The sequence below is a fragment of the Streptomyces barringtoniae genome (assembly GCF_020819595.1).
In the GTDB taxonomy this organism is placed as follows: domain Bacteria; phylum Actinomycetota; class Actinomycetes; order Streptomycetales; family Streptomycetaceae; genus Streptomyces; species Streptomyces barringtoniae.
In genome coordinates this window covers 168,647-222,953 of record NZ_JAJHNP010000006.1, presented here as the reverse complement: position 1 = coordinate 222,953, position 54,307 = coordinate 168,647, and the positions used below count along the sequence as shown (strand labels likewise).

At 72.4% G+C, this 54,307-nt stretch carries 61 protein-coding genes and 1 tRNA gene (2 of these 62 cut by a window edge); 31 read left to right on the top strand and 31 right to left on the bottom strand.

Annotation, left to right across the window (positions count from 1 at the left end; genetic code table 11):
• Nucleotides 1-257, top strand: the end of a protein-coding gene (locus LMU33_RS12665) for an HAD family hydrolase (protein WP_228620109.1). 568 nt of this gene lie to the left of the window's left edge; the window shows 257 of its 825 coding nt (coding positions 569-825); its start codon lies beyond the left edge, outside the window; the stop codon is at nt 255-257.
• Here the strand turns inward: LMU33_RS12665 and LMU33_RS12660 are convergent.
• The 4 genes from LMU33_RS12660 to LMU33_RS12645 all read right to left on the bottom strand — a co-directional run bounded on the left by LMU33_RS12660 (nt 254) and on the right by LMU33_RS12645 (nt 3,339).
• Nucleotides 254-463 carry an FmdB family zinc ribbon protein gene (locus LMU33_RS12660; RefSeq protein WP_228620107.1) on the bottom strand — a complete coding sequence of 70 codons (210 nt, stop codon included), beginning with the start codon at nt 461-463 and terminating at the stop codon, nt 254-256. The two genes, LMU33_RS12665 and LMU33_RS12660, sit on opposite strands and share 4 nt — an antisense overlap.
• A gap of 9 nt (nt 464-472) precedes the next feature.
• A complete protein-coding gene (locus LMU33_RS12655) occupies nt 473-1,006 on the bottom strand; it encodes a DUF4383 domain-containing protein (protein WP_228620105.1) in 534 nt (177 codons plus the stop codon).
• A gap of 96 nt (nt 1,007-1,102) precedes the next feature.
• The gene (locus LMU33_RS12650) at nt 1,103-2,494 is read right to left on the bottom strand and encodes a hypothetical protein (RefSeq protein ID WP_228620104.1); all 1,392 of its coding nucleotides are present in this window, start codon (nt 2,492-2,494) and stop codon (nt 1,103-1,105) included.
• 74 nt (nt 2,495-2,568) lie between these two features.
• Nucleotides 2,569-3,339 carry a DUF4097 family beta strand repeat-containing protein gene (locus LMU33_RS12645; RefSeq protein WP_228620102.1) on the bottom strand — a complete coding sequence of 257 codons (771 nt, stop codon included), beginning with the start codon at nt 3,337-3,339 and terminating at the stop codon, nt 2,569-2,571.
• A gap of 196 nt (nt 3,340-3,535) precedes the next feature.
• Between LMU33_RS12645 and LMU33_RS12640 the strand changes: the two genes are divergently transcribed.
• Nucleotides 3,536-3,607: transfer RNA gene (locus tag LMU33_RS12640), tRNA-Val, on the top strand.
• A gap of 34 nt (nt 3,608-3,641) precedes the next feature.
• Here LMU33_RS12640 and LMU33_RS12635 read toward each other — a convergent pair.
• The gene (locus tag LMU33_RS12635; protein WP_228620100.1) at nt 3,642-3,983 is read right to left on the bottom strand and encodes a DUF8825 domain-containing protein; all 342 of its coding nucleotides are present in this window, start codon (nt 3,981-3,983) and stop codon (nt 3,642-3,644) included.
• 182 nt (nt 3,984-4,165) lie between these two features.
• On the opposite strand from LMU33_RS12635, the gene LMU33_RS12630 reads away from it, so the two are divergent.
• Nucleotides 4,166-4,315 (top strand): hypothetical protein, encoded by a 150-nt coding sequence (locus tag LMU33_RS12630; RefSeq protein ID WP_228620099.1) that lies wholly within the window; start codon nt 4,166-4,168, stop codon nt 4,313-4,315.
• 80 nt (nt 4,316-4,395) lie between these two features.
• On the opposite strand, the gene LMU33_RS12625 is transcribed toward LMU33_RS12630, so the two are convergent.
• The gene (locus tag LMU33_RS12625) at nt 4,396-5,295 is read right to left on the bottom strand and encodes a ketopantoate reductase family protein (protein ID WP_228620097.1); all 900 of its coding nucleotides are present in this window, start codon (nt 5,293-5,295) and stop codon (nt 4,396-4,398) included.
• A 93-nt stretch (nt 5,296-5,388) separates the two neighbouring features.
• Between LMU33_RS12625 and LMU33_RS12620 the strand changes: the two genes are divergently transcribed.
• Both LMU33_RS12620 and LMU33_RS12610 read left to right on the top strand, forming a co-directional pair.
• Nucleotides 5,389-5,637: a DUF2277 domain-containing protein gene (locus tag LMU33_RS12620; protein WP_228620095.1), complete on the top strand. Its 249-nt coding sequence runs from the start codon at nt 5,389-5,391 to the stop codon at nt 5,635-5,637.
• 375 nt (nt 5,638-6,012) lie between these two features.
• Nucleotides 6,013-6,468: a DoxX family protein gene (locus LMU33_RS12610; protein WP_228620093.1), complete on the top strand. Its 456-nt coding sequence runs from the start codon at nt 6,013-6,015 to the stop codon at nt 6,466-6,468.
• Nucleotides 6,469-6,532: 64 nt separating this feature from the next.
• On the opposite strand, the gene LMU33_RS12605 is transcribed toward LMU33_RS12610, so the two are convergent.
• Nucleotides 6,533-7,066: a superoxide dismutase family protein gene (locus tag LMU33_RS12605; RefSeq protein WP_228620092.1), complete on the bottom strand. Its 534-nt coding sequence runs from the start codon at nt 7,064-7,066 to the stop codon at nt 6,533-6,535.
• Nucleotides 7,067-7,313: 247 nt separating this feature from the next.
• Here LMU33_RS12605 and LMU33_RS12600 point away from each other — a divergent pair, with 247 nt between their 5' ends.
• Nucleotides 7,314-7,925 (top strand): DedA family protein, encoded by a 612-nt coding sequence (locus tag LMU33_RS12600; protein ID WP_228620495.1) that lies wholly within the window; start codon nt 7,314-7,316, stop codon nt 7,923-7,925.
• Nucleotides 7,926-8,241: 316 nt separating this feature from the next.
• Here LMU33_RS12600 and LMU33_RS12595 read toward each other — a convergent pair whose 3' ends face one another.
• The gene (locus LMU33_RS12595) at nt 8,242-8,886 is read right to left on the bottom strand and encodes an HNH endonuclease family protein (RefSeq protein WP_228620089.1); all 645 of its coding nucleotides are present in this window, start codon (nt 8,884-8,886) and stop codon (nt 8,242-8,244) included.
• A gap of 397 nt (nt 8,887-9,283) precedes the next feature.
• Between LMU33_RS12595 and LMU33_RS12590 the strand changes: the two genes are divergently transcribed.
• Both LMU33_RS12590 and LMU33_RS12585 read left to right on the top strand, forming a co-directional pair.
• Nucleotides 9,284-9,865: a TMEM165/GDT1 family protein gene (locus LMU33_RS12590; RefSeq protein ID WP_228620088.1), complete on the top strand. Its 582-nt coding sequence runs from the start codon at nt 9,284-9,286 to the stop codon at nt 9,863-9,865.
• Nucleotides 9,866-11,049: 1,184 nt separating this feature from the next.
• Nucleotides 11,050-11,706: an HAD family hydrolase gene (locus LMU33_RS12585; RefSeq protein ID WP_228620087.1), complete on the top strand. Its 657-nt coding sequence runs from the start codon at nt 11,050-11,052 to the stop codon at nt 11,704-11,706.
• A gap of 53 nt (nt 11,707-11,759) precedes the next feature.
• On the opposite strand, the gene LMU33_RS12580 is transcribed toward LMU33_RS12585, so the two are convergent.
• Entirely contained in the window at nt 11,760-12,683 is a 924-nt protein-coding gene (locus tag LMU33_RS12580) for a peptidoglycan-binding domain-containing protein (RefSeq protein ID WP_228620085.1), read from the bottom strand.
• Nucleotides 12,684-12,830: 147 nt separating this feature from the next.
• On the opposite strand from LMU33_RS12580, the gene LMU33_RS12575 reads away from it, so the two are divergent.
• Complete coding sequence (locus LMU33_RS12575) at nt 12,831-14,870, top strand: MDR family MFS transporter (RefSeq protein ID WP_228620083.1); 2,040 nt, start codon at nt 12,831-12,833, stop codon at nt 14,868-14,870.
• Here the strand turns inward: LMU33_RS12575 and LMU33_RS12570 are convergent.
• Nucleotides 14,863-15,360, bottom strand: coding sequence for a GNAT family N-acetyltransferase (locus LMU33_RS12570; protein ID WP_228620082.1), 498 nt, complete (start codon nt 15,358-15,360; stop codon nt 14,863-14,865). The genes LMU33_RS12575 and LMU33_RS12570 overlap by 8 nt on opposite strands.
• A gap of 61 nt (nt 15,361-15,421) precedes the next feature.
• On the opposite strand from LMU33_RS12570, the gene LMU33_RS12565 reads away from it, so the two are divergent.
• From LMU33_RS12565 to LMU33_RS12550, 4 genes are all read left to right on the top strand, one after another.
• Complete coding sequence (locus tag LMU33_RS12565; protein ID WP_228620080.1) at nt 15,422-16,144, top strand: helix-turn-helix transcriptional regulator; 723 nt, start codon at nt 15,422-15,424, stop codon at nt 16,142-16,144.
• A 50-nt stretch (nt 16,145-16,194) separates the two neighbouring features.
• The gene (locus LMU33_RS12560) at nt 16,195-16,629 is read left to right on the top strand and encodes a nuclear transport factor 2 family protein (protein WP_228620079.1); all 435 of its coding nucleotides are present in this window, start codon (nt 16,195-16,197) and stop codon (nt 16,627-16,629) included.
• 77 nt (nt 16,630-16,706) lie between these two features.
• Complete coding sequence (locus tag LMU33_RS12555; RefSeq protein WP_228620077.1) at nt 16,707-17,333, top strand: hypothetical protein; 627 nt, start codon at nt 16,707-16,709, stop codon at nt 17,331-17,333.
• A 473-nt stretch (nt 17,334-17,806) separates the two neighbouring features.
• Nucleotides 17,807-18,250 (top strand): hypothetical protein, encoded by a 444-nt coding sequence (locus LMU33_RS12550; RefSeq protein WP_308280772.1) that lies wholly within the window; start codon nt 17,807-17,809, stop codon nt 18,248-18,250.
• On the opposite strand, the gene LMU33_RS12545 is transcribed toward LMU33_RS12550, so the two are convergent.
• Complete coding sequence (locus LMU33_RS12545; protein ID WP_228620075.1) at nt 18,239-18,664, bottom strand: DnaJ family domain-containing protein; 426 nt, start codon at nt 18,662-18,664, stop codon at nt 18,239-18,241. The two genes, LMU33_RS12550 and LMU33_RS12545, sit on opposite strands and share 12 nt — an antisense overlap.
• A 103-nt stretch (nt 18,665-18,767) precedes the next feature.
• Here LMU33_RS12545 and LMU33_RS12540 point away from each other — a divergent pair, with 103 nt between their 5' ends.
• A complete protein-coding gene (locus tag LMU33_RS12540) occupies nt 18,768-19,160 on the top strand; it encodes a hypothetical protein (protein WP_228620073.1) in 393 nt (130 codons plus the stop codon).
• 57 nt (nt 19,161-19,217) lie between these two features.
• On the opposite strand, the gene LMU33_RS12535 is transcribed toward LMU33_RS12540, so the two are convergent.
• From LMU33_RS12535 to proP, 3 genes are all read right to left on the bottom strand, one after another.
• Entirely contained in the window at nt 19,218-19,889 is a 672-nt protein-coding gene (locus tag LMU33_RS12535; RefSeq protein WP_228620072.1) for an O-methyltransferase, read from the bottom strand.
• 47 nt (nt 19,890-19,936) lie between these two features.
• Nucleotides 19,937-21,043, bottom strand: coding sequence for a DUF2330 domain-containing protein (locus LMU33_RS12530; RefSeq protein WP_228620070.1), 1,107 nt, complete (start codon nt 21,041-21,043; stop codon nt 19,937-19,939).
• Nucleotides 21,044-21,191: 148 nt separating this feature from the next.
• A complete protein-coding gene (gene proP, locus LMU33_RS12525; protein WP_249813678.1) occupies nt 21,192-22,568 on the bottom strand; it encodes a glycine betaine/L-proline transporter ProP in 1,377 nt (458 codons plus the stop codon).
• Between the two features lie 392 nt (nt 22,569-22,960).
• Between proP and LMU33_RS12520 the strand changes: the two genes are divergently transcribed.
• Nucleotides 22,961-25,024 (top strand): bifunctional glycosyltransferase 87/phosphatase PAP2 family protein, encoded by a 2,064-nt coding sequence (locus tag LMU33_RS12520; protein ID WP_228620068.1) that lies wholly within the window; start codon nt 22,961-22,963, stop codon nt 25,022-25,024.
• Here the strand turns inward: LMU33_RS12520 and LMU33_RS12515 are convergent.
• Entirely contained in the window at nt 24,974-25,336 is a 363-nt protein-coding gene (locus LMU33_RS12515; RefSeq protein ID WP_228620489.1) for an ATP-binding protein, read from the bottom strand. The genes LMU33_RS12520 and LMU33_RS12515 overlap by 51 nt on opposite strands.
• A gap of 108 nt (nt 25,337-25,444) precedes the next feature.
• Between LMU33_RS12515 and LMU33_RS12510 the strand changes: the two genes are divergently transcribed.
• Both LMU33_RS12510 and LMU33_RS12505 read left to right on the top strand, forming a co-directional pair.
• Entirely contained in the window at nt 25,445-26,272 is an 828-nt protein-coding gene (locus LMU33_RS12510; protein WP_228620066.1) for a helix-turn-helix domain-containing protein, read from the top strand.
• Complete coding sequence (locus tag LMU33_RS12505; RefSeq protein WP_228620065.1) at nt 26,253-26,435, top strand: DUF397 domain-containing protein; 183 nt, start codon at nt 26,253-26,255, stop codon at nt 26,433-26,435. The genes LMU33_RS12510 and LMU33_RS12505 overlap by 20 nt, the downstream gene beginning before the upstream one ends.
• Here the strand turns inward: LMU33_RS12505 and LMU33_RS12500 are convergent.
• Entirely contained in the window at nt 26,419-27,588 is a 1,170-nt protein-coding gene (locus LMU33_RS12500; RefSeq protein WP_228620063.1) for a steroid 3-ketoacyl-CoA thiolase, read from the bottom strand. The two genes, LMU33_RS12505 and LMU33_RS12500, sit on opposite strands and share 17 nt — an antisense overlap.
• 246 nt (nt 27,589-27,834) lie before the next feature.
• Between LMU33_RS12500 and LMU33_RS12495 the strand changes: the two genes are divergently transcribed.
• Nucleotides 27,835-29,070, top strand: a complete 1,236-nt coding sequence (locus tag LMU33_RS12495; protein WP_228620062.1) for a cytochrome P450 — start codon at nt 27,835-27,837, stop codon at nt 29,068-29,070.
• A gap of 208 nt (nt 29,071-29,278) precedes the next feature.
• On the opposite strand, the gene LMU33_RS12490 is transcribed toward LMU33_RS12495, so the two are convergent.
• The 6 genes from LMU33_RS12490 to LMU33_RS12465 all read right to left on the bottom strand — a co-directional run bounded on the left by LMU33_RS12490 (nt 29,279) and on the right by LMU33_RS12465 (nt 35,578).
• A complete protein-coding gene (locus LMU33_RS12490) occupies nt 29,279-29,692 on the bottom strand; it encodes an aggregation-promoting factor C-terminal-like domain-containing protein (protein ID WP_228620060.1) in 414 nt (137 codons plus the stop codon).
• Nucleotides 29,693-30,057: 365 nt separating this feature from the next.
• Nucleotides 30,058-30,888 (bottom strand): ECF transporter S component, encoded by an 831-nt coding sequence (locus tag LMU33_RS12485; protein ID WP_228620058.1) that lies wholly within the window; start codon nt 30,886-30,888, stop codon nt 30,058-30,060.
• Complete coding sequence (locus LMU33_RS12480) at nt 30,885-32,594, bottom strand: ABC transporter ATP-binding protein (protein ID WP_228620057.1); 1,710 nt, start codon at nt 32,592-32,594, stop codon at nt 30,885-30,887. The genes LMU33_RS12485 and LMU33_RS12480 overlap by 4 nt, the downstream gene beginning before the upstream one ends.
• On the bottom strand, nt 32,591-33,745 hold the full coding sequence (locus tag LMU33_RS12475; RefSeq protein ID WP_372477935.1) for a CbiQ family ECF transporter T component: 1,155 nt from the start codon (nt 33,743-33,745) through the stop codon (nt 32,591-32,593). The genes LMU33_RS12480 and LMU33_RS12475 overlap by 4 nt, the downstream gene beginning before the upstream one ends.
• On the bottom strand, nt 33,732-34,358 hold the full coding sequence (locus tag LMU33_RS12470; protein ID WP_228620055.1) for an SCO2322 family protein: 627 nt from the start codon (nt 34,356-34,358) through the stop codon (nt 33,732-33,734). The genes LMU33_RS12475 and LMU33_RS12470 overlap by 14 nt, the downstream gene beginning before the upstream one ends.
• Complete coding sequence (locus LMU33_RS12465; RefSeq protein WP_228620054.1) at nt 34,355-35,578, bottom strand: SCO2321 family membrane protein; 1,224 nt, start codon at nt 35,576-35,578, stop codon at nt 34,355-34,357. Before LMU33_RS12465 ends, LMU33_RS12470 begins: the two co-directional genes overlap by 4 nt.
• A gap of 324 nt (nt 35,579-35,902) precedes the next feature.
• On the opposite strand from LMU33_RS12465, the gene LMU33_RS12460 reads away from it, so the two are divergent.
• Nucleotides 35,903-36,601: a phosphotransferase gene (locus LMU33_RS12460; RefSeq protein ID WP_228620052.1), complete on the top strand. Its 699-nt coding sequence runs from the start codon at nt 35,903-35,905 to the stop codon at nt 36,599-36,601.
• On the opposite strand, the gene LMU33_RS12455 is transcribed toward LMU33_RS12460, so the two are convergent.
• Together LMU33_RS12455 and LMU33_RS12450 are read right to left on the bottom strand one after the other, a co-directional pair.
• On the bottom strand, nt 36,598-37,050 hold the full coding sequence (locus LMU33_RS12455) for a nuclear transport factor 2 family protein (protein ID WP_228620051.1): 453 nt from the start codon (nt 37,048-37,050) through the stop codon (nt 36,598-36,600). The two genes, LMU33_RS12460 and LMU33_RS12455, sit on opposite strands and share 4 nt — an antisense overlap.
• An 85-nt stretch (nt 37,051-37,135) precedes the next feature.
• The gene (locus LMU33_RS12450; protein ID WP_228620049.1) at nt 37,136-38,167 is read right to left on the bottom strand and encodes a Strvi_7410 family MBL fold metallo-hydrolase; all 1,032 of its coding nucleotides are present in this window, start codon (nt 38,165-38,167) and stop codon (nt 37,136-37,138) included.
• A gap of 197 nt (nt 38,168-38,364) precedes the next feature.
• Here LMU33_RS12450 and LMU33_RS12445 point away from each other — a divergent pair, with 197 nt between their 5' ends.
• The 6 genes from LMU33_RS12445 to LMU33_RS12425 all read left to right on the top strand — a co-directional run bounded on the left by LMU33_RS12445 (nt 38,365) and on the right by LMU33_RS12425 (nt 41,846).
• Nucleotides 38,365-39,099, top strand: coding sequence for a glycosyltransferase (locus LMU33_RS12445; RefSeq protein WP_228620047.1), 735 nt, complete (start codon nt 38,365-38,367; stop codon nt 39,097-39,099).
• A 96-nt stretch (nt 39,100-39,195) separates the two neighbouring features.
• Complete coding sequence (locus LMU33_RS12440; RefSeq protein ID WP_228620046.1) at nt 39,196-40,647, top strand: aldehyde dehydrogenase; 1,452 nt, start codon at nt 39,196-39,198, stop codon at nt 40,645-40,647.
• Between the two features lie 3 nt (nt 40,648-40,650).
• Nucleotides 40,651-40,884 (top strand): ferredoxin, encoded by a 234-nt coding sequence (locus tag LMU33_RS12435; RefSeq protein ID WP_228620044.1) that lies wholly within the window; start codon nt 40,651-40,653, stop codon nt 40,882-40,884.
• A 60-nt stretch (nt 40,885-40,944) separates the two neighbouring features.
• Complete coding sequence (locus LMU33_RS41375; RefSeq protein WP_283844127.1) at nt 40,945-41,067, top strand: hypothetical protein; 123 nt, start codon at nt 40,945-40,947, stop codon at nt 41,065-41,067.
• Between the two features lie 6 nt (nt 41,068-41,073).
• Nucleotides 41,074-41,442 carry a tetratricopeptide repeat protein gene (locus LMU33_RS12430; protein WP_228620042.1) on the top strand — a complete coding sequence of 123 codons (369 nt, stop codon included), beginning with the start codon at nt 41,074-41,076 and terminating at the stop codon, nt 41,440-41,442.
• The gene (locus LMU33_RS12425; RefSeq protein ID WP_228620040.1) at nt 41,439-41,846 is read left to right on the top strand and encodes a hypothetical protein; all 408 of its coding nucleotides are present in this window, start codon (nt 41,439-41,441) and stop codon (nt 41,844-41,846) included. The genes LMU33_RS12430 and LMU33_RS12425 overlap by 4 nt, the downstream gene beginning before the upstream one ends.
• Before the next feature lie 42 nt (nt 41,847-41,888).
• Here LMU33_RS12425 and LMU33_RS12420 read toward each other — a convergent pair whose 3' ends face one another.
• Nucleotides 41,889-42,545, bottom strand: a complete 657-nt coding sequence (locus LMU33_RS12420) for a TetR family transcriptional regulator (RefSeq protein ID WP_228620039.1) — start codon at nt 42,543-42,545, stop codon at nt 41,889-41,891.
• 220 nt (nt 42,546-42,765) lie between these two features.
• Between LMU33_RS12420 and LMU33_RS12415 the strand changes: the two genes are divergently transcribed.
• From LMU33_RS12415 to LMU33_RS12405, 3 genes are read left to right on the top strand one after another with little or no spacing between them, the layout of a single operon-like run.
• Complete coding sequence (locus LMU33_RS12415) at nt 42,766-44,187, top strand: glycosyltransferase family 4 protein (protein WP_228620037.1); 1,422 nt, start codon at nt 42,766-42,768, stop codon at nt 44,185-44,187.
• Complete coding sequence (locus LMU33_RS12410) at nt 44,181-44,927, top strand: class I SAM-dependent methyltransferase (protein WP_228620035.1); 747 nt, start codon at nt 44,181-44,183, stop codon at nt 44,925-44,927. Before LMU33_RS12415 ends, LMU33_RS12410 begins: the two co-directional genes overlap by 7 nt.
• Nucleotides 44,924-45,994, top strand: coding sequence for a prenyltransferase/squalene oxidase repeat-containing protein (locus tag LMU33_RS12405; RefSeq protein WP_228620033.1), 1,071 nt, complete (start codon nt 44,924-44,926; stop codon nt 45,992-45,994). The genes LMU33_RS12410 and LMU33_RS12405 overlap by 4 nt, the downstream gene beginning before the upstream one ends.
• 10 nt (nt 45,995-46,004) lie before the next feature.
• Here the strand turns inward: LMU33_RS12405 and LMU33_RS12400 are convergent, their stop codons facing one another.
• A complete protein-coding gene (locus LMU33_RS12400; protein WP_228620031.1) occupies nt 46,005-46,298 on the bottom strand; it encodes a hypothetical protein in 294 nt (97 codons plus the stop codon).
• A gap of 129 nt (nt 46,299-46,427) precedes the next feature.
• Between LMU33_RS12400 and LMU33_RS12395 the strand changes: the two genes are divergently transcribed.
• Entirely contained in the window at nt 46,428-47,009 is a 582-nt protein-coding gene (locus tag LMU33_RS12395) for a hypothetical protein (protein ID WP_228620030.1), read from the top strand.
• Here LMU33_RS12395 and LMU33_RS12390 read toward each other — a convergent pair.
• From LMU33_RS12390 to LMU33_RS12370, 5 genes are all read right to left on the bottom strand, one after another.
• The gene (locus LMU33_RS12390; RefSeq protein WP_228620028.1) at nt 47,006-48,016 is read right to left on the bottom strand and encodes an LLM class F420-dependent oxidoreductase; all 1,011 of its coding nucleotides are present in this window, start codon (nt 48,014-48,016) and stop codon (nt 47,006-47,008) included. The two genes, LMU33_RS12395 and LMU33_RS12390, sit on opposite strands and share 4 nt — an antisense overlap.
• A 105-nt stretch (nt 48,017-48,121) precedes the next feature.
• Complete coding sequence (locus tag LMU33_RS12385; RefSeq protein WP_228620027.1) at nt 48,122-48,919, bottom strand: DUF5336 domain-containing protein; 798 nt, start codon at nt 48,917-48,919, stop codon at nt 48,122-48,124.
• 83 nt (nt 48,920-49,002) lie between these two features.
• The gene (locus tag LMU33_RS12380) at nt 49,003-49,962 is read right to left on the bottom strand and encodes an N-acetylmuramoyl-L-alanine amidase (RefSeq protein ID WP_228620025.1); all 960 of its coding nucleotides are present in this window, start codon (nt 49,960-49,962) and stop codon (nt 49,003-49,005) included.
• Nucleotides 49,963-49,984: 22 nt separating this feature from the next.
• A complete protein-coding gene (locus tag LMU33_RS12375; protein WP_228620024.1) occupies nt 49,985-50,638 on the bottom strand; it encodes a class I SAM-dependent methyltransferase in 654 nt (217 codons plus the stop codon).
• Between the two features lie 149 nt (nt 50,639-50,787).
• Nucleotides 50,788-52,533, bottom strand: coding sequence for an MFS transporter (locus tag LMU33_RS12370; protein ID WP_228620022.1), 1,746 nt, complete (start codon nt 52,531-52,533; stop codon nt 50,788-50,790).
• A 163-nt stretch (nt 52,534-52,696) separates the two neighbouring features.
• Here LMU33_RS12370 and LMU33_RS12365 point away from each other — a divergent pair, with 163 nt between their 5' ends.
• Entirely contained in the window at nt 52,697-53,908 is a 1,212-nt protein-coding gene (locus LMU33_RS12365; protein ID WP_228620020.1) for a lipid-transfer protein, read from the top strand.
• Nucleotides 53,909-54,060: 152 nt separating this feature from the next.
• Nucleotides 54,061-54,307: the beginning of an MFS transporter gene (locus LMU33_RS12360; protein ID WP_228620019.1), read on the top strand. 1,184 nt of this gene lie beyond the right edge of the window; the window shows 247 of its 1,431 coding nt (coding positions 1-247); the start codon lies at nt 54,061-54,063; its stop codon lies off the right edge, out of view.

The following is a 54,307-nucleotide window of genomic DNA, read 5'->3' as shown; positions in this document are numbered from 1 at the left end:
CCAAGAGCGCGGCCGTCCATGAGATCGCCCGCCGCACCGGCGCGGAGCTGACGCTGGCGGCGGGGGACTCCCTCCTGGACGCGGACCTCCTCCTCGCCGCCGACCGGGGCTGGCGCCCCGGCCACGGCGAACTGGCGGACGCGGGCTGGGCCGCACCCCAGGTCGCGGTACTTCCGGAGCGGGGGGTCCTGGCAGGGGAGCGGATAGTACGGGAGTTCCTGAAGGCGAGCCGCACCGCTGCCCCGGCAGGCGACTAGCCGCAGCACCCTCCGCCGCAACAGCCACCGCCGCCCCCGGCCAGCGCCGGAACGGACGCCGTACCGCCCACCGCCACGGTCGACAGCAGCTTGACCGTGTCGTCATGCCCCGCGGGGCATGACGCGGGGGCGGCGGACTCGGCCATGGGACGGCTCAGTTCGAACGTGTCGCCGCAGGTGCGGCAGCGGTACTCGTAGCGAGGCATGCCCACAGATTAGTGCTCTTCCTCCTTGCCGGGCAGCGCGCCCGGTTCGGGATGGCGTGCCCGCCAGTACGGGTTGTCGTGCGGCAGGGTCGAGCCGACTCGGCCGTACATGCCGAAGGTCATCAGCAGCAGGCCCACGACGAAGCTGAAGAACACGTTCTGGATCTTGAACGCCAGGAAGTTGTAGTCGGTGTCCAGCAGGGAGAGGTTCAGGAAGCCGTTCAGCAGGAACAGCACCCCGAACACCATGTTCAGCGTGGAGGCCACGTTCCCGCCGATCACCATGCCGACGAGCAGGATCGCCCCGACGACGACGGACAGCACGCTCAGCGTCCCGTTGCTGTTCAGCCCGGCGACCGTGTTACCGCCGGTGTCGAAGAAGCCGATGTGGTTGACCAGACCCAGGATGCCGAACGCGACGAGGAACGCGCCGATCAGGCCCGCGCCGATCCGGTAGACCGTGTTCAGCCGATGGTCGACGGGCAGGTGCTCGTCGAACCGGATCCGCCGTCGCGGCGTCGTGTGCTGAGCGTGTGTGGCCATATCCGCCTCCCTCGGGCGCTAGCGGAGGCCATCCGTCCAACCAATATCCGCCTGCCCGACCCACGCGGCAACACACATACCCCTGCGGCGGGTGCCTCAGTGCCCCCCGCGCTCCTCACGAATCTGCGCCACCACCCGGGCGGCGGTCTGCCGCACCGCATCCGTCTCGGTCAGGAAGTGCCAGAAGTCGGGGTGCCGGCCCTCCTCCAGCGAACCGATCGCCCGCTCCAGCCGGGTCACCGCGTCGTCCAGTGGCCGGGCATGCCGGGGATCGGGGGTCGTACGGCCCGTCATGGCCAGCCGCTGGGCGTCCCGGATCGCGAACCGGGTGCGCTCGATCTCGGCCTGCGGATCCTTCTGTACGGCGTTCAGCCGGGCCAGCCGGTCCCCGGCGGCCGACACGGCCTCGTCGGTGGCGTTCAGCAGGGCCCGCACCGTCGACAGCAGCGAGGTGGCGTCCGGCCAGCGCTGGGCGTCCCGCGCGGCCTGGGCCTCGCGGAGCTTCAGCTCGGCCTGCCGTACGTTCTCCGTGGCCTGCTCGGGGACATGCTGCAGGTCCTGCCAGCAGGCGGCGGCGAACCGGCGCCGCAGCTCGCTCAGCACCGGGTCCACCTGCCCGGCCCTGGTGGTGAGCGCCTGCGCGCGGGTGCGCAGGCTGACCAGCCGGTGGTCGATCTCGGCGGCCTTCTCCGGCAGCCGCTCCGCCTCGGCCCGGATGGCCCCGGCCTCCCGCTGCACCCGCTCGGCCCGCTCCAGGGTCTGCGCCACCCCGTGCTGCCCGGCGCCCTGGTTCAGCCTGGTCAGCTCCGGCGACAGCGCGGCGAGCCGGCCGGCCAGGTCATCGGCCCGCAGGCCCCTCTCCCGTACGGCGTCCAGGGCGTTGCTCGCGCCCAGCAGCGCCTGCCGGGCCCGCTCCACGGCGGGCGCCAGCCGGGCCAGCTGTGTCTCGGCCGTGCCGAGCAGCGGCCCGAGCGAGCTGCCGAAACGGTCCAGTTCCTGCTTGACCCGGACCAGCTCGTCCCTGGCGGACGTCAGCTCCGCGCGCGCCCGGGCGGCCGCGGCGGCCTCCAGGTCGTCCCGGTCCAGGTCATGGGCGTCGACGGCCTGGATGTAGCGCTGGCTGACCTCGTCGATCCGCCGCCCGAGCGCCTCGAAGTCGGTCACGGCCCGCCGGGCGGCGGGGGAGTCGTCCACGGCCGTGATCGTCTCTATGGAGATCCGCAGGTCGCGCTGGGCGGTGTCCAGTTCGTAGAACGCGGCCGCCGCGGCGTCCTTCGCCGCCTGCGCCTCGGCCCGCTGGCTCTCCGCCCGGCCGCCGAACCAGCGCCGGGTGCCGCCGCCGGCGAACGCGGCGGGCAGGGCGAGCGCGGCCAGCACCGGCAGGCTCAGCAGGGTGAGGGTGTCGCGCAGGGCCGTGGACCCGGAGCGGGCCCGGACGGTCGACGGCGGGTACGACCGCGTCGCTGGCGTGCCCGGTGTCGCCGTCACATCCCTCTCCCGTGCTGTGGTCCGCCGTGGGTGGTGTCATTCTCCCACCCGTTGTAGACGAACACACGGGCCGGTCAGTTCGCCGTACGGACAGTCACTTTCCCGTCCGAGGAGTGGGCCGAGACCCGGTGCGCGCTGTTGCTGTCGCGCGGCACGGACACCGAGACCGTGCCGTCGTCGGCACCGGCCGACACCCGGTAGGCGGCCTTGGGCAGGACGACCGTGACGGCGCCGTCGGCGCTGGAGGCGTCCACCAGGTCGGGCACGCCGGACAGCCGGACCTGTACGGAGCCGTCGCCGGAGTCCGCCTTCACCCGGCGGGAGGAGACGTCGGCGCGCAGCGAACCGTCGGCCGACTTCAGGTCGAGCGGCCCGCTGGAGTCGGTGACGCGTACGGCGCCGTCGCTGGTGTCGATGTTCAGCGGATCCCTGAACCCGTGCGCCCGTACGCTGCCGTCGGCGTTGTCGATCTTCACGCTGATCCCGCGCGGCACCTCGATCCGGTGCCTGGACGAGCAGTCGGCGATGAACCCCGAGCAGTGCACGCGCAGCACCAGCCGGTCGTCCTGGAAGGACCACCGGGCCGTCGGGTTGTGGCCGACGACGACGGATCCCTGGAACCACCGGGTCACGTCGACGGTGCCGGGCTTGGCGGAGTCCGTGGCGACGACCTCCAGGGCCGAGTCGTCGGAGTCGATCGTGAGGGTCCGGCCGTGCAGGGCGAAGGAACGGTGGTCGGGATGCGTGTCGTCACTGGCGTCGGCGCCACAGGCACTGACGCCCGCGACGAGCACGCCGGTGACGACGGCCATGGCGGCGGCGCGGACTGGAACGGAACGGCTCATGCGGGAACTCCCCCTGGGATTCGGTCTCTGAGGACCGTAAGCGAGCCGGGGTGGGCGGGGCGATGAGGACGGCTCCCGAACCGGGGGTGGGGTTAACCCCCGTAAACGGCCCGTGGCCCGGCGTTACGGGTTTGCGGTGCACCGGTCCCGGCAAGGTAGGCTGTCGACTCGTCCTGGGCGCGCTGCCCGGGTGTCCGGGTGCGTAGCTCAGGGGTAGAGCGCCTGCCTTACAAGCAGGATGTCGGCGGTTCGAAACCGTCCGCGCCCACAGTCGAGCCCCCGGCCCGTGGCCGGGGGCTTCGTCATTCCTCCTCGGTGTCCTGTTTGTGCGCGTGCTTCAGCCTGGTGCGGGCGTCCATGCGGTCCGCCGCCGCGACCTCGGCCCAGAAGCGGTGGGTGCTGACGAAGACCGCGAGTTCATGCTCGCGGCGGCGCAGCTTCTCCACCTCGGCCTGTTCGTCCGCTGTCCAGCCCGGGGACGCGGGCCGCTCCACCTTCCGCCAGCCGGTGTCGTCGCTGAAACCGTCCAGCGGCTCCACCGACCAGGGCAGCCGCTTGAGCAGGGCCGACAGCTCGGCCCGGACCTGATGCAGCTCCTCCTGACCGGCGAGGAGGTCACTGGGGAATTCATAGGTCGTAGCCACACGCCAATGCTACGCCTGTTCGATTTTGGGGGGCGAGTTCGTTCCTGGGGTTCCGGGGAGGTTCAGCCGAACGGGTGGCCCGGGCGTCGGCCGTGACCGGTCCGCAAGACCGGCCCGCGCCGCCGGGCTCCCCGCGCCGTTGTCGGGCCGGCCGGCCGGTCCCGGGGGCTCGCGGCGGGGGAGTGCGTCAACTCGGGGGTGAGGCGCGGGAGTCCGTCGACTCGGGGGTGGTCTTCTGCGCCCGTGCCCACGCCGACCGGGCCGTCCCGCTCGGCGCGTTCGTGCCGGTGCTGCTCGCCGCCGTCTCCTGCAGTTCCCTCCTCCGGTGCTGATCACCGCGGGCGGGCGGGCTCGCCGCGGAGCGTCCGGCGCCGGCCCAGTGGCTGCTGCCCCACTGGGCCGGCCAGGGCCCTCAGTGACCGGCGGCGCGCAGTTCGGCCACCAGGCGGGCCGTCACCGGCACCGGGACGCCGTGCCGGCCGGCCGCGCGGAGCAGCGCGCCGCCGATGGCGTCGAGTTCGAGCGGGCGGCCCGCCTCCGCGTCGCGTTGCATGGACGACTTCGCGCCGGGCGGGAAGGCGTCGTACCGGGCCAGCGCCTGGGCCGGGTCGGCGGGGGCGCCGCAGGCGCGGCTGACCGCGGTGGTCTCGGCGACCAGGGACTCCAGCTCCTCGCGGTGCAGCGTGCGGGCTTCGCCGAGCGGGAGACCGTACCGGGTGGTGAGCAGGGCGAAGGGGGCGAGGAAGGCCATCTTGCCCCACAGGGCCGCCGTCTCGTCCTCGACCACACGGGCCGTCGCACCGGCGGAGACGAGCGTGGCCGCGAGGCGGTCGAGGCGGGGCCGGGGTACGGCGTCCCCGGCCAGGTCGATCTCCGTGAACGGACTGCCGTGTTCGATCACTCCCGGAGCCACACGGGTGGACTCCACGCGGATCACCGCCGGGGCGACCCGGTCGGGACGGTGGCGGGCGCGCAGGGCGGCGGGGTGCTCGACGCCGTTCAGGAGCGGTACGACCAGGGCGTCGCCCAGAGCCTCCGGCGGCACCCGGGTGAGCGCGGCGTCCAGCGCGGTGTGCTTGACGGCGATCAGGCAGGCGTCCACCGGTTCGCGCAGCTCGGTGTCCGCCTCGACCGGGGCGGTGAACTCGCCGAACTGCGCGCTGCGGACGGTGATTCCGGTACGGCGCAGGGTGTCGGCCGTACGCTCCTGGGCCAGGCAGATCACGCGGTGGCCGGAGCGGGAGAGCAGGGCGGCGAGGAGTCCGCCGGTGCCGCCGGGGCCGAGCACGGCCACGGTGTTCTCGGTGGTCATGAGGAGGTTCCTCTCGTCGGTCGGCCCCGGGAGTCGGTGGCCGCCTTCGGCGCGATCATCCCACCGGCGCGCGGTGTGCGTGAGACTGGGGTCATGTGCCGGAGTATCAAGACGCTGCGTCCGCCCGTGCTGCCCGACGAGGCCACGGAGGACGACATCCACGCCGCCGCGCTGCAGTACGTACGGAAGGTCTCGGGCTTCCGCGCTCCCGCCGCGCACAATCGCGAGGTCTTCGACCGTGCGGTGGCCGCGGTGGCCGAGGCCACGGCGGAGCTGCTCGCCGGGTTGGAGGTGCGAGGGCAGTCGGTACGGCCCGCCGCCACGGTCCGACATGAGGGATAACGGTTGACTTCAGGCCTCCGTAAGGGGGTTGGGGGTCGCAGAGCTGCTTCCGCCCGGTGCCCGGCTGACGGGCCATGTCGCCGCACTCGGTGGACGGTTACGAAACGGGAGGGGCGGACGTGACTCAGCGGCCCTGTCGCCTGATGGTCCGTCAGGGAGCCGTCCGCGCAGGGTGGTTCATCTTCACGGTGCCCACGGAAGGCGTGCACTGGGCGACCGCGGCGCGGAAACCGGAACCATGGCCAAATGTTGAACTTGCAAGCACTGATTAGGTAGGCCTAACCTAGGTCCCTCGTTCGGTACCGCCGCCCCCACGACCGGCCACTTGGACGTCCCCGGCCGGCCCGACCGCCACCGAAGAGGAGAACCCCCCTCATGACCGCACGTCTCAACTCCGCTCAGCCCTATGTCCTCGGGCTCTTCCGCATCGTCGTAGGCCTGCTCTTCACCGTGCACGGCGCCGCGTCGCTCTTCGGCGTCCTCGGCGGCGCCGTCGGCACCCAGGGCGGCACGATCCCGGCCGGCACCTGGCCCGGCTGGTACGCGGCCGTGATCCAGCTGGTCGCCGGCGGCCTGGTACTGCTCGGCCTCGGCACCCGCGGAGCCGCGCTGCTCGCCTCGGGCTCGATGGCGTACGCCTACTTCGACGTGCACCAGCAGGCCGCGCTGTGGCCCATCCAGAACGGCGGCGAGCTCTCGGTCCTGTTCTGCTGGGCCTTCTTCCTGCTGGTCTTCACCGGGTCCGGCGCCTTCGGGCTCGACCGGCTCGTCGCCCGCCGCACCGCCGCGGACGGCCGGACCGCCACCGAGCAGACCCCGATAGCCGCCTGATCCGAGACGGCGCCCTTTCCCGCCACGAGGGGAAGGGTGCCGTCCGGTCTCCGCCCGGCCCCGCCTACGACGCTCCGCGGAAGGGCACGGTGAGGCAGGCCGCCCGGGCCCCCTTGGTGCCGGGCTCGCTGTGGATCACCACCGACCTCGCCTGATCCTTCCGGAAGGCCCACGTGTGCGTGGCGACGGCGCTGCCGTTGCCCCTCGCGTTGGACTTGAAGTCCAGCCAGACCTCGTTCTTCTTGTTGACGTGGGCGGCGTCCATGCCGGGCTTGTTCTGGTAATGCATGCCGGCGGCCGCGGGGTCGGCGCCGCAGGCCTTCTGATGCACATGGACGCCGAAGAGATGGTTGGGTTTGACGCCGGCCACCCGCAGCTCGACGGTCGTGGCACCGTTCGGCCGGGTGATCTGGCGGACCTGGACCAGGGCGCCCGCCGGGACGAGGCTCTGGTCGTAGGCCACCGCCTGCGACTTGCCGGTCGCGGCGGGCGAGGAGAACACGCCGTAGGTCTCCAGCGAGGAGCCATGGACGGTGCCTCCGGTCCCGGTCGCGAACAGGGCTGCGGCGAGGGTGCCCGCGTATATGGCTGCCACCATGATGTGCACCTTTTTCTGCGCTTCTGCGCCGTTTTATTCGGATGAGTGCCTGATGTTCCGGACAGGCCTCTCTCCATTGCGACGGACGCGGCAGGGCCCCGCCGCACAGCCTGCGCTGTTCGGGTGAGCGGGACTCCCCGGAAGCCTCCGGCGACCCGCCAGAGGCGTGATTCGCCCCCGGAGCCCCTCCTGTCACACCCCCGGCGTACGCTGTATGGCTGTCAACGGGGGAGCAACGGGAGTCGTGGTGTTCGAGAATGTGGGGTCACTGGCCGCCGGGCCGTGGATCTATGCCGCGGTGGCCGTGTCCGTGTTGCTTGACGTGTTCGTGCCAGTGCTGCCGAGCGGTGTGCTCGTCATCACGGCGGGTACGGCAGCGGCGGCGGGCTCGGGCGCGGCGGCCGGCCGGGTCCCGCACGACGTGCCGGACATCCTGGCCCTGATCCTCTCCGCGGCGACCGCCTCGGTCCTCGGCGATCTGGTGGCGTACCGCCTGGCCTGGCGGGGCGGTACGCGGCTGGACCGGGCGATAGCCCGTTCCCGGCGGCTGACCACCGCGCAGGAACGTCTCGGCGATGCCCTCGCCCAGGGTGGTGGCGCGCTCGTCGTGCTCGCCCGCTTCGCCCCGGCGGGCCGCTCGGTCGTCTCCTTCTGCGCCGGCGCCGCGCACCGCCGGGCCCGCGACTTCGTCCCGTGGTCCGCCCTGGCCGGCCTCTCCTGGGCCGCCTACAGCGTTGCCCTCGGCTACTACGGCGCCCAGTGGCTCGGTGCGACATGGGTGGCCACGGGTGTCTCGTTCGCGGCCCTTTTCGCCGCGGGCGCGGCGGCGGGGTACCTGATGCGGCGCCGGGCCGCCTAGTTCCGCCGACTGTTCGGTGCCGGCCGCCGTCCGGTGCGGCTTGCCGCAGCGCCCGCACCAGGGGGCTTCGCGCCCCGGCCCGCCGGGGCCTGTGCCCACCCGCCACCCGACTCGGTCGGCTGAGCTTTGCCAGGGTGGGGGGTGGTCGGTGGTGGGCTTGGCCGGGTGGGTTGCGGTCCGTTCGGTTGGTTCGACCGCGCGGGAAGCGGTCCGTCGGTCGAGCGGGGGCGGGGGCTGGAGTTGGGCGGTCGTGCCCTGGCCGCCCGCCGAAGCGGCGCCGTCCGCATGTCTCGGTTGGCGCCGCCCGGCGGATCGGTCAGCAGTTCGCCAGGTAGTTCGTCAGTGCCGTCTTCTCGGCGGAGTCGACCGAGAGGCCGTAGTAGTACTTCACCTGCACCCAGGCACGGACGTAGGTGCAGACGTAGGCGGACCGGGACGGGACCCAGGTCGCCGGGTCCTGGTCGCCCTTGGCCTGGTTCACGTTGTCGGTGACGGCGAGGAGCTGGGGGCGGGTGACGTCGTTGGCGAAGGCCTGCCGCTGTGCGGTGGTCCACTTGCTCGCGCCGGAGTCCCAGGCCTCGGCGAGCGGGACGAGGTGGTCGATGTCGACGTCGGACGGGGAGGTCCAGGTCGCGCCGTCGTACGGGGAGTACCAGCTGCCGCTGGTGGCGGTGCAAGCGGAGTCGGTGACGACGTTCGTGCCGTCCCGCTTGAGGATCCACTCACGGGTGTTGCAGGTGCCGGAGATGGTGATCCAGGTCGGGAAGAGGGAGCGCTGGTAGCCGGTGCGGTTCTCGGTGGCCACGGTGAGCTGGGAGAGGTAGCTGCGGGCGGTGGCGGCGCTGACCGGCGTGGGCAGGGCGGCGGAGGCGCTCGGGGAGGCGAAGAGGGCGACGGAGGCTATGAGTCCGGTAAGAACGGCGAGTATGCTCAGCCGTCGACGCGCGTAGAGCCTGGGCATGCGTGAACTCCCTTGTGGGGTGGGGCTTTTCGGTGCGGGCGGGGGAATGCTCGCGAGGCCGTGTTGCCGCGGGGTGAGCGCTCGGTAAGAAAATAGTGACATGTTCATGTCATGCCAAGGGGTGCGGCAGGGTTTAGCGTGCGGCCTTCGCGTCCCTTACGATGGGGAGCGCAGAAGGGGAGTAGCTCTTCGCCGGACCGTCGACATACTGCTCAGCCAGCCTGAGCCGGCGCCCGGAGGCGGACCTTCGAGTCTTTCGAGACCGCCAGCGAGACCTTCGGCAAGCAGTGCACGTCCGTGTCCCCGCGACACGGACGCCGAGTGCGCTGCCGTGCCGAGGTGTCATCGCATGACGTACCGCACTCTCGGCGGGGCAGCCCCGACCGATTGAGGAACCTTGATCAGCATCACCGTGACGGCGCTCGTCTTCGGCGTCATCTTCCTCGCCGAACTGCCGGACAAGACCGCGCTCGCCGGCCTCGTCCTCGGCACCCGCTACCGCGCGAGCTACGTCTTCGCCGGTGTCGCCGCCGCCTTCCTGCTGCACGTCGTGCTGGCCGTCGCGGCCGGCAGCGTGCTGACCCTGCTGCCCCAGCGGATCGTGCACGCCATTACCGGTCTCCTCTTCCTCGGCGGTGCCGCGATGCTGCTGCTGCAGAAGGGGGAGGACGAGGAGGAGATCAAGAAGCCCGCCGACCAGTCCTTCTGGAGGGTCGCGGGTACGGGCTTCATGCTGATCCTCGTCGCCGAGTTCGGCGATCTCACCCAGATCATGACCGCCAACCTCGCCGCCCGCTACAACGACCCGATCTCCGTCGGTCTCGGCGCCGTGCTCGGTCTGTGGGCCGTCGCCGGACTCGGCATCGTCGGCGGGAAGGCCCTCATGAAGAAGGTGCCGCTGCGGCTGATCACACAGATCGCCGCGCTGCTGATGCTCGCGCTCGGCGCGTGGAGCCTGTACGAGGCGGTAGCGGTCTGACCCCCGCGGCCCCCCGGTTCGTGCACGCCGGCGCAGCCGGCCCCGCCTCCCGGCCCCCGCCCCGCCCCCGGCCCGCAGTCCTGTCCCCTGGGCCCGGCCCTGGCTTCCGTCATTGACGCCGGCCCCGGGGCCAGGCCTGTCCCTGGCCCCGGGCCTGGCTCGGCCTCGCCCCGCGCGTCCTGGCCCGGCCCGAGCCCCGCCGTGCCGGCCGGTGTGCGGCCGAGGCGGGCCGCATCGCCGACCGTGGCCGTACGGGCGTTCAGCACGTCGGTCTCCGCAGGCGCCGCCCGCAGCCGCGTGCCAGCACAGCCCGCCCCAGCCCAGCACAGCCCGCCCCAGCCCAGCACAGCCCCGCCCTGACCCTGGCCTCGACCTGACCCTGGCCCCGACCTCGCCCCTGACCCCGGCCTCGCCCCCGACTCCGGCCTCTCCCCCGACGCTCGCCCGGGCCCCGGGCCGGCCCCCGGCCCCCGACGCCTGCCCAGCCCCGGCCCCCGACGCCTGCCCAGCCCCGGCCCCCGACGCCTGCTCAGCCCCCGGCTCCTGACGCCCGTCCGGCCCCCGGCCTCTGACGCCCGTCCAGCCCCCCGACGCCTGCCCGGCCCCCGACGCCCGCCCGCCCCCCGACGCCCGCCCGACGCCCGTCAAGCTCCCGACGCCCGCCCGCCCCCCGGCTCCCGACGCCCGCCCGGCCCCTCGGCCCCCGGCTCCTGACGCCCGCCAAGCTCCCGACGCCCGCCCGCCCCCCGGCCCCCGACGCCCGCCCGCCCCCCGCCCGACGCCCGCCAAGCTCCCGACGCCCGCCCGGCCCCTCGGCCCCCGGCTCCTGACGCCCGCCAAGCTCCCGACGCCCGCCCGGCCCTCGGCCCCCGGCTCCTGCCCGGCCCTCGGCCCCCGGCTCCTGCCCGGCCCTCGGCCCCCGGCTCCTGACGCCCGCCAAGCTCTCGACGCCCGCCCGGCCCCCGGCCGCCGGCCCCCGACCCCCAGCCCCCGGCCCCCGGCCCCCGGCCCCCGCCCGCCCCGCCCGAGCTGAACGCTCGGTGAACCCTCTCGGAATGTGGTGGCGGGATGGGCCCCGGGTTTTGTACCGTGGAGGAACAAAGTGGCTCCCGCCCGTTTTCCCTGACCGGCGGGCGGGGCCGCCTTGTCCTCCCCTCGGGGCCTTTTCGTTCCTGGAGCTGCCGATGACGGCCACCGTCCTCACCGCCCGCGCCCTCCTGCTCGACATGGACGGCACCCTCGTCAACTCGGACGCCGTCGTCGAGCGCATCTGGCGCCGCTGGGCCGAGCGGCACGGGCTGGACGGCGACGAGGTGATGAAGGTCGTCCACGGCCGGCAGGGTCACGCCTCCATGGCCGTACTGCTGCCCGACCGGCCCATGGAGCAGAACCTCGCCGACAACGCCCGGATGCTCGCCGAGGAGACCGCCGACACCGACGGCGTGGTCGAGATCCCCGGTGCGAGCGCCTTCCTCGCCTCCCTGCGCGGTCTCCCGCACGCCCTGGTGACCTCCGCCGACGTCCCGCTGTCCACCGCGCGCATGAACGCCGCCGGGCTGCCGCTGCCGGAGGTCCGCGTCACCGCCGAGTCGGTGGGCGCGAGCAAGCCCGACCCCGAGGGGTTCCTGAAGGGCGCCGCCGAGCTGGGCGTGGATCCGGCGGACTGTGTCGTCTTCGAGGACTCCGGCGCGGGCATCGCGGCGGGGCGCTCCGCGGGGATGACGGTGGTGGGGATCGGGCCCCGCGCCGGTGTGCACGGACCCGACGTGGTCGTGCCGGATCTCACGCGCGTGCGGGTCGAGGCGGCGGGTGACGGGGCGATCCGGCTGCACATCGGCTGACAGGCGGCCCCGCCCTCCGGACGACGGAGCTCAGTCACCTCCGCAAGGCCGGATCACGGCTCGGACGTCTCCGCCTCCAGGCTTCTCCGGGTCGCCGGTCCGTACACGCCGAGGGTGTCGCCCTGAACGCCCCGGGCCAGTTGGTAGGTGCGTACGGCGTCCTCCACCGGGCGGGTGAAGACGCCGTTGATCCGGTCGGCGTAGAGGTTCAACTGCCGTAGCCGCTGCTGGAGTTCGGTCACCTCAGAACCCTGGTCGCCGCGCTGCAGCACCGGCGCGACTGCCGCGGTGGTCCGCGGGGCGGCGGAGGCGGTCGCGGGGGCCGGGCGGGACGTGACGGCGGGCGGGGCCGGGGTCGGCGACGTGGACGGCGACGTCGACGGCGTGGCCGACGGGCTCGGGGGCCTCGAGATGCTCGCAGAAGCGGCGGGCGGTGGTGCCGGCCGGTGGGACAGGGCCGGGGAGGAGGGTGGCGTCGGCGACGCCGGGCCCGGTGTGCTCACCTGCGGGACGCTCTGCCTGACCTCCTGGGCAGCCCGGTCCCGGGACGGCGTGTGGTACGAGAGCAGCCCGCTCGCGAACCCCGCCGCCGCCACGATCGCCGTGCCGGCGCCTGCCACGGACAGCAGGACCGCACGGCGGGCGCTCGGCCGGTTCGGCCGTGGTGGGTCGTCGTTCGGCTGTGGCGCCGTTGTGGCTGGCCGCGCCCACGCCGCGGAGCCGCCTGCCGGGGCACGGCCGCGCGCTCCTTCCGGGTGCCTCCCCGCCGGCTGCAAGGGCGGGCCGGTCTCGCCGGGCTCGATCTCGACGTACGGCCGTATCCGCAGTGGACCGAAGTCCTCCGCCGCTGCCGCCTCGGCCGTACGCGTCTCGCGCAGGGCCTCGGCCGCGCGCTCTGCGCAGTCGCAGGACGGGCTCAGGTCCGGGCCCCTCGGCGCCCCGCACTCCGGACAGCTGCGGCCCTGGGATTCACTCACGCGTTCGCCCCTCCCCTCACGAACCACCGACACTATGCGCATCTTCTTCGCATCCACCGCCGGAAACGCGGGACTCAACAGGCCATAAACGGTGACACCGACCACGATGGAAGGTGCACTCGAGCCCCTGAGTCCCGGGAGGTCTCCATGGCCCTGGACGCGCACGCCACGCAGCAGGAGATCAAGGCCGCCGAGCACGTCTCCGGCAACGTGTTCGTCTCGATCGGCGCCCTGCTCCTCGGGCTGCTGCTCGCCGCGCTCGACCAGACGATCGTCTCGACCGCGCTGCCCACCATCGTCAGCGATCTCGGGGGTCTGGAGCACCTGTCGTGGGTCGTCACCGCCTACCTGCTGGCCTCGACCGCCGCGACCCCGCTGTGGGGCAAGCTGGGCGACCAATACGGGCGGAAACGGCTGTTCCAGACCGCCATCGTCATCTTCCTCGTCGGCTCGGCGTTGTGCGGCATGGCGCAGAACATGGGCGAGCTGATCGGGTTCCGGGCGCTGCAGGGCCTGGGCGGCGGCGGGCTGATGGTGCTGTCGATGGCGATCGTCGGCGACATCGTGCCGCCCCGTGAACGCGGGCGCTACCAGGGGCTGTTCGGGGCGGTGTTCGGGGCGACCAGCGTGCTGGGCCCACTGCTCGGCGGGCTGTTCACCCAGCATCTGAGCTGGCGCTGGGTGTTCTACGTCAACCTGCCCGTCGGCGTCGTCGCGCTCGCCGTGATCGCCACCGCCCTGCACATCCCGCGCCGCACCGCGCACCACGTCATCGACTACCTGGGCACGCTCCTGATCGCGTCCGTCGCCACCTGCCTGGTGCTGGTCGCCTCCCTCGGCGGGACGACCTGGGCCTGGGGCTCGGCGCAGATCATCGGGCTGGCCGTGCTGGGCGTCCTGCTGGCCGTGGCGTTCGTCGCCGCGGAGCGCCGGGCCGCCGAACCGGTGCTGCCGCTGAAGCTGTTCGGCATCCGCACCTTCACCCTCGCCGCCGTCATCAGCTTCATCGTCGGCTTCGCCATGTTCGGCGCGATGACCTACCTGCCGACCTTCCTGCAGGTCGTGCACGGCATCTCGCCGACCCTGTCCGGCGTGCACATGCTGCCCATGGTCGTCGGCCTGCTGCTGTCGTCCACGATCTCCGGGCAGATCGTCAGCCGCACCGGCCGCTGGAAGGTGTTCCCGGTCACCGGCACCGCCGTCACCACCATCGGCCTGCTCCTGCTGCACCGGCTCGACGAGCGCAGCTCCACCGCCGAGATGAGCGTCTGCTTCTTCGTGTTCGGCCTCGGCCTCGGCCTGGTCATGCAGGTGCTCGTCCTCATCGTGCAGAACGCCGTGTCGTACGAGGACCTGGGCGTCGCCACCTCCGGCGCGACCTTCTTCCGCTCCATCGGCGCCTCCTTCGGCGTGGCGATCTTCGGCACGGTGTTCGCGAGCCGTCTCGGCGACAAGCTCGCCGCCGCCTTCCGGGGAGCCCATCTGCCGCCCGGCGCCAGCGCCGACGCCCTCAAGTCCGACCCGCGCGGCATCGCCGCCCTGCCGCCCGCCCTGCGCCCGGCGGCCCTGCACGCGTACGCGTCCGCCATCACCGACGTCTTCCTCTACGCCGCCCCCGTCGCCCTCCTCGGCTTCCTGCTGGCCTGGTTCCTCAAGGAGGACCGGCTGCGCGGCTCGGTCACCGCGCCGGACGCCTCCGAGACCATCCCGCCCAACCCGGTCGAGCGGTCCTCCTACGACGAGTGCTCCCGCGCCCTGTCCCTGCTCGGCACCCGCGAGGGCCGCCGCGAGGTCTACCGGAAGATCACCGAACGGGCCGGGTACGACCTGCTGCCCGCCGCCAGCTGGATGCTGCTGCGCATCCGCAAGTACGGCTCCGTCGAACCGGGCGTGCTCGCCGAGCGCAGCCCCGTCCCGCTGGCGGCCGTCCTCGCCGCCGCCCGCCAGGTCGAGGAACGGCACCTCGCCGAACGCCGGGGCCTGGACCTGTACTTGACCCCCTCGGGCCGCGAGGTCGCCGAACACCTCGCCAAGGCCCGCGAGGAGTCCCTCGCCGAACTCCTCGGCGACTGGTGGAAGCCCGGCCGTTCCACCGACCTGACCCAGCTCGTCAGGGAACTCACCGGCGAACTGTGCGGCACCGAGCGCGAGCGACCGCACAACGCGACGACCACCCAGGTCAGGTGAGCGCCAGCTCCTTGCGGAACCAGTGCTCGGCGTAGACGTCGTCGTTGTGCGGGTCGGTCTCCGCGTAGCCGAGGCGGGCGTACAGGGCGCGGGCCTCGACCAGGTCGGAGCGGGTGTCCAGGATCAGCCGCCGGGCGCCGAGGGTGCGGGCGGCCTCCTCGGCGGCGGCCACCAGCAGCGGGGCCCCGCCCCTGCCGCGCAGCCGCTCGTACACGAACACCCGGGTCAGTTCCGCCGTGTCCGGCTCCAGCAGCCGTACCCCCGCCGAACCGGCCGGCTCTCCGTCGTACCGGCCGACGAGCAACTGACCGGAGGGGGGAGCGAGTTCGGATCCGGTCGTGGCCGCGATCTCCCGCTCCAGTTCGGCGGGGTCGGTGCGCCGGCCCTCGTGCACCAGGTACCAGCGGTCGCTGACCTCCGTGTAGTACGCCCGCCACAGCGCGGCGGCGACCGGGGAGTCGTACGGTTCCGGGGCGATCGTCCACGTCATGCCGGCCATTGTCGGCGGCCCTGCGCCGCACCGCCGAGTGAATTTCCGCAGACTGTCTGCCGTGAACCGCACCGACCGTCTCTACGCCCTCGTCGAGGAACTGCGCGCCGCCGCTCCCCGGCCCCGCAGCGCCCGTGCGCTCGCCCGGCGCTTCGAGGTCAGTGTCCGCACCGTCGAACGGGACCTGGCCGCGCTGCAGCAGTCCGGGGTGCCCATCCACGCCGAGCCGGGCCGCAGCGGCGGCTATGTGCTCGACAAGGAGCGGACGCTGCCGCCGCTGACCATCACCCCGGCCGAGGCGACCGCCCTCGCCGTCGGGCTGCACACCCTGGCCGGGACGCCGTTCGCGGCGGACGCGCGCAGCGCGCTGCACAAGGTGCTCGCCGTGATGCCGGAACGGGAGCGCAGGGCGGCGGCCGAGCTGACCGAGCGGGTACGGCTGCTCGTCCCGGCCGCCCGACCCGCGCGGCCCGCCGGGCCCGTGGTGCCCGCCGCGCTGCGGGAGGCGCTGACGGCGGGCCGGGTGCTGCGGCTGGACTACGCCGACGCCGCCGGCCGGGTCACCGCGCGGGACGTGGAACCGCTCGGCTTCCTCGGCGGCACCGAGCACTGGTACCTGGCCGGCTGGTGCCGGCTGCGCGACGCACCGCGCGGCTTCCGGCTGGACCGGGTCCGCGCGGCCACGGCCCTGGACGAGCGGGCCCCGCACCGCGCCGTCGACCTCGCCGCCCTCGACACGCTCGGCTCCGACGTCGTGCCGCTCGACGCGGCGACGGTGATGTGACGGCAATCACCGACAGGGGGTTGTCGCGGATGGGGCGCAGGCTGATGCCCATGACACCGACACCGACACCGACACCGACATCCCTGACGAGCGGCACCGATCTCACCCCCGCCACCGGCATCGCCCTCTTCGACCGCTGGACCGCGCTGTGGAACGGCGACTTCAGCGACCCGGAGGCGTTCCTCGCGCCCGGCTTCCGCATCCGCTTCGGCAACGATCCCGAACGGGGCGCGACCACGGACGCGGTGCACGGCCCGGCCGGGATCCTCCGGCTGGTCGCCGCCTTCCGCGAGGAGAAGCCCGGACTGCGCTTCACCGTCGACGGCACGCCGGTGGTGGACGGCGAGTCGGGCCGGGCCGCCTGCTGCTGGTACGTGACCCTGCCGGACGGCGTCCAGAAGAGCGGGATCGATCTGCTGGAGGTGACGGACGGGCGTATCGCGACGGTCTGGTCCGTGACCGGACTGCGCCGCTTCGCCAACTGATCACCGTTTGTGGCTCCCCTTCCGGGTCACCCGGAGGGGGAGCCGGCCAGTGGGGCCGGCCCGAGCGGAAGGCAACCATGTCCACAGGCATGATCGTGTTGACCGTGATCGTGGCGGTCGTGATCATCGCCGCGGCCGCGTCCCCGGTTCTGCGCGGCCGCGGACGGCACGGCGGTTCCGGCCTGAGGCGGCGCTTCGGACCCGAGTACGACCGGACCGTCGCCCTGCACGACGGGGACACCGAGGCAGCCGAACGGGAGCTCGCCGAGCGCGTCGAACGCCACGGCGGCCTGCGGGAACGGCCGCTGGACCAGGCCGGGCGCGAGCACTACGCGGCCCGCTGGACGGCCGTGCAGGAACACTTCGTCGAATCACCGCGGCAGGCGGTGGCCGAGGCCGACCAGCTCCTCGCCGACGTCGCGGCCGCGCGGGGCTACCCGGACGGCGGGCGCTACGAGGAGCAGTTCGCCGCGCTGTCCGTGCACCACGCCGACCACGTCGACGGCTATCGGCAGGTGCACCGGGTGGCACGTGCGGGCGCGCGCGACGCGCTGACCGAGGCCGGCTCCGGGACCGAGGAGATGCGTACGGCGCTCGTCGGCGCCCGCGCCCTCTTCGACGACCTGACCCACCCCTCCGGGGAGACCGGCAGCGGCTCCCATACCCCGTGGGCCTTCAACAGGACCCACCCGAAGGAGGGTTGAGCGCCATGTCGGACAGGAAGAGCCGCCCCCGCGAGGACGAGGACTGGACCCCGGAGGACATGCCCCTGGGCCACCGGTCCCGTCGTCTCCCCGGCTCGGTCGGCCCCGGCAGAAACGGCCTGACAGCCGACGACCTCACCCCGGAGGACATACCGGACGAGGGCCGGGCGCCGGGCGAACGTCGCATGCCGGGTGAGGGCCGGATGTCCGGTGACAGGGGTGTGCCGAGCGTGGGTGGTATGCCTGCCGGGACAGGTGTGCCCGGCGGGTCTTGGACGGCCGGCGAGAGCGGATCGCCGGGCGAGGGGCGCATGCCCGGTGAGAGGGATGCGGCCGACGAGGGCTGGATGCCCGGTGGCGGCGGGATGCAAGGCGAGCGTGGGGCGCCGGGCGAGAGCCGGATGCCGGGCGGGAGCGGAACGCCAGGTGAGAGGCGTGTGTCCGGTGAGGGTGGTGTGGCTTACGAGAGTCCGATGCCGGATGACGGGCTGGGGGTTCCCTCCCCCGGGGACGTGACCGCGCGTGAGGCGCACACCACCGAGTCCACCGCGCCGGACGCCTGGCCGACGGCGCCCGGCGGCACGGCATCCGGCGGTGTCGGTGAGACGGCGCCCGCTCCCTCCGGCACCGGTGCCCCCCTGCTGCCCCACGACGAGACCGACCGCTGGGAGCTGCGGATGCGGCAGCTGGCGGCCGGGTTCGTGGACGAGCCCCGGGGCGTGGTGGAGCAGGCCGATCACGTGCTGGAGGAGATCGCGGGGCGGTTCGAAGAAGCCGTGGAGAGGCGCCGGCGTACGCTGCGGCGGTCCTGGGAGGCCTCCGAGGACCGCGGACCCGGCTCGGACCTCGACACCGAGCAGCTCAGGCTGGCTCTGCGCGACTACCAGGAGCTGGCCGGGCGCCTGCTACACCTCTGACGGCCCCTTGGCGGCAGCCCTGCGCTGCCGCCACTCCCGCACGACCTCCTCGACGTCGTACGGCTTCCTGCCCAGCGGGGGACCGGGCGGCGGCTTGAACATCATGTCCTTGATCTTGACGTTGACGTCCTCGATGATCTTCCGCGCGATCCGCTCCGACGGCGCCGCGTAGGCCGCCGCGAGCGCGTCCTCGGCCTCCTTGCGCAGGGCGAGGGCGGGTGGCAGGACGGACAGGCCCTCGCGCACCATCTTCCGCTTGACCCACCACAGTTCGTCGTAGGTGGAGTCCAGTTCGGTGGGCAACGGCTCACCCGTGCCCGGCAGCCGCTCGAACTCACCCCGTCCCTGCGCGTCGCGGATCTGCTTGTCGACCCAGGACTCGAACGGCACGCCCGGTGGCTTTCGCTCGGTCATGAACCCATTGTGCCGGACGCGGCCCGGCCGGGCGTTTTATCATGCGGCGGGGGTACGCAGATCCGGCCGCCGAACCACGAAGGTCGTACAGGGGGAAACGCTCGTGCTCGAACTCACCATGGCCACCGTCTCCGGAGCCGAAGCGGGCGCCACGGCCGGCATGACGATGGCCGAGGCGCCGAGCGAGCCGGGCGCCGTGCTCCGGGTCGGCCGCGACGCGTCCGTGTGCCGGCTGGTCACCCCCGAGGACTGGCTGTTCGTCTCCCGGGTGCACCTGGAGTTCCTGTGCACCCCGGACGGCGGCTGGCAGTTGAGCTGGCTGCGCGGTTCGCAGGCCGAGCCGTCGTCCGAAGTGCGGCTGCTGGTCGGGGAGTACGCGCAGCCCCTCGGCTACGGCGCGACCGTACCGCTGCCGCACGGCGGGTCCGGTGAGATCGTCGTCCAGGACCGCACCGCGCCGCGCAGCGTCAACGTCGGCTTCTACCACGAGGTCTGAACTCGGCTCCGAGGTCAGAGGCCTGAGCCCTGGACCGGGCGGCGCGGCGGGGGCCGCTCAGTCCAGTACCCGGGCCAGCGCGAACCCGTCGTAGCCCTTGCTGCCGACCGTCTGGATCGCGGTGCCGCTCAGCCTCGGATGGGTGGCGATCAGCTCGATCGCGGCACGCGTGCCCACGACGTCGGGCTCGGTGCTGTGCTCGTCGACGACCCGGCCGCCGCGCACCACGTTGTCCACGATGATCAGGCTCCCGGTGCGGGTGAGCCGCAGCGCCCACTCGACGTAGTGCGCGTTGTTGGCCTTGTCGGCGTCGATGAACACCAGGTCGAACGGGGCCGGGTTCTCGTCGGCGAGCTTGGGCAGCGACTCCAGGGCCGGTCCCACCCGCACCTCCGCGATCCGGTCCAGGCCCGCCCGGGCGAGGTTCCGGGTGGCCACCTCCGCGTGCCTGGCGTTGTACTCCAGCGACACCAGCCTGCCGTCCTCGGGCAGGGCCCGGGCCAGCCAGATCGTGCTGTATCCGCCGAGTGTGCCGATCTCCAGGATGTGCCGCGCGCCCTGCATCTGGGCGAGCAGCTGGAGGAACTTGCCCTGTGCCGCCGTGACGGCGATGTTCGGCAGACCGGCCGCGTCGTTCTCCCGCAGGGCCGCCTGCAGCACCTCGTCATCGGGGGTGAGCCGGCTGGTGAAGTAGTCATCGACGTCGTCCCAGAGCTGGGAGTCGCTCATGCTCCTGCTGCCTTTCCCGAGTGCCTGCCGTTCCCGCTGACATCGTCTCAGCCGACGGGCGCCGACGGCGTGATCTCCGGCGGATTCACCGGCCGCCGGGAGCGCCGTACGGCGATCAGGACGCCGACGGCAGCGACCGGCACGACCACGCCGGCCACGGCGAGCAGCCAGGCCGGGACCCCGGCGACCTCGCGCAGCCGGTCGTCGTAGATCACCTGCTGGACCGGGGTGTCGGCGGCGGCCCGGCGCAGCTCGTGGTCGCCGGAGATGCGGGCGGGCTCGGGAAACCGCTGGGTCAGGGCGGTCAGGTACGGCGTGCCGGCGGTCAGCTCGCCGAGGGCGCCGCCGTGTGCGCGGACTCGGCCCGCGAAGACCACGCTGGGCGTGAGGCCGCCGATCGTGGTGCGGGTCTCCATGCGGTGGGCGGCCAGGACGTACAGGCCGAGTGACTGCGGGGTGCGGGCCAGGCGGGAGAGCCGCATCGGGTACACCGGGCGGTCGGCGGAGAAGGTGAGGTGGATGGGGTCCAGCGCGCCGTGCAGCGCGGTGTCCGGGGCGTCCGGGGCGAGGCGGACGGCCACGTACTCCCAGTGCCGGTCGACGTACGGCTGCAGGGCCGTCCGCAGGCGGGCGGACAGGGAGAAGCCGTGGGTGTGCAGCCAGTCGCCGAGGGCGGCCGGGTCGGTGGCGGTCAGCCGGGCCACGTCGAAGGGGCCGAGCCGCTGGCGGCCGATCACGCCCACGCCGCCGGCGGCGGGGGGTGCGGCGCCGTCGGCGGAGATGCCGTGATCGTCGAAGGGCCAGTCGCCGTTCTCCGGCCAGAAGTGGTACCGGGTGCGGTGGACGGGCTGGATGGCCCCGGCCAGCTGGTCGAAGAGGGCGGGGTCGCCGAGGCGTACGGTCGCCCGGTGCGGGACGGGCATGATCCAGGCGGCGTGCCGCGCGTCGCCGTTCACCGTCAGCCGCATCACGATCTGCTCCTGGCGGCCGTCCCACCGCAGCACGGACTGCTCCTGTGCGACGGATATCTCTCTCGCCGGATCCGGCACCATCGCCCCGCACCCACAGGCGTAGGCCGGGGCGATGAGCCAGCTCAGCTGAATACTCAGGAGAGCGAGGACCAGGGTGACGATGCGGGCGCGGGGTTGTTTCACAAGGGCAACAGACGGCGCTGCCCTTGTGATCGGTTCCGGTGCCGCCGCTGGACACGTCGGGGCGCTGCCCGCTCCCCAGGGGCGCGGGGAACTGCGCGACCAGCCACAGTGCACCCGCACCCGGGATACGGCAGCACCCCCACGGCGCCTACCGCTGTTCCACCGCCGGAGCGGAACCCGGCAACGGCCGCCCCGCACACTCGGACATCCGCCACACCGCGAAACCGCCCACGACAGCCGCCGCCATCATGTAGTACGCGGGCATCATCATGTTCCCGGTCGCCCCGATCAGCGCCGTGACCACCAGCGGAGTCGTCCCGCCGAACAGCGACACCGACACGTTGAACCCGATGGACAGGGACCCGTACCGCACCCGCGTGGGGAACAGGGCGGGCAGCGCGGCCGGCATGGCCGCCGTGAAGCAGACCAGCAGCAGACCCAGCGCGCCCATCCCCAGCGCCACGGCGAGCAGGCTGCCCTGGCGGATCAGCAGCAGGGCCGGGACGGAGAGGAACAGGAAGCCCGCGCAGCCCGCCGCGATCACCGGGCGGCGGCCGACCCGGTCGGTCAGGGCGCCCGCGAACGGCTGGACGACCATCATCAGGGCCATCACACCCAGCACGACCAGCAGCCCGTGCGTCTCGTCGTACTTCAGCTCACTGGTGAGGTAGCTCGGCATGTACGACAGCAGCATGTAGTCGGTGACGTTGAAGACCAGCACCAGGCCCATGCACAGCAGCAGCGCCTTCCACTGCCCCGCGACCATCTCGCGCAGCGGCACCTTCGGCCGGGCGGCCTCCGCCTTCTCCACCTCGGCCGCGAACGCCGGGGTCTCCTCGAGACGCATCCGCAGGTACAGGCCGATGATGCCCATCGGACCGGCGACGAGGAACGGGATCCGCCAGCCCCACGACACCAGGTCGTGCGAGGACAGCAGCGCGGTCATCAGGGTGACCAGGCCCGCGCCGCCGATGTAGCCCGCCAGCGTGCCGAACTCCAGCCAGCTGCCGAAGAACCCGCGCTTCTTGTCGGGGGCGTACTCGGCGATGAAGGTCGACGCGCCGGCGTACTCGCCGCCGGTGGAGAAGCCCTGCACCAGCCGGGCGGCCAGCAGGAGCAGCGGCGCGCCCACGCCGATCGAGGCGTACGACGGGATCAGGCCGATCGCGAACGTGCCCGCCGCCATCATGATCATCGTGAGGGCGAGCACCTTCTGACGGCCCACGCGGTCGCCCAGCGGACCGAAGACCATGCCACCGAGCGGCCGGACCAGGAAGGCCGCCGCGAAGGCGCCGAAGGTCGACAGCAGCTGCGCGGTCGGGTTGCCGGAGGGGAAGAAGACCTTGCCCAGGGTGACCGCGATGTAGCTGTAGACACCGAAGTCGAACCACTCCATCGCGTTGCCGAGCGCGGCCGCCTTCACGGCGCGCTTGACCAGCGCGGGGTCGGTGACGGTGACGTCACGGGCCGTGGAGGCCCGCCGGGTCTTCACGAGGGACGGGGAGACGGCTGTGGCGGTCGCCAAAACGGGGCTCGCCTACCTTTCGACGGGGACAGGGACGCGGTCCGCACGGCGGCACTGCCGGAATTCGGGCCGAAAAGTGACCATAGGCGGACTTGGGCACCTTACGTCACGTATGCGGTTAACTGCATACTGCAGCTAAACGGCGCATACGCAGGTACGTCTGCCCGCTCGTAACCAGCCATTCCGGTCCCGTGCTGTGATCCTTCTCGCGCCCCGCACGGGCAACCGCCCATGCCCCCGACTATCGTCTTCCGGACAAAAGGAGAACGGACGTCAGGTGAAGCGTTGGTTTCCCGCGTCCTTCTCCCGGGGGGCTGAGCCCCTCATAGGGTGCTCAGAGGAATCCGGTGTGACCGGCGCCGGGACCGAACGGGGCGGGAGGCCGACGAGGCGTGGCGAACGTGGAGCACAGCGGGGGAGCGGCGGACACCTTCGGCAGGGCCCCGGCCGAGGCGGGGCTGCGCGCGGCCCGGCTCGCCCTGTGGGCGGTCGCCGCGATCCTCGCGATACGGCAGCTGACCGTCGTCCTCACCACGCCGAGCGGCGAGCGGCTGACCGACCTGGAGACCTGGGTGGGCCCCCACGGCGTGCTGCACGTGAACGGCTCGATCTACGACTCGACCCGGTTCACCGGCACGCCCTTCGGCGGCCTGGTCCTCAAGCCCCTCACGCGCTCCGCTCAAGCCGCGCTCGGCTGGGGCTGGACCTTCGGCACCCTGCTGCTGGTCGTCGCCCTCGGCCTGGTGGCGGCCCGCGCGCTGCCCCAGCCGATCGGCCGCCGCACCTCCCTGCTGGCCGCACCGGTCGCGATCAGCCTGCTCATGCTGTCGCTGCCCGTCCGCAACGCCCTGTGGCTCGGCCAGACCAGCATCATCCCGGTCCTGCTCGTCCTGCTCGGCTGCTTCACCGTACGCGGCGAACGCGGGAGCGGGCTGTGCATAGGCCTGGCCGCCGCTCTGCAGCCGACCATGCTGCTCTTCGCCCCGCTGCTGTGGTTCACCGGCCGCCGCCGGGCCACCGCCGCCACGGCCGGCACCTTCGCCGCCTGCACCGCGCTCGCCTGGGCGGCGCTGCCGCACGACTCGTACACGTACTGGGTGCACCACATGGCCGGGGTGGGCCTCGGCGGCAAGGCGCACGCCCTCGGCAACCAGTCCCTGCACGGAGCCCTGCTCCGCCTGGGCGTGATCGGCCCGCTGGAGATCGGCCTCTTCCTGGTGCTGAGCGCCGCCGTCGCCGCGCTCGCCCTGCGCCGCGCCGTCCGCTACGCGCACGACGGCCAGCTGCTGCTCGCCGTGGCCGTCACCGGCTGCGCCGTCGTCGCGGTGTCCCCCACCGCCTGGCAGTACCAGGTGCTGTGGGTGCTGCTCGCGATGGTCGGCCGGGTCGGCGTTCGGGCCTCCGGCCGCTACGCCTGGCCGGTCGCGATGATCCTGGTGACCACCCTGCCGGCGAAGATGATGCTGCCGAACATGGCGGTGATGCACCCGCTGCGCGACAACCTCGTCCTGCTCGCGGCGCTGGCCGCCGCCACGGCGGTGCCGTTCCTGTCGCGGACGTCCCCCCACTACCAGCGGCCGGTCCCGGCGGAGTACGCGCCGCCGGTCCCGGCCCGCTTCCGCCGCATCCCCCTGCTCCCCTTCCTCCGCCGCGTCCTCACCCGCCCGAACCTGCTCCTGGAGCTGCTGCTCATCCGGGTCGTGTACGCCGCCTACCAGCAGGTCCGCCTGGCCGCGACCGGCGGCACCGTCTCCGGCGGCCGGGCGCGGGCCGAGCACCACGGCCACATCGTCCTCGACGTCGAACGGTTCCTCCACATCGACGTCGAGCACTGGGCCAACCACACCGTCGTGAAGATCGGCTGGCTGCGGGACTTCTTCGACTTCTACTACGAGTCCTTCCACTTCGTGGTGCCCCTGACGGTCCTCGCCGTCCTCTACTGGCGCCGCCCCGTCGACTACCGCTGGGCCCGCGCCTCCCTCGGCTTCGCCACCTTCCTCGCCCTCATCGGCTTCTGGCTCTTCCCGCTGGCCCCGCCGCGCCTGATGCCGGGGCTCGGCATGATCGACACCGTCCACGGCGTCCAGGACTTCTCCAAACCGGACTACGGCACCCTGACCGCGCTCACCAACCAGTACGCGGCGATGCCGTCGCTGCACTTCGGCTGGGCCCTGTGGTGCGGCGTGGTCATCGCGGTCATCGCCCCGAGGTGGTGGATGAAGGCCCTCGGCCTCCTGCACCCCCTCTTGACCGTCTCGGCCATCGTCGCCACCGGCAACCACTGGGTGCTGGACGCGGTCGGCGGCGCGGCGGTGGTGAGCGCCGGCTTCGGCCTGTCGTACGTGTTCCAGGGCCCGCGGGCCCGTGCGGAAAGGGAACCGATGCCGGTGCTCGTGCCGCTGCGCTCAGGCGACCCCGCACTCGAACCAGACCGACTTGCCGGCCCCGGCCGGTGACACGCCCCACTTGTCGACCACGGCGTCCAGCAGGACGAGGCCCCGGCCGCCCTCCGACTCCTGTTCCAAGCCCCTTCCGGCTACGGGCAGTTGACCGAAACCGTCGGTCACCTCGGCCCGTACGCCCGCCGTCTGCCGCGCGAGCAGCACGGTGCAGCGGCGATCCGGTACGTGCCGTACGACGTTGGTGACCAGCTCGCTCATGCCCAGCTCCACGGCGAACGTCAGCTCCGTCAGCTCCCACTCCCGGAGCAGCGAGCGGACGATACGGCGGATGTGGCGGACCGAGTGCTCTCCGACGGTGAGGTTCATGCGGTACTGGGTGGTGTGGGGAATGTTGAGGTTCACAGGACGAGGCTGACCTCGGATCACTACGGTGGGCTACAGGTTGAACACAACGGGTCCGAGAGGGGACTTGGCATGGTGAACATCAACACCCTCGACCCGAGCGCCTCACCGCTCGACTACTACGGCTTCGAGCTGCGTCGCTTCCGAGAGGCGGCGGGACTCACGCAGAAGCAGCTCGGGGACATCATCAACTACACGGGGTCGATGGTGGGCCAGGTGGAGACGGCACGGAAGCTGCCGACGCTCGACTTCAGCCAGCGGGCGGACGCGGCGCTGTGCACGGGCGGGTTACTGACGCGGCTCCATCCCCTGGTGATGCGGAGTCAGCTTCCGGCTTGGTTTCAGCAGGTGGCCGAGCTGGAGGTGCGGGCGACGGAGATCTGTACGTTCCAGACCCAGTTGATTCACGGTTTGCTGCAGTCCCCGTCCTATGTCCGTGCAGTGCTCGGCGTGCTGGACCGGGACAAACTCGCGGATCGCGTGGCGGTTCGGCTCGCTCGCCAGCGCGTATTTGAGAAGGAAGAGCCACCGGTCTTCTGGACGGTCCTCAACGAGGCCGCGCTGCACCAGGAGATCGGCGGCCACGAGGTCATGCGCGAGCAACTGGCCTACCTCTTGACTTTCGAGGACGACCCCTGGATCAACGTGCAGATCTTGCCGTATTCGGCTGGGGAGCACCCTGGACTCCAGGGCTCGTTCACCGTCTTCCGCTTTGTCGGCGACCCGAGCATCGTCTACACCGAGGGGTACGGCAGCGGGCATACGACCGCGAACCCGGACACCGTCAAGGACTGCTCGCTCCGTTACGATCATCTTCGAGCCGCCGCGCTCTCGATCAAGGACTCGGCGGGGCTCATCCGACAAGTGATGGAGGACCGCTATGGAGAGCAACTGGCGTAAGTCCAGCTACAGCGGAGACCAGGGTGGCGAATGCGTGGAGATAGCCGAAGCCCCCACCACCATCGCGATCCGCGACTCAAAGACCCCGGCGGGACCGATCCTCACCCTCGATCCCGCCAGCTTCACCACCTTCGTGAACTGGGCCTCTACAACCGCTGAATGATCGTCCCCGTGGCCAGCCCACCGCCCGCGCACATGGTGATCAGCGCGAACTCCTTGTCCGCGCGCTCCAGTTCGTGCAGGGCGGTGGTGATCAGGCGGGCGCCTGTCGCCCCCACCGGGTGACCCAACGCGATCGCACCGCCGTTGACGTTGACCTTGTCCAGGTCCTGTTCGAAGACCTGGGCCCAGCTCAGCACCACGGACGCGAAGGCCTCGTTGATCTCGACCAGGTCGATGTCCTTCAGGGACATCCCGGCCTTGCCCAGCACCGCGCGCGTCGCGTCGATCGGGCCGTCGAGGTGGAAGTGCGGGTTGGCGCCCACCAGCGCCTGGGCGACGATCCGCGCCCGGGGCTTCAACCTCAGCGCCCTGGCCATCCGCTTCGACGCCCACATGATGGCCGCCGCCCCGTCCGAGATCTGCGACGAGTTGCCCGCCGTGTGGACGGCCGTCGGCATCACCGGCTTCAGGCCGGCCAGCGCCTCCATGGACGTGTCGCGCAGTCCCTCGTCCTTGTCGACCAGGCGCCACATGCCCTGACCGGCGTACTGCTCCTCCTCGGTGGTCGGCACCTGCACGGCGAACGTCTCGCGCTTGAAGCGTTCCTCGGCCCAGGCCAGCGCCGCCCGCTCCTGCGAGCGCACACCCAGCGCGTCGACGTTCTCCCTCGTCAGGCCCCGGTGGCGCGCGATGCGTTCGGCCGCCTCGAACTGGTTCGGCAGGTCCACGTTCCACTCGTCCGGGAACGGCTTGCCGGGGCCGTGCTTCGAGCCCGAACCCAGCGGGACCCGGCTCATCGCCTCGACACCGCAGCTGATCCCGACGTCGATCACGCCCCCGGCGATCATGTTGGCCACCATGTGCGAGGCCTGCTGGGAGGAGCCGCACTGGCAGTCGACCGTCGTCGCCGCCGTCTCGTACGGCAGCCCCATGGTCAGCCAGGCCGTGCGCGCGGGGTTCATGGACTGTTCGCCAGCGTGGGTGACCGTGCCGCCGACGATCTGCTCGACCGCGTCGGCGGGGATGCCGGTGCGGCCGAGGAGTTCACGGTAGGTCTCGCCCAGGAGATAGGCGGGGTGCAGGTTGGCGAGCGCGCCGCCGCGCTTGCCGATCGGGGTGCGTACGGCTTCGACGATCACGGGTTCGGCGGCCATGGGTGCGGGTCCTCTCCGAGAGGGCTCTCCTCCAGAACTAGTACGCGTTCTAGTTCTGTCCAGCAGTCTGCTGACGTGATGTCCATCACCGCAAGGGTCTTGCAGGTGCCGGAGTCGCGATCTGCACGAATTCCGCACGGATTGGGCCTGCCGTACCCCTTGCGACTTGTAGAACCCGTTACTACCTTCACGGCACCCGCTGATGGGCCGTCAGAACGGACTGAGACCGGACGACGGGAGTCGCCGATGCACTGCCCCGCGCTGCCCGACGGGTTCGACTTCACCGACCCCGACCTGCTGCACCACCGTGTGCCCCTCCCGGAGTTCGCCGAGCTGCGCCGCGCCGAGCCGGTCCGCTGGATCCCGCAGCCGCACGGCCTCGCGGGCTTCGCCGACGAGGGCTACTGGGCCGTGACCCGGCACGCGGACGTCCGGTACGTCTCCACGCACCCGGAGCTCTTCTCCTCCACCGTCAACACCGCGATCATCCGCTTCAACGAGCACATCGAGCGCGACGCGATCGACGCACAGCGGCTGATCCTGCTCAACATGGATCCTCCGGAACATACGCGGGTGCGGCAGATCGTGCAGCGCGGCTTCACGCCACGTTCCATCCGTGCCCTGGAGGAGCGGCTCCGGGCGCGTGCGGGGGCGATCGTCGAGAGTGCCCGCGCGCGCTCCGGGCCCTTCGACTTCGTCACCGAGGTCGCCTGCGAACTGCCCCTGCAGGCCATCGCCGAGCTGATCGGCGTACCCCAGGAGGACCGGTCCAAGATCTTCGACTGGTCCAACAAGATGATCGCCTACGACGATCCCGAGTACGCCATCACCGAGGAGGTCGGCGCCCAGTCGGCCGCCGAGATCATCGCCTACGCCATGAACATGGCCGCCGAGCGGAAGCAGTGCCCCGCCCACGACATCGTCACCACGCTCGTCGCGGCGGAGGACGAGGGCAACCTGAACTCCGACGAGTTCGGCTTCTTCGTGCTGATGCTGGCGGTGGCCGGGAACGAGACCACCCGCAACGCCATCACCCACGGGATGCACGCGTTCCTGACCCATCCCGAGCAGTGGGAGCTGTTCAAGCGGGAGCGGCCGGGCACGACGGCCGAGGAGATCGTGCGCTGGGCGACCCCGGTCAACGCCTTCCAGCGGACGGCCACCCAGGACACCGACCTGGGCGGCGCCCGGATCAGGAAGGGCGACCGGGTCGGGCTGTTCTACGCCTCCGCCAACCACGATCCGGAGGTCTTCACCGACCCCGACGCCTTCGACATCACCCGTGACCCCAACCCCCACCTCGGCTTCGGCGGGGGCGGGCCGCACTACTGCCTCGGCAAGTCCCTGGCGATCCTGGAGATCGACCTGATCTTCAACGCGATCGCCGACGCGATGCCCGGCCTGCGGCCCGCCGACGAACCCCGGCGGCTGCGCTCGGCCTGGATCAACGGGGTCAAGGAACTCCAGGTCACCACCGGCTGAACCCCCATGGGTCGGCCCACCCCGAGGGAGGCAGGAGCACCCCTACCCCAACGCCCCGTTCCTGCCTCCCCCGAGGTCGGCAGGGTGACTCCCTCGTCATACGACCACGTCGGCATGTCTTTGGCGGCAGGGCCGGACATGCGCGCGCACCCCCGCCCGTCGAGGGGCGAGGGTGCGCGTGTGTGCCGGGGGGCGGCTACCGAGTGGCTCAGTACCAGCCGTTGGCCTGCCAGAAGCTCCAGGCCTTCAGCGGGCTGCCGTAGCGGGAGTTCATGTAGTCCAGGCCCCACTTGATCTGGGTGGCCGGGTTGGTCTTCCAGTCGGAACCGGCGGAGGACATCTTGGAGCCCGGCAGGGCCTGGACCAGGCCGTAGGCGCCGGAGGAGCTGTTGGTGGCGCTCGGGTTCCAGCCGCTCTCGTGCGAGACGATCTTGCTGAAGGCGTTGAACTGCGCGGCGTCCGGGATCATCTTGTGCGCGATCGCCTGGGCGGAGGAGGCCGAGGTGGGGGCGGCCTGTGCGGGCGCCGCGCTCAGAGCCATGCCGGCGGTGGCGGCGGCCACGGCGGCGACGGTGAGGGCCTTCTTCGGGGAAGCGATGCGGCGGATGAAGGAGACGGACACGGAGTACCTCTTGCGTCGGGGACAGGGGATCGCCCGCATGGGACGGACCACGCGATGTGGCCTCATGCGTCGGCGCCGCGCCCCCGGGGGGACTGTGGCGCCTGGCGACGTCGTCCAGAGAAGCAGCCCGGAAAGCCGTCCGCAATGACCCCTTTTACTAGTTGTGGCCGGATGGGCGGGAAAGGTCGGCTCTGTGACGTGGGTCGCAAAGCGCAGGTCAGCGGGGGTGTCCGAAGGGATGTATCGGACATTTGTCGCTACGGCCCCGAATCGTAGGTGACGTGCGTCATGTGGGGTGCTTCACCGTCTCGCTCACGACCTGGATACGGCGCCTCACCCAGCGGCACCGTCCGCTGTGCCGCCCGTCACGCGGCGGGGTCGTCGAATGTGACCGCGGTCTCGAAAGCGGCCCGCCGCGTGGCCCGGCGCAGCGCGCGCAGCACGGCAGGGCCGAGGACGAGGGTCAGCACCACCGTGCACAGGGCCCGGCCCAGGTCCCAGCCGAGCGAGGTGGCCAGGCAGTAGGCCACGAAACGGGCCAGGTTGGCGGGGACGGAGGCATGGGCGCCGAAGGAGATGTTCGAGGCGGCACCGCCCATGAACGGCCACCCGGCCAGATTCATGACCGTGCCGTAGGCGAAGGCGGCGAGGAAGCCGTAGACCGCGAGGAGCAGCAGTTCGGCCCGGCCCCGCAGCCGGACCGGGCCCGGCAGCAGCCCGGCGCCCATCGTGAACCAGCCCATCGACAGCATCTGGAACGGCAGCCACGGTCCGACCCCGCCCGTGAGCAGGGCGGACGCGAACATCGTCACCGAGCCCAGGGTGAACCCGAAGCCGGGGCCCAGCACCCGCCCGCTGAGCACCATCAGGAAGAACATCGGCTCGATCCCCGCCGTACCCGCGCCGATCGGCCGCAGCGCGGCCCCCGTCGCGGCCAGCACGCCCAGCATGGCCACGGCCTTCGGCCCGAGATCCGACTCCGAGATCGTCGCCCCCACGACCGCGACCAGCAGGACGAGCAGGCCCGCGAAGAGCCAGGGCGCGTCCTGGGCGTGGGCGCTCAGCTGCGAGGTGGGCGGAGCGAGGAAGGGCCAGCCGAAGGCGACCACACCGACCGCGCTGACCAGGGCCAGCGCGGCGAGCGAGCGGGGGCCGAGACGGACGGCGTGCAGCCGCGCGGCGCTCGGGGCCCTCATGCCAGGGCCTTGCGTACTTCGGCGACGGTGAGCCACTGCTGCGGGGCGAGGATCTTCGTCACCTGCGGGGCGAAGGACGGCGAGGAGACGACGATCTGCGCCGTCGGCCCGTCGGCGATGACCTCCCCCTCCGCCAGCAGCACCACCCGGTGCGCGAGCTCGGCCGCCAGCTCCACGTCATGCGTGGCCAGCACGATCGCGTGGCCCTCGGCGGCCAGGCCGCGCAGCACGGCCACCAGGCGGGCCTTGGCCGCGTAGTCCAGGCCGCGGGTCGGCTCGTCGAGCAGGAGGAGGGGCGGGCGGGCGGTCAGCACGACGGCCAGGGCGAGCGCCAGGCACTGCCCCTCGGACAGATCGCGGGGGTGGGTGTCGTCCGTGATGCCCGGCAACAGCTCCGACACCAGCGCCCGGCAGGTCCCCGGCCCGGCTCCCGCGTCCCGGTCGGCCGCCGCGCACTCGTCGGCGACCGTGTCGGCGTAGAGGAGGTCCCGCGGTTCCTGGGGGACCAGGCCGACGCGGCGTACGAGGTCGGGGGGTGCGGTGCGGTGGGGTTCGACCCCGCCGACCCGCACGTTTCCGGCACTGGGCGCCACCAGTCCGACGAGCGAGCCGAGGAGGGTGGACTTGCCGGCGCCGTTGCGGCCCATGAGCGCGATGGTCTCGCCGGGGGCGACGGTGAGGTCCACGCGCCGCAGGGCGTCGATGCGGGCCCGCCGCACGGAGAGGGAGCGGACCTCGGCGGTGTGCGGTTGCGGGGTTTTTGGGGTGGGGGCGGGACGGCGCCGGAACCGGAGTCGGCGCCCCGTGCCAGGGCCGTCCGCGGCTACGGGGGCCGCGCCCCGGGGCGCGGGCAACTGCGCGACCAGCCCCGACGCACCCGCAGGTGCGGACGTGACCAGGCGTTCCCTCAGGCCGGCGGCGTGACGGCGGGCGTCCCGGACGGTCAGGGGGAGCGGCGACCAGCCCGCCAGGCGGCCCAGGCCCACCACCGGGGGGTACACCGGCGACACCGCCATCACCTCGGGCAGGGAACCGACGACCGGGGCCTCGCCGCGACCGGGCAGGAGGACGGCTCGGTCGGCGTAGTGGATCACGCGTTCCAGGCGGTGCTCGGCCATCAGGATCGTCGTGCCGAGGTCGTGGACCAGGCGCTGGAGCACCGCCAGGACCTCCTCCGCCGCGGCCGGGTCCAGGGCCGAGGTCGGCTCGTCCAGGACCAGCACCCGCGGGTGCGGGGTGAGGACCGAGCCGATCGCGACCCGCTGCCGCTGGCCACCGGAGAGGGTGGCGATCGGGCGGTCGCGCAGTCCGGCCAGCCCCAGCAGGTCGAGGGTCTCCTCGACCCGGCGCCGCATGACCTCCGGGGCGAGGCCCAACGACTCCATGCCGTAGGCGAGTTCCTCCTCCACGGTGTCGGTCACGAAGTGGGCGAGCGGGTCCTGGCCCACCGTGCCGACCACGTCGGCGAGTTCACGCGGCTTGTGGGTACGGGTGTCCCGGCCCGCCACCGTGACGCGGCCGCGCAGGGTGCCGCCGGTGAAGTGCGGCACGAGACCGCTCACCGCGCCGAGCACGGTCGACTTGCCGACCCCGGAGGGGCCGACGAGCAGCACGAGTTCGCCCTCCGGCACCTCGAAGTCGACGCCCCGCACAGCGGGTCCGGCCGCACCGTCGTACATCACGCTGACATCCTCGAAGCGGATCACGACGGCTCCCTGGGGTCCTTGGGTACGACGAAGGCGGGCAGAAGGGCGAGGAGGATCGCCGCGGCGGGCCACAGGGGCAGGGTGGGGGCGACGAGGGGCACGACACCCGGGTGCAGCGCCTCCGGGTCGCGGGCGGAGGCCAGGCTGAGCAGCGCGGCGACCACGGCGCCCGAGCCGGTGACCAGCCAGGCCCGTACGTCCCACGGGTCCGGGCGGTACCGGGTGCGCGGCGAACGCCGGCCGCCGAGCCGCAGCCCCGCGAGGGCCGCGCCGACACCGGCGAGCAGCAACGGGACGCCGTACGCGCCGCCCTCCGCGGTGAGCAGTCCGTACGTTCCCGCGCACACGCCGAGCAGTCCGCCGAGGGTGAGCGCGGCCGTCGTACGGCGGATCCGGGCGGGAACCTCGACGGTACGGCCGTAGCCGCGGGCCTCCATCGCCGCAGCGAGCGCGACCGAGCGCTCCAACGCGCCCTCCAGCACCGGCAGTCCGACCTGGAGCAGGCCGCGCAGCCCCCGGTCCGGACGGCCCCGCAGGCGGCGGGCGGCGCGCAGACGCCGGACGTCGGCGATGAGGTGCGGGGCGAAGGTGAGGGCGACGACCACGGCGACGCCGGTCTCGTACAGCGCGCCGGGGAGGGACTTGAGCAGGCGGGTGGGGCCGGCGAGCGCGTTCGCCGCGCCGACGCAGACCAGGAGGGCGGCCAGCCTCAGCCCGTCGTAGGCGGCGAAGACGAGCGCCTCCGCCGTGACCCTTCCGCCCAGACGGATGCCCTGCGCCCAGTGGGGGAGGGGGACCTCGGGGAGGGTGACGAGGGTGTGGGTGCCGGGGATGGGGGAGCCCAGCGCCACCGCGAAGACGACGCGGACGAGGAGCACGGCGAGGGCGAGTTTGGCGAAGGCCGTGTAGGCGTGGGCGGTGGGGGCGCCGGTGGTGCTGCGGTGCGTCGCGACGACGTAGGCGGAGGCGGATATGAGCAGGGCGAGGAGGAGGGGGTTGGTGGTGCGGGTGGCGGCGGTACCGAGACTCAACGCCCAGAGCCACCAGGCACCGGGATGAACGGCACTTCGCAGTGTGCGGTGCTGCGGTTCCCCAGGAGCGCGGGGAACTGCGCGACCAGCCACATCCGGCCCGCAGTCATCCCGAGACATTGCGCCGCCGTCGGAACTGCCACACCGCCGCGCCTCCCAGGAGGACGACCGCCCCCGCACCGACCGGCAACCCCAGAGAAGGCCCGCTGTCCGAGCCGCTCTTCCGGCCGGAGGCCACCTGTTCCCCGCACCCCTTCTTCGGATACCCCGCGATCGCGCACAGCAGGGCGTTGGTGTCGTAGCGCAGGGGCGGGGCGACGGCCGCCAGGGCGTCGGCGGTCGTCGCGTCGGGCGACACGCGGGCGCACGCCGTACGGCGGGCCGGCGGTGTCTCGCCGGACGGCGCGTCCGCGGGGGTGCCGAAGTCGAGGACCAGAGCCACCCGTTTCGTACCGGACCTGGCGGGGGTGCCCGAACAGATCGTGCCGAAGTCCGCCGCCCCGCGCGGCCGGCTCGCGTCCGCCGAGTCCGCGCTCACCGCGAAGCGGAAGCCCTCCACGGCACCGTCGTCGGGACGGGCGGTCGACGGGCCCTGCGTGGCATACGCCCAGTGCCCGCCCGACCGCTCCCAGAAGGACCAGTAGCGGTAACCGGTGGCGTGCGCCTGCCCCGCCCCGGCCAGCAGGACCAGCGCGGCGCACAGCAGGCTCGCGGCGCGGCGGACGGCCCTCACGGCTGCCGCTTCTTCCGGCCGCTGAGCAGGAAGCCGACGCCGATGCCCGCGACGAGGCAGACGCCGACGAACCACCAGACGCCGAGGCCCGACCCGCTGCCGGACCTCTCGGCCTTCTTCGTCTCGTGCGCGGCGGAGTCCATGGCCGGTGCCGGGCCGAGCTCGTTGAGGGACCGGACCAGGCTGGTGCCGCCGAAGTCACCGGGCTGGGCGCCGACCGCGTGCGCGGCGAGGATCAGCTGGGCGTACGCCGCCGGACCGCTCTGCGCCGCCCAGTTCCCGGCGTTCTTCTCCAGCCAGTCGTACGCCGTCTTCGCCTGCTCGGTCCGGCCGTCCGCGGCGAGCGCGACCACCGCGTCCGCGGTGTTGCCGAAGTCCGGCTGGTCCTTGGCGCCGGGCAGCGCGGACTGCAGGTGCCCCGTCCTGCCCACGGCCGCGGCCAGATAGGCGCCGGCGTTGTCGGCGACCTGGGCCGGGGTGGGACGGCCGGCCTTGGCGCACGCGTTGTGCGCGGGCGCCCTGCCGGCCTGGGCCACGAACCCCTTGCCGAGGGCGCCGAGCACCCCGGCCGCCGTGGCGTCCGCGTTGGCGGCCGGCTTGCCCTTCTTGTCCGGCTGGTAGGCGAGGGCGCCGCCGCCGTCCTGGTCGCAGGGGAGGGCCATGGCGGCGAGGAGGTCGTAGGGGGACTTGCCCGCCTTGCCGGCGCTCGCCGGATCCATGCCCGTCGCCGCGAGCGCGCCGATGACGACGGAGGTTGAGTTGGTGTCGCTGGCCCCGCCGGGCGAGTAGCCCCAGCCGCCGTCCTTGTTCTGCACGGACTTCAGCCAGGTCACCGCCTTGCCGACGGCGTCGTCGTGCCCGCCGGCCGCCTTCAGGGCCTGGACGGCCGCGGCCGTGCTGTTGGTGTCCACCATGACCTTGCCGTCGCAGGCCTTGGCGGGGGCGGCGCGGAACGCGGCGAAGGCGCCGCTCGCGCACTGCTGGCCGGCGAGCCAGTCCACGGCCTGCGCCGCCGGCCGGTAGCCGAGGGTCCGCTGGGCGATGAGCGTCAGCGACTGACGCCACACGCCGTCGTAGGTCGGGTCGGACTTTCCGTACAGCCCGGACGGGATCGCGACCTTGGGAGAGGGGGACGGGGACTGCCCGGCGGCCGTGGCGGGCGCGGCGGCGGCCAGCACGCCTATGGCGGCGAGAGCCGCGGCACTGCGGCGGACGTTCATGGTCGGCGACTGCCTCTCCTGCGGGGAGCCGGGCAGCGCACGGGAGACACCCCGGGCGGCTCGGCTCCGTAAACCTCGACGGTGCCGTGCGCGGCGGACCGCCGACGCACGCGAGCCGGTCAACGTCCCGCCCGGGGCGGTCCGGCTCACCGCCGAATGGCGGCTCACGGATGGGGGTGCCCCCGGCTCGAGCGAAGCCGAGAGTTGGGGGAGGGTCAGCGCCGGAATTGCACCGGCTTCCCCCCGTACGGGTGTGATGACGACGCCGCCACTTTACCGGCCGTCCAGAGCGCGCTGAGGAGTGGCTGTGCACACGGTGGTGCGGTGACTAGGGTCACGGTCGTGGCGGAAACGGGGAGACTGCTGGGCGCGGGCCGCTCGGCCGACGTGTACGAGATCGACGACGCCTGGGTGCTGCGCCGCGACCGGGACGGCTGGGGGGACGCGGCCGCCGAGGGCGCCGTGATGGCGTACGTCCGGCAACACGGCTATCCGGCACCCCGGGTACGGCCCACCGGCTCACGCACCGACCTGGTGCTGGAACGACTGTCCGGCCCGACCCTGCTGACCGCCCTCACCGAGGGGCGGGCCGACGTGGCGGAGGCGGGCACCCTGTTGGCGTCCCTGCTGCGGCAACTGCACGCCGTACCGGGCCGGGACCCGGCCGACCCGCGAGCCCGCGTGCTCCACCTCGACCTGCACCCCGACAACGTGATGCTCACCCCCGACGGCCCCCGCGTGATCGACTGGTCCAACACCGAGGACGGTCACCCCGGCCTGGACTGGGGCATGTCGGCGGTGATCCTCGCCCAGGTCGCCGTGGACGACACCCCGCTCGCCGGTCCGGCCCACGACATGCTCGCGGCCTTGCTGGCCGACCCGTCGGACCTCACGGAGGAGGGGCTGACTCAGGCGCGCAGGCGCAGGGCGGCCAATCCGACGATGACGGCCCGCGAGGTCGAACTCCTCGCGGACGCCGAGCAGTTGATACGCAGCGTGGCGCAGTGGCGCCCCATCCCCTAGCCGACCCTCGGGGTGTCGCCGCCGAAGGGCAGGTGCAGGGTGCGGGAGGCGATCAGCCACTTGCCGTCGACCCGGCGGAAGGTGTCCTCGTAGTGACCCACCTGGACGGGCGGCCCGGCGGGAACGGGGTCGCCTCCCTCGTATCCGTCGACGCGGTACGTCGCGAAGTACGAGGTGGCGCTCGCCGAGTCCGGGCCGGTGATCGTGACCAGCACATTGGACATCAGGCGGCGGGAGAGCCGGTCGGCGGGGCGGGAGCCGAAGTACGCGCGCAGCGCCTCCCGGCCCTCGATCCGGCGCCCGTCCCCCGGCGGAGGCCACTCCCAGACGCCGTCCTCGGTGAACAGGTCGGCCACGTCGGCCGGTTCACCCAGGTCGAGACGGCGGACGAAGTGCAGGATGACGTGTTCGCAGGCGTGCTGGGCGAGAAGTGCGTCGACGAGGTTCATGAGCCTGTGTAACAGGGCCGCCGCGCACGAGGCGAGTCATTTGGACCGCCAGGCCGCCAGGACCGCTTCACACCGCCAGGCCGCTTCACACCGCCACGTACGCCACCGGCTCGCTCCCCGCCACCGGCTCCGCCCGGCCCTGTTTGACCAGGCGGCGCAGATGGGACTCGGCCTCCGAGACGGCGATGTTCCGGGAGCCGTAGCGGATCTCGGCCCAGGGGCGGTTCCACTCCATGCGCTCGGCCAGCTGCCACGGCGTGAGCGGCTCGGCGAGCAGCGCGAGCAGGCCGGCCAGGCGCTCCTCGTGGTGGGCGAGCAACTCCCGTACCCGGCCCGGCGCGTCGGTGAAGGCGTGCTGGTGTGCGGGGAGGACCTCGGCGGGGGCGAGGCGGCCGATCCGCTCCAGGGAGTCGAGGTAGTCGCCGAGGGGGTCGGTGACGGTCGCGTCGTCGGGGTCCTCGTACAGGCCGATGTGCGGGGTGATCCGGGGGAGGAGGTGATCGCCGCTGAACAGCCGTCCACGACCCGGAAGTCGGTGGTCCGGGTGATCCTCCTCCAGGTGCAGACAGACGTGGCCCGGTGTGTGGCCGGGGGTCCAGATCGCGCGCAGTCTGCGGCCGGGCAGGTCGAGGAGCTCGCCGGGGACGATCTCCCGGTCCGGGAGGGCGGGGGAGAGGCCGGGCAGGGTGCGGGGGGTACGGGGTGCGCGGAGCGGCGCCAGGTGTTCCTCGGGCGCGCCGGCCGCCGCCAGCTTGGCGCTCATGTAGCTGAACCAGCGCTCCGGCCGGGCCTCCCGGGTGCGCCGCACGACCGCGGTGTCGGCGGCGTGCATCGCCACCCAGGCACCGGAGGCCTCGCGCACCCTGGCCGACAGGCCGTGGTGGTCCGGGTGGTGGTGCGTGATGACGACGCCGTACACCTCCGGCACCGCCGTACCGCAGGCGGCCAGCCCCGCCACGAGCGTGTCCCAGGACGCCGGGTCGTCCCACCCGGTGTCGACCAGCACCGGGCCGCGGTCGGTCGCCACGACGTAGACCAGCGTGTGACCGAGGGGGTTGTCCGGGATGGGCACGGCCACGGACCGCACGCCCCCGCCGTGCTCGAACGTCGTCGCCATCAGCCCTCCGCCCCACCGCCCGCACCCACGCCCATTGCCCACTATAACCAGAACTGATTGAGCGTCAGATAAGTGGGGCCGTAACCCGTGTGGCAGATGCGCCTCGGGTATAGCCCTGTGACACCGAGAGCAAAACCTTGGCCACTGGTTCATGTCATGATCACAATTGGCTCATCCCTTTATGGCAGGACCATTGCATGCGAACCATCAGCGTCATCACGGCAGTTCACGACGGCGGCCACCACTTCATCGGTGACACCTATGAATCCCTGCGCGAACAGAAGCTCCCGGACGACTGGCAATGGGAATGGTGCGTGCAGGAAGACGGTGCCTCGGGTATCCCCGCGAACAGCCTGCCGGGCGATCCCAGGATCACGTTCGGCACGGGACTGCGCGCGCGCACGGCGGTGACACGCACACACGCCCTCGCGCGCGCGAACGGAGAGCTGATCCGGACGCTGGACGCGGACGACGTACTGCTGCCGGGCGCGCTGGAGCGGGACATCGAGACCCTGGAACGCGTTCCGTGGTGCGTGTCCGCCTGCGTCGACCTCCACGAGGACGGGAGCACCGCGCCGGGTCCGCACGACCCTCCGGGCGGCCCCCTGGAGCCCGCACGCTTCTATCGCGAGGTGCTCGAACAGCGACTGTCCGTTCAGGCGACCACATTCGCCGCCCATCGTCGCCTGGTGCTCGCCCTCGGCGGCTGGCAGGCACTGTCCGGAGCCGAGACGGTTGCTCTGCTCCTGGCCGCAGAAGCCGTGGCACCCGGCGAGTTCATAGCGGAGCCCAGCGTCCTTTATCGCAAGCATCCCGATCAGACGACCGCATCGAAGCGCTACTGGGAACCGGCGGAAGCGGCCACCCGGATCGACGCGCTCACGCAACGAGCCCGCGCCTTGCGCGAGTCGGGCTGGAAGTGGCCGCAGTAGGCGGACCGGGCTCTGGCTCTGGCCTAGTTCAACCGGAACTGATATCAGTCCTGAAACAGCGTCAGAAACGTGCGGTGCGGTGGGAGGCAGTCGGCCATGACCGAGCTCGTGGAACACGGACAGCTGTTCATCGGCGGGGAGTTGACCGACCCCCTGGGCAAGGACGTCATCGAGGTGATCTCCCCGCACACCGAAGAGGTCATCGGCCGGGTGCCGCACGCCTCCCCGCAGGACGTGGACCGGGCGGTGGCGGTGGCGCGCCGCGCCTTCGACGAGGGGCCCTGGCCGCGGGCGACCCTGGAGGAGCGGATCGAGGTCGTCACCCGCATCAAGGACGGCATCGCGGCCCGGCACGAGGAGATCGCCCGGGTGATCTCCGCCCAGAACGGCTCCCCCTATTCCTGGAGCGTCCTCGCCCAGGCGCTCGGCGCGATGATGGTGTGGGACGCCGCGATCGGGGTCGCGCGGGACTACACGTACGAGGAGCGCCGGGACGGTGTCCTCGGCCCGATCCTCGTCCGCCGCGAGCCGGTCGGTGTGGTCGCCGCCGTGGTCCCCTGGAACGTCCCGCAGTTCGTCGCCGCCGCCAAGCTCGCGCCCGCGCTGCTGGCCGGCTGCACGGTCGTACTGAAGCCGTCCCCGGAGTCCCCGCTCGACGCGTATCTCCTGGGGGAGATCGCACGGGACGCCGGGCTGCCCGAGGGCGTGCTCTCCATCCTTCCCGCCGACCGCGAGGTCGGCGAGTACCTGGTCGGCCACCCCGGCATCGACAAGATCTCCTTCACCGGCTCGGTCGCGGCGGGCAAGCGGGTGATGGAGGTCGCCGCGCGCAACCTCACCCGGGTCACCCTCGAGCTGGGCGGGAAGTCGGCGGCGGTCGTCCTGCCGGACGCGGACGTGCAGACGGCGGTGGCCGGGATCGTACCGGCGGCCTGGATGAACAACGGGCAGGCGTGCGTGGCCCAGACCCGCATCCTCGTCCCGCGCGCCCGCTACGACGAGTTCGCCGACGCCTTCGCGGCCGCCGCGAGCGCGCTGAAGGTCGGCGACCCGCTGGACCCGGCGACCCAGGTCGGCCCGCTGGTCGCCCGCCGCCAGCAGCAGCGCAACCTCGACTACATCCGGATCGGCCAGGAGGAGGGCGCCAAGATCCTCACCGGCGGCGGCCGGCCGGCGGGTCTGGAGAAGGGCTGGTACGTCGAACCGACCCTCTTCGGCGACGTCGACAACTCCATGCGGATCGCCCGCGAGGAGATCTTCGGCCCGGTCATCTGCCTGCTCCCGTACGGCGACGAGGCAGAGGCCGTGAAGATCGCCAACGACTCGGACTACGGCCTGTCCGGCAGCGTGTGGACGGCCGACGTCGAGCACGGCATCGACGTGGCGAGGCGGGTCCGCACCGGCACCTACTCGGTCAACACCTTCAGCCTGGACATGCTGGGCCCGTTCGGCGGCTACAAGAACTCCGGGCTGGGCCGGGAGTTCGGCCCGGAGGGGTACGGCGCCTACCTCGAGCACAAGATGATCCACCTGCCGGCGGGGGCGTAGGCCATGGGCGACCGCTGGCACGTCGAGGTCGACCGGTCGGTGTGCATCGGCTCGGCCCAGTGCCTCCACCACGCCCCGCACGCCTTCCGCCTCGACTCCGCCCGCCAGTCCCACCCGGTGGAACCGGACACCGACGCCGCCGAACCGGTCCTGGAGGCGGCCGAGAGCTGCCCGGTGGAGGCGATCGTGATCACACTGGTGGGGAGCGGGGAGGCGGTGTTCCCGCCCGAGGAGTAGCGGTGTCGGAGCCGCCGGATACGCTCCAGCGGTTCCGACGTACCGACGAGGGTGGGAAACGTGCACGAGCCCGAGGCCGAGCAGCTGATCAGGCAGGCGTACGAGGCATGGGACGCCGAGGACTGGCTGACCGCGGCCGGGCTGCTGGAGCGGGTCCTCGCCGGCTTCCCGGACCTGCCGTAGAGCGCGGTGTGGTGGTACGACGCCGCGCTCGCCCACAAGTTCCTGCGCAACTGGGCCAAGGCGTACGAGCTGGGCCGCGAGGCCGCCGCGCGCGCCCCGCGCGGCGAGGGCGAACCGGCCCACTGGAACCTGGGCATCGCCGCCACCATCCAGCGCGACTGGGCGACGGCCCGGCAGGCGTGGACCGGCTTCGGCATCCAACTGCCGGAGGGCGAGGGCGAGATCAACGGGCGGTTCGGGCCGGCCTGCGTGCGCCTGGACACGGGCGGGGAGCGGGAGGTCGTCTGGATCGACCGGCTGTGCCCGACCCGCGGCCGGGATGGGGTTCCCCCCGGCTCGAACGAAGTTGAGAGCTGGGGGAGAACGTACCGGTGACCGCCGGCCGCCGCTTCGGCGAGATCGTCGTCCACGACGGCGAGCCGAAGGGCCGCCGGGTCGTGGACGGCCGCGAGTACCCCGTCTTCGACGAACTCCTCCTCTTCGAGGCCTCCGGCCTGCCGACGTTCACCGTCACGGTGAACGCGGGCGAGGCCGCCGACATCGAAGCGCTGGTCGAGCCGTTCGTGGCGCAGGGCTACGGCGCCGAGCCGGCGAGCAGCTTCGAGCTGCTGTGCGCCTGCTGCAGCGAGGGCACGCTGGAGCGGGGGCACAGCGTCCACGGGGGCGCCCAGCAGGTGTCCCTGGCGGCCTCGGAGGAGGAGGCGCGGCGGTTGCTGGACCAGTGGGTCACGCAGACGCCTTCGGGACGCGCGTGGAGCGGTTTGGCACCGGCCGGCTGAGGGCCGGCCGCGCCCGGCCCGCTCCACGGTGGGGCGCTCAGGTCAGGCGTGCCCGCCCGGCCCGGTCAGGTCGATCAGCCGGCACACCGTCTCGATGTCGATCTTCACCTGGGCGATGGAGGCGCGGCCGGAGAGCCAGGTGATGAGGGCCGAGTGCCAGGTGTGTTCGATGACGCGGACCGCCGAGAGCTGCTCGGGGGTGGGGTTCTCCAGCCCCATCGCGTCCAGGATGATCAGGGTGGTCTGGCGGGAGACCTGGTCGACCTCCGGCGAGACGCTGCGGTCGGCGAAGGTCAGGGCGCGGACCATCGCGTCGGCCAGGTGCGGCTCGCGCTGCAGGGCGCGGAAGGCCCGCATCAGCGTCTCGGCGACCCGCTCGGCGGCCGTGTCGCCGGCCGGGGGCTTCTTGCGCAGGGTGCCGTGCATGTGCTCCAGCTGGTCCTGCATCGTGGCCACCAGCAGGTGGATCTTGGAGGGGAAGTAGCGGTACAGGGTGCCGAGCGCCACCTGCGAGGACTCGGCGACCTCGCGCATCTGCACGGCGTCGAAACCGCCCCGGCTGGCCAGCTGGGCGCTCGCGTGCAGGATCCGGCGGCGGCGGGCCTCCTGGCGCTCGGTCAGGGGCGGCGGTGGCGGTCCCCCCGCTCGAGCGAGGCCGAGAGTGGGGGAAGACCTCGAAACACTGGCTTCCGCAGGCATGGGTCCCGTTCCGTGACAGTCGGTGAAGGCGTCTGTGGGGCACGTGATCACACAGCATGGCAGGGCGCCGCGCCGTGGCGTGAATCACCTGATCCACTGCTCACAGCGCCCCTACCTGCCGGTAGATTCAGAGCCTCTTGAACGATCAAGTCTGAAACTTGTTCTAGATTAGCGTCCCGACGTAGTCTCGCGGGACAGTGCAGGCAGAAGGGGGCACGGAGTGACCGCTGAGGCCCGTGTGGCGGGCGTCGACGAGGACCCCGCTGCCGACGGCGAGCGACCGCTCGACATCGCGCTCCTCACCTATAAAGGGAACCCGTTCTGCGGCGGCCAGGGTGTCTACGTACGGCACCTCTCGCGCGAGCTCGCCCGGCTCGGACACCGGGTCGAGGTCATCGGCTCGCAGCCGTACCCCGTGCTCGACGAGGGGTACCCCCGACTCACCCTGACCGAGCTGCCCAGCCTCGACCTCTATCGCCAGCCCGACCCCTTCCGCACCCCCAGGCGGGACGAGTACCGGGACTGGATCGACGCCCTGGAAGTCGCCACGATGTGGACCGGCGGCTTTCCCGAGCCGCTGACCTTCTCCCTCCGCGCCCGCCGCCATCTGCGCGCCCGGCGCGGTGCGTTCGACGTCGTCCACGACAACCAGACCCTCGGCTACGGTCTGCTGGGAGACATCGGCGCGCCCCTGGTCACCACCATCCACCACCCCATCACCGTCGACCGGCAGCTGGAGCTGGACGCGGCCGAGGGCTGGAAGCGCCGCTACTCGGTGCGCCGCTGGTACGCCTTCACCCGGATGCAGAAGCGCGTCTCGCGCCGGCTGCCCTCGGTCCTCACCGTCTCCGGCAGCTCCCGGCAGGAGATCGTCGACCACCTCGGCGTCCGCGACGACCGCGTGCACGTGGTCCACATCGGCGCCGACACCGATCTGTTCGCGCCGAATCCGGCCGTGCCCGAGGTGCCGGGCCGGATCGTCACCACCTCCAGCGCCGACGTACCGCTCAAGGGGCTGGTGTTCCTGGTGGAGGCGCTGGCCAAGGTGCGCACCGAGCACCCGGCCGCCCATCTCGTCGTCGTCGGCAAGCGCCCCGAGGAAGGGCCGGTCGCGGCGGCGATCGAACGGTACGGCCTCGAAGACGCCGTCGAGTTCGTCAAGGGCATCTCCGACGCCGAACTGGTCGACCTGATCCGCTCGGCCGAGGTGGCCTGTGTGCCCTCGCTGTACGAGGGCTTCTCGCTGCCCGCCGCCGAGGCCATGGCCACCGGCACCCCGCTGGTCGCCACGACCGGCGGCGCGATCCCCGAGGTAGCCGGCCGCGACGGCGAGACCTGCCTCGCGGTGCCGCCCGGCGACGCGGGCGCGCTGGCCGCCGGGCTGGGCCGGCTGCTGGGGGACACGGAGCTGCGGGTACGGCTCGGCCGCGCCGGCCGCGAGCGGGTGCTACGGCACTTCACCTGGGCCCGCGCCGCCGAGGGCACGGTGGCCCACTACCGCGAGGCCATCGCCCGCGCCGGCCTCTCCCACGCTCGAACAGGGCCGCCGGGGGGCACCCCCACCGCCGCCCCGATTCCCGGCCGCTCCGCGGCCCCAGCAAGCGTTGCAGGCGTCTCTTCCGAAAGCAGGGCCACGTGCTGACCGTCGACTTCTCCCGGTTCCCGCTCGCCCCGGGCGACCGAGTCCTGGACCTCGGCTGCGGGGCCGGCCGGCACGCCTTCGAGTGCTACCGGCGCGGCGCCCAGGTCGTGGCCCTGGACCAGAACGGCGAGGAGATCCGCGAGGTCGCCAAGTGGTTCGCGGCGATGAAGGAGGCCGGGGAGGCACCCGAGGGCGCCACCGCCACGGCCATGGAGGGCGACGCGCTCGCCCTTCCCTTTCCGGACGAGTCCTTCGACGTCGTCATCATCTCCGAGGTGATGGAGCACATCCCCGACGACAAGGGCGTGCTCGCCGAGATGGTCCGCGTGCTCAAGCCGGGCGGCCGTATCGCCGTCACCGTGCCGCGCTACGGCCCGGAGAAGGTCTGCTGGGCACTGTCCGACGCCTACCACGAGGTCGAGGGCGGCCACATCCGCATCTACAAGGCCGACGAACTCGTGGCGAGGATCCGCGAGGCGGGCCTGAAGCCGTACGGCAGCCACCACGCCCACGCGCTGCACTCGCCGTACTGGTGGCTGAAGTGCGCGTTCGGCGTCGACAACGACAAGGCGCTGCCGGTGCGGGCGTACCACAAGCTGCTGGTCTGGGACATCATGAAGAAGCCGCTCGCCACCCGGGTCGCCGAGCAGGCGCTGAACCCGCTGATCGGCAAGAGCTTCGTGGTCTACGCGACCAAGCCGCACCTGCCGCGTCTCACCGAAGAGGCGGCCGCCGAGTGACCACCCCCCGGACAGAACACCTCGTCCTGCCCGGGGTCCTCACCGCCGGGCAGGCCGCCGCGACCGTCCGCGGCATCCTCGCCGAACAGCGGGAGGACGGCGCGATCCCGTGGTTCCGCGGCCACCACCTGGACCCGTGGGACCACACCGAGGCCGCGATGGCCCTGGACGCGGCCGGCGAGCACGAGGCCGCCGAGCGGGCCTACGAGTGGCTGGCCCGGCACCAGAACGAGGACGGCTCCTGGTACGCCGCCTACGCCGACGGCGCCCACGACGAGGTCACCGACCGCGCCCGCGAGTCGAACTTCGTCGCCTACATCGCCGTAGGCGTCTGGCACCACTATCTCTCCACCGGCGACGACACGTTCCTGGACCGCATGTGGCCGTGCGTCTACGCGGCCGTGGAGTGGGTGCTCGCCCTGCAGCAGCCCGGCGGCCAGATCGGCTGGCGCCGCGAGGACGACGGCACGCCCACCGGGGACGCCCTGCTGACCGGCAGCTCCTCGATCCACCACGCGCTGCGCTGCGCGCTCGCCATCGCCGAGCAGCGTGAAGAGCCGCAGCCCGACTGGGAGTTGGCGCTCGGGGGACTCAGGCACGCGATCCGCCGGCACCCGGAGCGCTTCCTCGACAAGGACCGCTACTCGATGGACTGGTACTACCCGGTGCTCGGCGGCGCGCTCACCGGCGAGGAGGCCAGGGCCCGGATAGCGGAGTCCTGGGACCGGTTCGTCGTACCGGACGCAGGCGTGCGCTGCGTGGTCCCCAACCCGTGGGTCACCGGCGGCGAGTCCAGCGAGCTCGCCCTGGCCCTGTGGGCGGTGGGGGAGTCGGACCGCGCCCTGGAGATCCTCCAGTCCATCCAGCACCTGCGTGATCCGGACAGCGGCCTGTACTGGACGGGCTACGTCTTCGAGGACGACGCGATCTGGCCCCGCGAACTGACCACGTGGACGGCCGGCTCCCTGCTCCTCGCCGTCGCGGCGCTGGGCGGCCACGAGGCGACGTGCGCGGTCTTCGGCGGGGAGCGTCTGCCGGCCGGCCTGGACACCGACTGCTGCGGCTAGCCCGCACGGCTCAGTGCCGGTGTATCCGGTTGGCGATGGCGTGGCCCACGAACAGGTACACCACCGCGGCCAGGCCGTAGCCCGCGACCACCCTCGCCCAGGCCTCGTTGAACGTGAACAGGTCGTGGGACCATCCCGCCAGCCAGGCGGCGGCGTGGTGGACGAACTGGACCAGGCTGTTGGCACGGTTGGCGTCCAGCAGGTACATCAGGATCCACAGGCCGAGGATCACCGCCATGACGTCGGCGACGACCGCGATGACCGTTCCGGCCTGATTGGCACCGTTACGATATCGAGGGGACATACCTTCCGGATTGCCGGGCGGCGAGCGGTGAAACCCGAACGGCGGCGCCGGAGTGGCGGTACCCGGCCGTCCCGGGTGAGGCTGCCGGAGGAAGCAGTCCGCTCGGGGAGGACACGTCCGGAGGACCCCGTGCCCGTACCGATACGGCGCCTCGTGGTGGCGCTCACGCTGAGCTGCGCCCTGCTGGCCGGTTCCACAGCCTGTGGCAGCAGCGAGAAGACCAGTACGAAGGACACCGCGGCGGTCCAGGCCGCCGCCGCCGACACCCCCAGCCCGACCCCCAGCCCGACCACCTCCGCCGAACGGCAGAAGTTCGCCAAGGCCCGGTTCGTGGCGAACGCGGGCCTCGCGGCGGGCGCGACCTACCAGTGGATCGTGAAGCCCTGGAAGGCGGGCAAGTTCAAGAAGGGCGCCCACGGCCGCAAGATGACCCTGGTCAAGGCCGGTCTGGCCGGCGCGTTCACCTACAACCGGCTCAAGGCGGCCGTCCGCAACGCCCAGGGCGACCCCTTGCTGTCCAAGGCGCTCGCCCCGCTCAGCGCCGCCATCGAGGGCCTGAAGAACCTGCCGTCCAAGCTCCGCAGCGGCGACGGGAACGCGGCCAACGCCTTCAACGACGTCATCAACAAGGTCAAGGGCGCGGGCAGCAGCGCCGACGCCCCGGTCAAGAACCAGGTGCCCTCGGCGTCCCAGCTGTCCCAGGGCGGCTAGGAGTTCAGCTCCGCCAGCACCCTGAGGCTGTGCGGGTCCGGTGACAGGGCCAGCAGGTCCGTCACCGGGCCGGTGCGCCACAACTCCAGCCGCTCGGCGATGCGTTCACGCGGTCCGACCAGCGAGATCTCGTCGGCGAAGGCGTCCGGCACGGCCAGCACGGCCTCCTCCCGCCGCCCGGCCAGGAACAGCTCCTGGATCCGCCGGGCCTCCTGCTCGTATCCCATGCGCGCCATGAGGTCGGCGTGGAAGTTGCGGGAGGAGTGGCCCATGCCGCCGATGTAGAAGCCGAGCATGGCCTTCACGGGCAGCAGCCCCTCGGCCACGTCGTCGCACACCTTCACCCGGGCCATCGGCGCCACCAGGAACCCCTCCGGCAGCTCGTGCACCACGTCCCCGTACACCTCCGGCCGGCTCGGCGCCCAGTACAGCGGCAGCCAGCCGTCGGCGACACGGACGGTCTGGGCCACGTTCTTCGGGCCCTCGGCGCCGAGCAGCACGGGCAGGTCCGGACGCAGCGGATGGGTGATGGACTTCAGCGGCCTGCCGAGCCCGGTGCCGTCCGGCCCCCGGTACGGCAGTGGATGGAACCGCCCGCCGGACGCCACCGGCGCCTCCCGCCGCAGCACCTGCCGTACGACGTCCACGTACTCCCGGGTGGCGGTCAGCGGCGACTTCGGGAACGGGCGGCCGTACCAGCCCTCCACCACCTGTGGCCCGGACAGCCCCAGCCCGAGCATCATCCGCCCGCCGGAGAGGTGGTCCAGGGTGAGCGCGTGCATCGCGGTGGCGGCCGGCGAGCGGGCGGCCATCTGGGCAACGGCCGTCCCCAGCCGGATCCTTGAGGTCCGCGCGGCGATCCAGGTCAGCGGGGTGAAGGCGTCCGAGCCCCAGGACTCCGCCGTCCACACCGAGTGGTACCCGAGCCGCTCCGCCTCCCGGGCGAGCGGCACATGACCGGCGTCCGGGCCGCGTCCCCAGTAGCCGAGTGCGAGACCGAGCCGCATGCGCCTGCCTCCTGACGAACCGTCAGTTCACTGCCGGGAGGCGACTGTACGACAACGGCCCCCCGCCCGGAAGGGCGAGGGGCCGTGCGCGACGCTGTGCGGGGCTCAGCCGCGCTGGATGCCGGAGGTGTCCTGGAGCACACCGCGGCGGCCGTCCTGGGTCTGCGCGACCAGCGCGGCACCGCGCTGCTCGACGGCCAGGTACCAGGTGCCCGGCGCCAGTTCGGCGATCGGGGTCGGCGAGCCGTCCTCGGCGAACAGCGGACGGGTCACCGGCACGGCGAACCAGAACGGCGAGAAGTCCCCGGCGGGCGGCTGCGCGGCCGCCGGAGCACCCTGCGGGGCAGGCTGCTGCCCGAACGGCTGACCCGGCTGCGGCTGGGCCCCGTACGGCTGGCCCGGCTGCGGCTGGGCACCCGGGTAGCCGTAACCACCGGGCGGCTGGGCGCCGTAGGGCTGCGGGGCGACCGGCTTGGGGGCCGGGAGGAGGGCGGCCTGCAGCGGCGGGGAGAGCGGGGTGGCGATGGCGGCACCCGCGAGAACCAGAGCGGCGATGAGACCGAGGATGAGACCGGCGCCGGCGTCCACACCGTCGGGCACGTCGATCAGTGTCCACAGCAGCGCCCAGGCCGCCAGGACCGGGAACGCGGCGCCGACCTGTCCGAGGTCGAGCCCGAGCACCTTGCGGGGCTGCGGCAGGCACCGGTTGACGACGATGAGGACGGCACCGATCACCGCGCCCATGTAGATACCCAGGCCCGTACCCAGGCTGTCCCAGGCGTTCCGGCTCTCGCTGGTGCCGAAGCCGGAGAAGCTCTCGAAAGTGAGGAACGACGCGATGAACAGCACCACCGCTGCTCCGATCACCACGCCGTCGCCTCTAGTGAGGGAGCGGATATTCACTTCAGGTCCTTCGTAGGTCGTCTCGTCGTCGGTAGACACTACCGTCCGCAAGATCCGGCTGTCCGGTCGGTTCCGCCCGTCGGTCACGAACCGCGCAGGAAACTCACGATTCCCTCAGAGATCCCTTGCGCGGCCTTCTGCCGCCAGGCGCCGCTGGTCAGCAGTGCCGCGTCCTTGCTATCGCGCATGTTGCCGCACTCGATGAACACCTTCGGAACCGTTGACAGATTGAGACCGCCCAGGTCCGTACGTGTGACGAGACCGGTACCGTTCCCGAGGTAGTTGGACGGCGGCTCCCCGGTGTCGCGCACGAAGTTCCCGGCGATGCGCACCCCGAGGTCGTGCGAGGGCCCGACGATCGGCCGGGTGTCGGCGGCACCGGCGTGCACGGAGCCCGGCAGGATGACATGGAAGCCGCGGTTGCCCTCCGCCGAACCGTCGGCGTGGATCGAGATCGCCGCGTCGGCGTGGGCGTCGTTGCCGATCCGGGCCCGCTCGTCCACGCAGGGCCCCCAGGCCGGGCTGTCGCCGTCGTGGGTCAGCTTCACCGTGGCGCCCTGCTCCTCCAGCAGCGTGCGCAGCCGGTGGGCGACGTCCAGGGTGAACCGGGCCTCGGTGTACCCGTCGTTGGTGGACGTCCCGGTGGTGTCGCACTCCTTGAAGTTGGTGCCGATGTCCACCTTGCGGTCGATCTCGGCCGTGTGCTGGAAGTTGCCCGGGTTGTGCCCCGCGTCGATGACGACGACCTTGCCCTTGAGCGGGCCGGACGCGGAACTCCCCGAGGGCTGCTTGCCGTCGTCCGTCGCGGAGGGGGAAGGGGAAGCCGGGTGACCGGACGGGGAGGGCACGGCGGACGTACCGGACGCCGGGGCGGCGGAGGCCGTACGGTCCGCGCCGCCGCTGCCGGCACCCCCGCCCACCTCCTCGTACACCACCCAGCCGAGCAGCGCACCGGGCACCAGCGCGGCGAGCGCCACGGTCAGCGGGCCGCGCCGGGGCCGGCGCGGCTGCGGGGGATCGAACTCCGGGCCTAGGTACGACACGTCTGCGACTCTAACCGGGGCCTCAGATCCCCGCTTCCGTTCGCCGCAGGACGCGCAGGGAGCCGGTCACCGAGACCTCCGTGAACGCCCCGGACCCAAGTGCCCGCAGGTACACGCGGTACGGCGCCTGCCCGGTGAACTCGTCCTCGGGCTCCGGGAAGACGTCGTGGATGACCAGCAGTCCGCCTTCGGCCACATGGGGCGCCCAGCCCTCGTAGTCGGCGCCCGCGTGCTCGTCGGTGTGCCCGCCGTCGACGAAGACGAGACCGAGCGGGGAGTTCCAGATGGCCGCGATCTGCGGCGAGCGGCCCACGAGGGCGACCACGTGCTCCTCCAGGCCCGCCTTGAACAGGGTCCGCCGGAAGGCCGGCAGGGTGTCCATCAGCCCGACCTCGGGGTCGACGGTCTCGGGGTCGTGGTAGTCCCACCCGGGCTGCTGCTCCTCACTGCCCCGGTGGTGATCGACGGTCAGCGCGGTGACGCCCGCCTCCCGGGCGGCGTCGGCGAGCAGCACGGTGGACCGCCCGCAGTACGTCCCGACCTCCAGCAGGGGCAGCCCCAGCCGCCCCGCCTCCACGGCGGCCTCGTACAGCGCCAGCCCCTCGTCCACGGGCATGAACCCCTTGGCCGCCTCGAACGCGGCCAGGATCTCGGGCTTGGGGGCGCTGGCGGGCATGGGCGGCCTTCCGGTCGTACGACTGTTCCAGCCGCCCATGCTGCCGCACCCCCGGCCGCTTTTCGACAGGGGGTGCGTTTCATGGGGGCGCGGGAACTGCGCGCATGGCCATGACGGGGGTCAGCCGCCAGACGAGAGACCCCCGAGCTCTAGGCGCTCACAGTCTCCCCGGGCAACGAAAGATCCAGCTCGACAGCCCGCGGCTCACCCGAATGCGTGGCGGAAGACGCATGCGGCCCATGGCCGGAGGCCTTCGCGGCGAGCACGTACGCGCCCTGCGCCGGCACCGCGAGCGCATAGCTGCCGTCCTCGTCGGAGACGGCCGCCCCGGCCTGCCGGCCCCGCCGGTCGATCAGCGTGACCTTGGCCCGGGCGACCGGAACACCGTCGGCACCGAGCACCCGGCCCCGGAATCCCCGCAGCACCTCTTCGGCCCGCTCCAGCGAGGCGTCCTCCTCGCTGCTGGCCCGCAGCTGCGTGTGCTGCTGCCCCGGCCTGGAGGCCTTCGGCAGGAACAGCGCGAGCAGCAGGCCCACCGCCACGGCGGCCGTGGCGATCAGGAAGGACACCCGGAACCCGTGCATGGTCGGGATCGCGATGCCGCCGACGTTGTTCGCCGTGTTGGCGAGCACCATGCCGATGACGGCACTGGACACCGACGTTCCGATGGACCGCATCAGCGTGTTGAGGCCGTTGGCCGCGCCGGTCTCCGAGGCCGGGACCGCGCCGACGATCAGGGCGGGCAGCGAGGAGTAGGCGAGGCCGATACCCGCGCCGAGGACCACGGAGGTGACGATCGTCTGCCAGGCCGCGTCCATCAGGCCGAGCCCGCCGCCGTAGCCGATCGCGATGATCAGCAGGCCGATGATGAGGGTGACCTTCGGGCCGTACTTGGCGGACAGCCGGGCGTACACCGGAGCCGTGAACATCATCGTCAGGCCCAGCGGGGCCACGCACAGACCGGCGACGACCATGGACTGGCCCAGGCCGTAGCCGGTGGCCTTCGGCAGCTGGAGCAGCTGGGGCAGGACCAGGGAGACGACGTAGAACGCCACGCCGACCATGATCGACGCGAGGTTGGTGAACAGGACGGCCGGGCGCGCGGTGGTGCGCAGGTCGACCAGCGGCGCACGGTGGCGCAGCTCGAACAGGCCCCACAGCAGGAGGACCACGACCGAGGCGGCGAACAGGCCGAGTGTCGTACCCGAGGACCAGCCCCAGTCGCTGCCCTTGGTGATGGGCAGCAGGAGCAGCACCAGGCCGGTCGACAGGCCCAGCGCGCCCAGCAGGTCGAAGGAGCCCTCCGCCCGCATCGGGGACTCGGGAACGACGACGAGCGTGAGGACGATGGCGAGAACGCCGAGGCCGGCGGCACCGTAGAACAGGGCGTGCCAGTTGGTGTGCTGTGCGACCAGGGCCGCGGCGGGCAGCGCGAGGCCGCCGCCGACGCCGATCGAGGAGCTCATCAGGGCCATCGCCGAGCCGAGCTTCTCGCGCGGCAGCATGTCGCGCATGAGGCCGATGCCGAGCGGGATCGCGCCCATGGCGAAGCCCTGGAGGGTACGGCCGACGATCATGGTGAGCAGTTCGCTGGTGAGCGCGCTGACCAGGGCGCCGACCACCATCACGGCGAGGCTGAGGATCAGCATCCGGCGCTTGCCGTAGAGGTCGCCGAGCCGGCCCATGATCGGGGTGGCGACGGCGCCGGACAGGAGGGTCGAGGTGAGGACCCAGGTGGCGTTGGAGGGCGCGGTGTGCAGCAGCTGCGGCAGGTCCTTGATGACCGGCACGAGCAGCGTCTGCATCACCGCGACGACGATGCCCGCGAAGGCGAGCACCGGGACCACGGCGCCGCCCGCTCTCCGGGCCGGCTGGTCGGTCGTCGTGTGGGTCATGGAGTCGAGGCCTCCCCGTAGGAATAAGTGCTCGGTGAACCTCGTATGCGCAGGCAACTATTCCGTTGCTTCGGGCCTCTAATGAATCCTTGACCAGCTCATGGGTTTCTGATCTGGTGTCAGGGTCTGGTGGGTTAGTGAAACACGTTCTAGTGTGCGCGCCATGAAGGCCTATGTCGCCGGGGTCGGGATGACCAGGTTCGAGAAGCCCGAGACCCGTTCATGGCAGTACTGGGACATGGTGCGGGAAGCGGGGGCGGCGGCGCTGCAGGATGCGGGCGTTGCCTATACGGACGTGGAACAGGTTCCCGTCGGCTACTGCTTCCAGCCCTCCACCGCCGGACAGCGCGCCGCCTACGAACTCGGACTGACCGGCATCCCCGTCTACAACGTCAACAACAACTGCGCGACCGGCTCGACCGCGCTGATGCTGGCCCGGCAGTTCGTCGAGGGCGGCGCCGCGGACTGCGTACTGGCACTGGGCTTCGAGAAGATGAAGAAGGGCGCGCTGGGCGGGGGAGCCGACGGCGGAGCCCGCGGCGGAGCCGCTGATGACCGGAGCGCCGTGTCGCCCGTCGCCCGGCACTACGGCATCATGGCCGCCCGGCACGGCTTCGAGCCCGCCCCGCCGACCGCACAGATCTTCGGCGACGCGGCCCGCGAGCACATGGAGAGGTACGGCACGACCGAGGCCCAGCTCGCCGCGGTCGCCGCCAAGAACCACCGGCACTCCGCGCACAACCCCTACGCCCAGTTCCGGGACGTGTACGACGTCGCCGGCGTCCTCGCCTCCCGCACGGTCCACCGGCCGCTCACCAAGCTCCAGTGCTCGCCGACCTCGGACGGCGCGGCGGCCGCGGTCGTGGTGTCGGAGCGGTTCGCTTCGCGGCGCGGGCTCACCGGTCTCGTGGAGATCGCCGGGCAGGCCATGACCACGGACACCGAGGAGTCCTTCGCGTCCGGCTCCTGCATCGACGTCGTCGGGCAGCCCATGTCCAGGGCGGCCGCCCGGCAGGCCTACGAGCGCGCCGGGCTCGGCATCGAGGACGTGGACGTCATCGAGCTGCACGACTGCTTCTCGGTCAATGAACTGCTGACGTACGAGGCGCTCGGCATGTGCGCCCCCGGGGAGTCCGGGAAGCTCGTCGAGTCCGGCGCGACGACGTACGGCGGCCGCTGGGTGGTGAACCCGTCGGGCGGACTGATCTCCAAGGGGCATCCGCTGGGCGCGACCGGCCTGGCCCAGACCGCCGAGCTGGTGTGGCAGCTGCGCGGCACGGCGGGGGAGCGGCAGGTGCCGGGCGCGCGCGTGGGGCTCGCGCACAACATCGGGCTGGGCGGCGCGGCGGTGGTGACGGTGCTGCGCGCGCTCTGATCCGCAGGCGTTCCGCTGATCTGCGGGCGGCACACTGATCCGCAAGACGGTCCGGCTGATCCGCAGGCCGGACCGGCCTGCGGTCTAGGCCGCACGACCTAGGCACCCGTGGTCCGAAATGCTGATGCAAGGACCGTAACCGGGTTGAGAGCATGACACCCATGCTGGAAGCCGCCGACACCACACCCCTCATATCCCGCCGTACGGCCGCGCCGACCTGGCTGGTGGTGGCGCTCGCCTGCGCCGGACAGTTCCTGGTCGTCCTCGACGTGTCGGTGGTGAACGTCGCCCTGCCGTCCATGCGGACCGGCCTCGGGCTGACCGCGTCCGGCCTGCAGTGGGTGGTGAACGCGTACGCCATCGCCTTCGCCGGTTTCATGCTGCTCGGCGGCCGGGCCG

Coding starts and splice junctions, on each gene's coding strand:
- LMU33_RS12505 (WP_228620065.1), top strand. CDS start 26,253: ATGGAGAGCAACTGGCGTAAGTCCAGCTACAGCGGAGACCAGGGTGGC.
- LMU33_RS12585 (WP_228620087.1), top strand. CDS start 11,050: ATGACGGCCACCGTCCTCACCGCCCGCGCCCTCCTGCTCGACATGGAC.
- LMU33_RS12510 (WP_228620066.1), top strand. CDS start 25,445: ATGGTGAACATCAACACCCTCGACCCGAGCGCCTCACCGCTCGACTAC.
- LMU33_RS12390 (WP_228620028.1), bottom strand. CDS start 48,016: ATGCGGCTCGGTCTCGCACTCGGCTACTGGGGACGCGGCCCGGACGCC.
- LMU33_RS12485 (WP_228620058.1), bottom strand. CDS start 30,888: ATGAGGGCCCCGAGCGCCGCGCGGCTGCACGCCGTCCGTCTCGGCCCC.
- LMU33_RS12370 (WP_228620022.1), bottom strand. CDS start 52,533: ATGACCCACACGACGACCGACCAGCCGGCCCGGAGAGCGGGCGGCGCC.
- LMU33_RS12560 (WP_228620079.1), top strand. CDS start 16,195: ATGACACCGACACCGACACCGACACCGACATCCCTGACGAGCGGCACC.
- LMU33_RS12445 (WP_228620047.1), top strand. CDS start 38,365: ATGCGAACCATCAGCGTCATCACGGCAGTTCACGACGGCGGCCACCAC.
- LMU33_RS12625 (WP_228620097.1), bottom strand. CDS start 5,295: ATGACCACCGAGAACACCGTGGCCGTGCTCGGCCCCGGCGGCACCGGC.
- LMU33_RS12645 (WP_228620102.1), bottom strand. CDS start 3,339: ATGAGCCGTTCCGTTCCAGTCCGCGCCGCCGCCATGGCCGTCGTCACC.
- LMU33_RS12365 (WP_228620020.1), top strand. CDS start 52,697: ATGAAGGCCTATGTCGCCGGGGTCGGGATGACCAGGTTCGAGAAGCCC.
- LMU33_RS12550 (WP_308280772.1), top strand. CDS start 17,807: ATGCCGGATGACGGGCTGGGGGTTCCCTCCCCCGGGGACGTGACCGCG.
- LMU33_RS12620 (WP_228620095.1), top strand. CDS start 5,389: ATGTGCCGGAGTATCAAGACGCTGCGTCCGCCCGTGCTGCCCGACGAG.
- LMU33_RS12500 (WP_228620063.1), bottom strand. CDS start 27,588: ATGGCCGCCGAACCCGTGATCGTCGAAGCCGTACGCACCCCGATCGGC.
- LMU33_RS12605 (WP_228620092.1), bottom strand. CDS start 7,066: ATGGTGGCAGCCATATACGCGGGCACCCTCGCCGCAGCCCTGTTCGCG.
- LMU33_RS12420 (WP_228620039.1), bottom strand. CDS start 42,545: ATGCCTGCGGAAGCCAGTGTTTCGAGGTCTTCCCCCACTCTCGGCCTC.
- LMU33_RS12495 (WP_228620062.1), top strand. CDS start 27,835: ATGCACTGCCCCGCGCTGCCCGACGGGTTCGACTTCACCGACCCCGAC.
- LMU33_RS12595 (WP_228620089.1), bottom strand. CDS start 8,886: ATGCCCAGGCTCTACGCGCGTCGACGGCTGAGCATACTCGCCGTTCTT.
- LMU33_RS12535 (WP_228620072.1), bottom strand. CDS start 19,889: ATGAGCGACTCCCAGCTCTGGGACGACGTCGATGACTACTTCACCAGC.
- LMU33_RS12570 (WP_228620082.1), bottom strand. CDS start 15,360: ATGACGTGGACGATCGCCCCGGAACCGTACGACTCCCCGGTCGCCGCC.
- LMU33_RS12375 (WP_228620024.1), bottom strand. CDS start 50,638: ATGCCCGCCAGCGCCCCCAAGCCCGAGATCCTGGCCGCGTTCGAGGCG.
- LMU33_RS12455 (WP_228620051.1), bottom strand. CDS start 37,050: ATGAACCTCGTCGACGCACTTCTCGCCCAGCACGCCTGCGAACACGTC.
- LMU33_RS12475 (WP_372477935.1), bottom strand. CDS start 33,745: ATGTCTCGGGATGACTGCGGGCCGGATGTGGCTGGTCGCGCAGTTCCC.
- LMU33_RS12435 (WP_228620044.1), top strand. CDS start 40,651: ATGGGCGACCGCTGGCACGTCGAGGTCGACCGGTCGGTGTGCATCGGC.
- LMU33_RS12545 (WP_228620075.1), bottom strand. CDS start 18,664: ATGACCGAGCGAAAGCCACCGGGCGTGCCGTTCGAGTCCTGGGTCGAC.
- LMU33_RS12515 (WP_228620489.1), bottom strand. CDS start 25,336: ATGAACCTCACCGTCGGAGAGCACTCGGTCCGCCACATCCGCCGTATC.
- LMU33_RS12400 (WP_228620031.1), bottom strand. CDS start 46,298: ATGTCCCCTCGATATCGTAACGGTGCCAATCAGGCCGGAACGGTCATC.
- LMU33_RS12575 (WP_228620083.1), top strand. CDS start 12,831: ATGGCCCTGGACGCGCACGCCACGCAGCAGGAGATCAAGGCCGCCGAG.
- LMU33_RS12610 (WP_228620093.1), top strand. CDS start 6,013: ATGACCGCACGTCTCAACTCCGCTCAGCCCTATGTCCTCGGGCTCTTC.
- LMU33_RS12655 (WP_228620105.1), bottom strand. CDS start 1,006: ATGGCCACACACGCTCAGCACACGACGCCGCGACGGCGGATCCGGTTC.
- LMU33_RS12465 (WP_228620054.1), bottom strand. CDS start 35,578: ATGAACGTCCGCCGCAGTGCCGCGGCTCTCGCCGCCATAGGCGTGCTG.
- LMU33_RS12440 (WP_228620046.1), top strand. CDS start 39,196: ATGACCGAGCTCGTGGAACACGGACAGCTGTTCATCGGCGGGGAGTTG.
- LMU33_RS12450 (WP_228620049.1), bottom strand. CDS start 38,167: ATGGCGACGACGTTCGAGCACGGCGGGGGCGTGCGGTCCGTGGCCGTG.
- LMU33_RS12555 (WP_228620077.1), top strand. CDS start 16,707: ATGTCCACAGGCATGATCGTGTTGACCGTGATCGTGGCGGTCGTGATC.
- LMU33_RS12660 (WP_228620107.1), bottom strand. CDS start 463: ATGCCTCGCTACGAGTACCGCTGCCGCACCTGCGGCGACACGTTCGAA.